The 55,919-nt window shown below is 41.9% G+C and carries 69 protein-coding genes, 1 pseudogene and 2 other annotated features (1 of these 72 running past the window's edge); of the genes and pseudogenes, 69 read left to right on the forward strand and 1 reads right to left on the reverse strand.

The features are described from left to right. The first annotated feature begins 700 nt into the window (after positions 1 to 700). The 68 genes from C0966_RS14725 (at position 701) to rpsI (ending at position 54,260) form a co-directional block, all read left to right on the forward strand. Positions 701 to 1,165 (forward strand): CtsR family transcriptional regulator, encoded by a 465-nt coding sequence (locus tag C0966_RS14725; protein WP_425535950.1) that lies wholly within the window; start codon positions 701 to 703, stop codon positions 1,163 to 1,165. 28 nt (positions 1,166 to 1,193) lie between these two features. Then, positions 1,194 to 1,742 carry a UvrB/UvrC motif-containing protein gene (locus C0966_RS14730; protein WP_274856848.1) on the forward strand — a complete coding sequence of 183 codons (549 nt, stop codon included), beginning with the start codon at positions 1,194 to 1,196 and terminating at the stop codon, positions 1,740 to 1,742. Positions 1,743 to 1,744: 2 nt separating this feature from the next. Next, on the forward strand, positions 1,745 to 2,818 hold the full coding sequence (locus C0966_RS14735) for a protein arginine kinase (RefSeq protein WP_274856477.1): 1,074 nt from the start codon (positions 1,745 to 1,747) through the stop codon (positions 2,816 to 2,818). Positions 2,819 to 2,831: 13 nt separating this feature from the next. Further along, positions 2,832 to 5,276, forward strand: a complete 2,445-nt coding sequence (gene clpC / locus C0966_RS14740; protein ID WP_274856478.1) for an ATP-dependent protease ATP-binding subunit ClpC — start codon at positions 2,832 to 2,834, stop codon at positions 5,274 to 5,276. A 322-nt stretch (positions 5,277 to 5,598) separates the two neighbouring features. Beyond that, complete coding sequence (gene radA / locus C0966_RS14745) at positions 5,599 to 6,978, forward strand: DNA repair protein RadA (RefSeq protein WP_274856479.1); 1,380 nt, start codon at positions 5,599 to 5,601, stop codon at positions 6,976 to 6,978. A gap of 2 nt (positions 6,979 to 6,980) precedes the next feature. Continuing rightward, positions 6,981 to 8,054: a DNA integrity scanning diadenylate cyclase DisA gene (gene disA / locus C0966_RS14750; RefSeq protein WP_274856480.1), complete on the forward strand. Its 1,074-nt coding sequence runs from the start codon at positions 6,981 to 6,983 to the stop codon at positions 8,052 to 8,054. A gap of 223 nt (positions 8,055 to 8,277) precedes the next feature. Continuing rightward, positions 8,278 to 9,360: a PIN/TRAM domain-containing protein gene (locus tag C0966_RS14755; RefSeq protein WP_274856481.1), complete on the forward strand. Its 1,083-nt coding sequence runs from the start codon at positions 8,278 to 8,280 to the stop codon at positions 9,358 to 9,360. Between the two features lie 198 nt (positions 9,361 to 9,558). Further along, positions 9,559 to 10,257, forward strand: a complete 699-nt coding sequence (ispD, locus tag C0966_RS14760) for a 2-C-methyl-D-erythritol 4-phosphate cytidylyltransferase (RefSeq protein WP_274856482.1) — start codon at positions 9,559 to 9,561, stop codon at positions 10,255 to 10,257. A 32-nt stretch (positions 10,258 to 10,289) separates the two neighbouring features. After that, positions 10,290 to 10,790 (forward strand): 2-C-methyl-D-erythritol 2,4-cyclodiphosphate synthase, encoded by a 501-nt coding sequence (gene ispF / locus C0966_RS14765; protein WP_274856483.1) that lies wholly within the window; start codon positions 10,290 to 10,292, stop codon positions 10,788 to 10,790. Positions 10,791 to 10,847: 57 nt separating this feature from the next. Then, entirely contained in the window at positions 10,848 to 12,305 is a 1,458-nt protein-coding gene (gltX, locus tag C0966_RS14770) for a glutamate--tRNA ligase (protein ID WP_274856484.1), read from the forward strand. Between the two features lie 42 nt (positions 12,306 to 12,347). Next, positions 12,348 to 12,575: a binding site (T-box leader), on the forward strand. A 73-nt stretch (positions 12,576 to 12,648) separates the two neighbouring features. Continuing rightward, complete coding sequence (cysE, locus tag C0966_RS14775; RefSeq protein ID WP_274856485.1) at positions 12,649 to 13,314, forward strand: serine O-acetyltransferase; 666 nt, start codon at positions 12,649 to 12,651, stop codon at positions 13,312 to 13,314. Beyond that, entirely contained in the window at positions 13,295 to 14,692 is a 1,398-nt protein-coding gene (cysS, locus tag C0966_RS14780; RefSeq protein ID WP_274856486.1) for a cysteine--tRNA ligase, read from the forward strand. The genes cysE and cysS overlap by 20 nt, the downstream gene beginning before the upstream one ends. Positions 14,693 to 14,696: 4 nt before the next feature. Continuing rightward, the gene (locus tag C0966_RS14785) at positions 14,697 to 15,122 is read left to right on the forward strand and encodes a Mini-ribonuclease 3 (RefSeq protein ID WP_274856487.1); all 426 of its coding nucleotides are present in this window, start codon (positions 14,697 to 14,699) and stop codon (positions 15,120 to 15,122) included. Next, positions 15,119 to 15,862 (forward strand): 23S rRNA (guanosine(2251)-2'-O)-methyltransferase RlmB, encoded by a 744-nt coding sequence (gene rlmB / locus C0966_RS14790; protein ID WP_274856488.1) that lies wholly within the window; start codon positions 15,119 to 15,121, stop codon positions 15,860 to 15,862. Before C0966_RS14785 ends, rlmB begins: the two co-directional genes overlap by 4 nt. A gap of 2 nt (positions 15,863 to 15,864) precedes the next feature. Continuing rightward, complete coding sequence (locus tag C0966_RS14795) at positions 15,865 to 16,371, forward strand: NYN domain-containing protein (protein WP_274856489.1); 507 nt, start codon at positions 15,865 to 15,867, stop codon at positions 16,369 to 16,371. 73 nt (positions 16,372 to 16,444) lie between these two features. Next, the gene (gene sigH / locus C0966_RS14800; protein WP_274856490.1) at positions 16,445 to 17,095 is read left to right on the forward strand and encodes an RNA polymerase sporulation sigma factor SigH; all 651 of its coding nucleotides are present in this window, start codon (positions 16,445 to 16,447) and stop codon (positions 17,093 to 17,095) included. Positions 17,096 to 17,186: 91 nt separating this feature from the next. Further along, complete coding sequence (rpmG, locus tag C0966_RS14805) at positions 17,187 to 17,336, forward strand: 50S ribosomal protein L33 (RefSeq protein ID WP_274856491.1); 150 nt, start codon at positions 17,187 to 17,189, stop codon at positions 17,334 to 17,336. Between the two features lie 58 nt (positions 17,337 to 17,394). Beyond that, on the forward strand, positions 17,395 to 17,577 hold the full coding sequence (gene secE, locus C0966_RS14810) for a preprotein translocase subunit SecE (protein WP_274856492.1): 183 nt from the start codon (positions 17,395 to 17,397) through the stop codon (positions 17,575 to 17,577). A 161-nt stretch (positions 17,578 to 17,738) separates the two neighbouring features. Further along, positions 17,739 to 18,272 carry a transcription termination/antitermination protein NusG gene (nusG, locus tag C0966_RS14815; protein ID WP_274856493.1) on the forward strand — a complete coding sequence of 178 codons (534 nt, stop codon included), beginning with the start codon at positions 17,739 to 17,741 and terminating at the stop codon, positions 18,270 to 18,272. A 172-nt stretch (positions 18,273 to 18,444) separates the two neighbouring features. Further along, a complete protein-coding gene (rplK, locus tag C0966_RS14820) occupies positions 18,445 to 18,870 on the forward strand; it encodes a 50S ribosomal protein L11 (RefSeq protein ID WP_003348644.1) in 426 nt (141 codons plus the stop codon). Between the two features lie 157 nt (positions 18,871 to 19,027). Beyond that, the gene (rplA, locus tag C0966_RS14825) at positions 19,028 to 19,729 is read left to right on the forward strand and encodes a 50S ribosomal protein L1 (RefSeq protein ID WP_274856494.1); all 702 of its coding nucleotides are present in this window, start codon (positions 19,028 to 19,030) and stop codon (positions 19,727 to 19,729) included. Positions 19,730 to 19,779: 50 nt separating this feature from the next. Next, positions 19,780 to 19,932 (forward strand) — a sequence feature (ribosomal protein L10 leader region). A gap of 33 nt (positions 19,933 to 19,965) precedes the next feature. After that, positions 19,966 to 20,466, forward strand: a complete 501-nt coding sequence (rplJ, locus tag C0966_RS14830) for a 50S ribosomal protein L10 (protein ID WP_274856495.1) — start codon at positions 19,966 to 19,968, stop codon at positions 20,464 to 20,466. Between the two features lie 55 nt (positions 20,467 to 20,521). Next, the gene (gene rplL, locus C0966_RS14835) at positions 20,522 to 20,887 is read left to right on the forward strand and encodes a 50S ribosomal protein L7/L12 (protein WP_274856496.1); all 366 of its coding nucleotides are present in this window, start codon (positions 20,522 to 20,524) and stop codon (positions 20,885 to 20,887) included. A gap of 245 nt (positions 20,888 to 21,132) precedes the next feature. Beyond that, on the forward strand, positions 21,133 to 21,735 hold the full coding sequence (locus C0966_RS14840; RefSeq protein ID WP_274856497.1) for a class I SAM-dependent methyltransferase: 603 nt from the start codon (positions 21,133 to 21,135) through the stop codon (positions 21,733 to 21,735). 242 nt (positions 21,736 to 21,977) lie between these two features. Next, positions 21,978 to 25,538 (forward strand): DNA-directed RNA polymerase subunit beta, encoded by a 3,561-nt coding sequence (gene rpoB, locus C0966_RS14845; protein WP_274856498.1) that lies wholly within the window; start codon positions 21,978 to 21,980, stop codon positions 25,536 to 25,538. A gap of 163 nt (positions 25,539 to 25,701) precedes the next feature. Continuing rightward, entirely contained in the window at positions 25,702 to 29,301 is a 3,600-nt protein-coding gene (gene rpoC / locus C0966_RS14850; protein ID WP_274856499.1) for a DNA-directed RNA polymerase subunit beta', read from the forward strand. Positions 29,302 to 29,481: 180 nt separating this feature from the next. Further along, positions 29,482 to 29,730, forward strand: a complete 249-nt coding sequence (locus tag C0966_RS14855; protein ID WP_274856500.1) for a 50S ribosomal protein L7ae-like protein — start codon at positions 29,482 to 29,484, stop codon at positions 29,728 to 29,730. Positions 29,731 to 29,833: 103 nt separating this feature from the next. Next, positions 29,834 to 30,256 carry a 30S ribosomal protein S12 gene (gene rpsL, locus C0966_RS14860; protein ID WP_274856501.1) on the forward strand — a complete coding sequence of 141 codons (423 nt, stop codon included), beginning with the start codon at positions 29,834 to 29,836 and terminating at the stop codon, positions 30,254 to 30,256. A gap of 39 nt (positions 30,257 to 30,295) precedes the next feature. Next, positions 30,296 to 30,766, forward strand: coding sequence for a 30S ribosomal protein S7 (gene rpsG, locus C0966_RS14865; RefSeq protein ID WP_274856502.1), 471 nt, complete (start codon positions 30,296 to 30,298; stop codon positions 30,764 to 30,766). 50 nt (positions 30,767 to 30,816) lie between these two features. Further along, complete coding sequence (gene fusA, locus C0966_RS14870; RefSeq protein ID WP_274856503.1) at positions 30,817 to 32,895, forward strand: elongation factor G; 2,079 nt, start codon at positions 30,817 to 30,819, stop codon at positions 32,893 to 32,895. A gap of 124 nt (positions 32,896 to 33,019) precedes the next feature. After that, positions 33,020 to 34,207, forward strand: coding sequence for an elongation factor Tu (gene tuf / locus C0966_RS14875; RefSeq protein ID WP_274856504.1), 1,188 nt, complete (start codon positions 33,020 to 33,022; stop codon positions 34,205 to 34,207). A gap of 497 nt (positions 34,208 to 34,704) precedes the next feature. Further along, positions 34,705 to 35,013, forward strand: coding sequence for a 30S ribosomal protein S10 (rpsJ, locus tag C0966_RS14880; protein ID WP_003348621.1), 309 nt, complete (start codon positions 34,705 to 34,707; stop codon positions 35,011 to 35,013). A gap of 38 nt (positions 35,014 to 35,051) precedes the next feature. Beyond that, on the forward strand, positions 35,052 to 35,681 hold the full coding sequence (rplC, locus tag C0966_RS14885) for a 50S ribosomal protein L3 (RefSeq protein WP_274856505.1): 630 nt from the start codon (positions 35,052 to 35,054) through the stop codon (positions 35,679 to 35,681). A 24-nt stretch (positions 35,682 to 35,705) separates the two neighbouring features. Next, the gene (gene rplD / locus C0966_RS14890) at positions 35,706 to 36,329 is read left to right on the forward strand and encodes a 50S ribosomal protein L4 (RefSeq protein WP_274856506.1); all 624 of its coding nucleotides are present in this window, start codon (positions 35,706 to 35,708) and stop codon (positions 36,327 to 36,329) included. Continuing rightward, positions 36,326 to 36,613: a 50S ribosomal protein L23 gene (gene rplW / locus C0966_RS14895; protein WP_274856849.1), complete on the forward strand. Its 288-nt coding sequence runs from the start codon at positions 36,326 to 36,328 to the stop codon at positions 36,611 to 36,613. The genes rplD and rplW overlap by 4 nt, the downstream gene beginning before the upstream one ends. Before the next feature lie 29 nt (positions 36,614 to 36,642). Continuing rightward, a complete protein-coding gene (gene rplB, locus C0966_RS14900; RefSeq protein ID WP_274856507.1) occupies positions 36,643 to 37,473 on the forward strand; it encodes a 50S ribosomal protein L2 in 831 nt (276 codons plus the stop codon). 60 nt (positions 37,474 to 37,533) lie between these two features. Continuing rightward, on the forward strand, positions 37,534 to 37,812 hold the full coding sequence (gene rpsS / locus C0966_RS14905; protein ID WP_274856508.1) for a 30S ribosomal protein S19: 279 nt from the start codon (positions 37,534 to 37,536) through the stop codon (positions 37,810 to 37,812). Between the two features lie 18 nt (positions 37,813 to 37,830). Then, entirely contained in the window at positions 37,831 to 38,172 is a 342-nt protein-coding gene (rplV, locus tag C0966_RS14910; RefSeq protein ID WP_274856509.1) for a 50S ribosomal protein L22, read from the forward strand. Positions 38,173 to 38,175: 3 nt separating this feature from the next. Continuing rightward, positions 38,176 to 38,832 carry a 30S ribosomal protein S3 gene (rpsC, locus tag C0966_RS14915; protein ID WP_274856510.1) on the forward strand — a complete coding sequence of 219 codons (657 nt, stop codon included), beginning with the start codon at positions 38,176 to 38,178 and terminating at the stop codon, positions 38,830 to 38,832. 2 nt (positions 38,833 to 38,834) lie between these two features. Next, positions 38,835 to 39,269 (forward strand): 50S ribosomal protein L16, encoded by a 435-nt coding sequence (gene rplP, locus C0966_RS14920; protein WP_274856511.1) that lies wholly within the window; start codon positions 38,835 to 38,837, stop codon positions 39,267 to 39,269. Beyond that, the gene (rpmC, locus tag C0966_RS14925) at positions 39,259 to 39,462 is read left to right on the forward strand and encodes a 50S ribosomal protein L29 (RefSeq protein ID WP_274856512.1); all 204 of its coding nucleotides are present in this window, start codon (positions 39,259 to 39,261) and stop codon (positions 39,460 to 39,462) included. Before rplP ends, rpmC begins: the two co-directional genes overlap by 11 nt. Before the next feature lie 23 nt (positions 39,463 to 39,485). Continuing rightward, positions 39,486 to 39,749 carry a 30S ribosomal protein S17 gene (gene rpsQ / locus C0966_RS14930; RefSeq protein WP_003348607.1) on the forward strand — a complete coding sequence of 88 codons (264 nt, stop codon included), beginning with the start codon at positions 39,486 to 39,488 and terminating at the stop codon, positions 39,747 to 39,749. 40 nt (positions 39,750 to 39,789) lie between these two features. Beyond that, positions 39,790 to 40,158 (forward strand): 50S ribosomal protein L14, encoded by a 369-nt coding sequence (gene rplN / locus C0966_RS14935; protein ID WP_274856513.1) that lies wholly within the window; start codon positions 39,790 to 39,792, stop codon positions 40,156 to 40,158. Between the two features lie 34 nt (positions 40,159 to 40,192). Continuing rightward, positions 40,193 to 40,504 carry a 50S ribosomal protein L24 gene (gene rplX, locus C0966_RS14940; protein ID WP_274856514.1) on the forward strand — a complete coding sequence of 104 codons (312 nt, stop codon included), beginning with the start codon at positions 40,193 to 40,195 and terminating at the stop codon, positions 40,502 to 40,504. Positions 40,505 to 40,530: 26 nt separating this feature from the next. Then, entirely contained in the window at positions 40,531 to 41,070 is a 540-nt protein-coding gene (rplE, locus tag C0966_RS14945; RefSeq protein WP_003348601.1) for a 50S ribosomal protein L5, read from the forward strand. 25 nt (positions 41,071 to 41,095) lie between these two features. Next, positions 41,096 to 41,281, forward strand: a complete 186-nt coding sequence (gene rpsN / locus C0966_RS14950) for a 30S ribosomal protein S14 (RefSeq protein ID WP_003348599.1) — start codon at positions 41,096 to 41,098, stop codon at positions 41,279 to 41,281. A 29-nt stretch (positions 41,282 to 41,310) separates the two neighbouring features. Next, complete coding sequence (rpsH, locus tag C0966_RS14955; RefSeq protein ID WP_274856515.1) at positions 41,311 to 41,709, forward strand: 30S ribosomal protein S8; 399 nt, start codon at positions 41,311 to 41,313, stop codon at positions 41,707 to 41,709. Positions 41,710 to 41,740: 31 nt separating this feature from the next. After that, positions 41,741 to 42,277: a 50S ribosomal protein L6 gene (gene rplF, locus C0966_RS14960; RefSeq protein WP_274856516.1), complete on the forward strand. Its 537-nt coding sequence runs from the start codon at positions 41,741 to 41,743 to the stop codon at positions 42,275 to 42,277. A 32-nt stretch (positions 42,278 to 42,309) separates the two neighbouring features. Then, positions 42,310 to 42,672: a 50S ribosomal protein L18 gene (gene rplR / locus C0966_RS14965; RefSeq protein WP_274856517.1), complete on the forward strand. Its 363-nt coding sequence runs from the start codon at positions 42,310 to 42,312 to the stop codon at positions 42,670 to 42,672. A 24-nt stretch (positions 42,673 to 42,696) separates the two neighbouring features. Continuing rightward, the gene (gene rpsE, locus C0966_RS14970) at positions 42,697 to 43,197 is read left to right on the forward strand and encodes a 30S ribosomal protein S5 (RefSeq protein WP_274856518.1); all 501 of its coding nucleotides are present in this window, start codon (positions 42,697 to 42,699) and stop codon (positions 43,195 to 43,197) included. A 13-nt stretch (positions 43,198 to 43,210) separates the two neighbouring features. Continuing rightward, entirely contained in the window at positions 43,211 to 43,393 is a 183-nt protein-coding gene (gene rpmD / locus C0966_RS14975) for a 50S ribosomal protein L30 (RefSeq protein ID WP_274856519.1), read from the forward strand. A gap of 31 nt (positions 43,394 to 43,424) precedes the next feature. Further along, complete coding sequence (rplO, locus tag C0966_RS14980; RefSeq protein ID WP_274856520.1) at positions 43,425 to 43,865, forward strand: 50S ribosomal protein L15; 441 nt, start codon at positions 43,425 to 43,427, stop codon at positions 43,863 to 43,865. Further along, positions 43,865 to 45,160, forward strand: coding sequence for a preprotein translocase subunit SecY (gene secY, locus C0966_RS14985; protein ID WP_274856521.1), 1,296 nt, complete (start codon positions 43,865 to 43,867; stop codon positions 45,158 to 45,160). Before rplO ends, secY begins: the two co-directional genes overlap by 1 nt. A gap of 57 nt (positions 45,161 to 45,217) precedes the next feature. Then, positions 45,218 to 45,871 (forward strand): adenylate kinase, encoded by a 654-nt coding sequence (locus C0966_RS14990; protein ID WP_274856522.1) that lies wholly within the window; start codon positions 45,218 to 45,220, stop codon positions 45,869 to 45,871. Further along, the gene (map, locus tag C0966_RS14995) at positions 45,868 to 46,614 is read left to right on the forward strand and encodes a type I methionyl aminopeptidase (RefSeq protein ID WP_274856523.1); all 747 of its coding nucleotides are present in this window, start codon (positions 45,868 to 45,870) and stop codon (positions 46,612 to 46,614) included. Before C0966_RS14990 ends, map begins: the two co-directional genes overlap by 4 nt. Before the next feature lie 16 nt (positions 46,615 to 46,630). Then, on the forward strand, positions 46,631 to 46,957 hold the full coding sequence (locus tag C0966_RS15000; protein ID WP_274856524.1) for a KOW domain-containing RNA-binding protein: 327 nt from the start codon (positions 46,631 to 46,633) through the stop codon (positions 46,955 to 46,957). Then, complete coding sequence (gene infA, locus C0966_RS15005) at positions 46,944 to 47,162, forward strand: translation initiation factor IF-1 (RefSeq protein WP_003348578.1); 219 nt, start codon at positions 46,944 to 46,946, stop codon at positions 47,160 to 47,162. The genes C0966_RS15000 and infA overlap by 14 nt, the downstream gene beginning before the upstream one ends. Before the next feature lie 38 nt (positions 47,163 to 47,200). Then, positions 47,201 to 47,314, forward strand: coding sequence for a 50S ribosomal protein L36 (gene rpmJ, locus C0966_RS15010; protein WP_000868344.1), 114 nt, complete (start codon positions 47,201 to 47,203; stop codon positions 47,312 to 47,314). Positions 47,315 to 47,336: 22 nt separating this feature from the next. After that, positions 47,337 to 47,702 (forward strand): 30S ribosomal protein S13, encoded by a 366-nt coding sequence (gene rpsM, locus C0966_RS15015; protein ID WP_274856525.1) that lies wholly within the window; start codon positions 47,337 to 47,339, stop codon positions 47,700 to 47,702. Between the two features lie 22 nt (positions 47,703 to 47,724). Continuing rightward, on the forward strand, positions 47,725 to 48,114 hold the full coding sequence (gene rpsK / locus C0966_RS15020; RefSeq protein ID WP_003351402.1) for a 30S ribosomal protein S11: 390 nt from the start codon (positions 47,725 to 47,727) through the stop codon (positions 48,112 to 48,114). Positions 48,115 to 48,284: 170 nt separating this feature from the next. Then, complete coding sequence (locus C0966_RS15025) at positions 48,285 to 49,229, forward strand: DNA-directed RNA polymerase subunit alpha (protein ID WP_274856526.1); 945 nt, start codon at positions 48,285 to 48,287, stop codon at positions 49,227 to 49,229. A gap of 76 nt (positions 49,230 to 49,305) precedes the next feature. Continuing rightward, the gene (gene rplQ / locus C0966_RS15030; RefSeq protein ID WP_003351398.1) at positions 49,306 to 49,668 is read left to right on the forward strand and encodes a 50S ribosomal protein L17; all 363 of its coding nucleotides are present in this window, start codon (positions 49,306 to 49,308) and stop codon (positions 49,666 to 49,668) included. A gap of 327 nt (positions 49,669 to 49,995) precedes the next feature. Next, entirely contained in the window at positions 49,996 to 50,835 is an 840-nt protein-coding gene (locus tag C0966_RS15035; protein WP_274856527.1) for an energy-coupling factor ABC transporter ATP-binding protein, read from the forward strand. Then, a complete protein-coding gene (locus C0966_RS15040; RefSeq protein WP_274856528.1) occupies positions 50,811 to 51,680 on the forward strand; it encodes an energy-coupling factor ABC transporter ATP-binding protein in 870 nt (289 codons plus the stop codon). Before C0966_RS15035 ends, C0966_RS15040 begins: the two co-directional genes overlap by 25 nt. Further along, complete coding sequence (locus tag C0966_RS15045; protein ID WP_274856529.1) at positions 51,677 to 52,474, forward strand: energy-coupling factor transporter transmembrane component T family protein; 798 nt, start codon at positions 51,677 to 51,679, stop codon at positions 52,472 to 52,474. The genes C0966_RS15040 and C0966_RS15045 overlap by 4 nt, the downstream gene beginning before the upstream one ends. Before the next feature lie 13 nt (positions 52,475 to 52,487). Further along, complete coding sequence (gene truA, locus C0966_RS15050; protein ID WP_274856530.1) at positions 52,488 to 53,225, forward strand: tRNA pseudouridine(38-40) synthase TruA; 738 nt, start codon at positions 52,488 to 52,490, stop codon at positions 53,223 to 53,225. A gap of 184 nt (positions 53,226 to 53,409) precedes the next feature. Beyond that, positions 53,410 to 53,847, forward strand: a complete 438-nt coding sequence (gene rplM, locus C0966_RS15055; protein WP_003351395.1) for a 50S ribosomal protein L13 — start codon at positions 53,410 to 53,412, stop codon at positions 53,845 to 53,847. A gap of 20 nt (positions 53,848 to 53,867) precedes the next feature. Beyond that, positions 53,868 to 54,260, forward strand: coding sequence for a 30S ribosomal protein S9 (gene rpsI / locus C0966_RS15060; RefSeq protein WP_003348563.1), 393 nt, complete (start codon positions 53,868 to 53,870; stop codon positions 54,258 to 54,260). Between the two features lie 123 nt (positions 54,261 to 54,383). On the opposite strand, the pseudogene C0966_RS15065 reads toward rpsI, so the two are convergent. Then, a pseudogene (locus tag C0966_RS15065) lies at positions 54,384 to 55,597 on the reverse strand (ISL3 family transposase). 225 nt (positions 55,598 to 55,822) lie between these two features. Here C0966_RS15065 and C0966_RS15070 point away from each other — a divergent pair. Beyond that, on the forward strand, positions 55,823 to 55,919 hold the 5' portion of the coding sequence (locus tag C0966_RS15070) for a YbaK family protein (protein ID WP_274856531.1). Its footprint extends 347 nt past the window's final position; the window shows 97 of its 444 coding nt (coding positions 1-97); its start codon is at positions 55,823 to 55,825; the stop codon falls past the right edge of the window.

Below are 55,919 nucleotides of genomic sequence, written 5' to 3' on the forward strand. Positions count from 1 at the left end.
GAGATTTACTCGCTCTGAATTCTACTCTTCGGAAGGTTATGAGCTTTTATTTCATTTTATGAGCGCTTATTTTGAAATATGAGCCTTGGATCTGAAATATGAGCCTTCGTCCGAAATATGTGCCTTCGCTCCGAGATATGAGCTTTTCTTCCGAGATATGAGCCTTTATTCCGAAATATGATCCTTCGTTCTGAGATATCAGCCTTCATTACGAGATATGAGCTTTCATTCCGACATATGAGATTACGTTCCGACAAATGAGCCTTCATTCAGAAATATGAGCCTTCATTCAGAAATATGAGCCTTCATTCAGAAATATGAGCCTTCATTCCGACATATGAGCTTTCATCAAGATAAATGATCCTTCGTTCCGACCTGTAAGCCTTCATTGCCATAAATAAATGAGCCATCATTATAAAATATAAGCCTTCGTTCCGTATTTATGAGCCTTCATTCAATAAATGAACTGCCGCCTTATACAGTCTGCCACGCCCGCAAGCAGCCATTTTTCCCAAAAAAGATCCCTTACCTAATCCTCAGCAAGACCTTTTGCCTCCATTTTTAAAAGAAATCCTTACCATAAAATAGGTTTGAGAAAGGCATATTTGGAGAAAATAATAAAAGACCTGAGCGTTGCATCTCTTTACATAAATCATGTATAATTAAAGTCAAATATAGTCAAAGTCAGATAGGAGGAGGATTGGTGAGAAACATATCGGATATCATTGAAAACTATCTTAAAAACGTTCTGGAAACAAGTGATCGTGAAGTTGTCGAAATTAAAAGGAGCGAGATTGCTGAGAAGTTTCAATGTGTTCCGTCACAAATTAATTACGTGATCAATACCCGCTTCACCATAGAACGGGGATATGTCGTAGAGAGCAAACGCGGCGGCGGCGGCTATATTCGCATTATGAAAGTGAAGACGAATGACAATGCAGATTTAATTGATGATTTGCTTTCGTTAATTCAACACAGAATTTCGCAAAACAGTGCGGAAGCCGTCATTTATCGATTGATTGAAGAAGAGGTTATTACAAAAAGAGAAGCGAAAATCATGCTTAGCGTAATTGACCGTTCTGTGTTATATATAGATCTTCCTTACAGAGATGAATTAAGAGCCCGTATGTTAAAAGCAATGCTGACATCTCTAAAATATAAATAAACACAAGCGAGCAGGAGAGGTGAAAACATTGATATGCGAGGAATGTAATCAAAGGCCGGCAACGTTGCATTTTACAAAAATTATTAATGGAGATAAAACAGAAGTCCATTTATGTGAGAAGTGTGCCCAAGAAAAGGGCGAAATGTTTATGTTTAACAATGGTACAGGTTTTTCTATCAACAATTTATTGGCAGGGATGTTAAATATTCAACCAACCTTTCAGCATGCTAAGCAAGATCCTTTTCATAATGAAGAAGTGCTTCAATGCGGCGTTTGTAAAATGACCTTTTCACAATTTGTCAAAGTTGGGCGCTTTGGTTGTGCAAATTGCTATGAGACATTCAAAAACCACTTAAATCCTGTTCTAAAAAGATTGCACAGCGGCAATTCGATCCACAATGGCAAAATTCCGAAAAGGATCGGAGGTAACATTCATCTGAGAAAAAAACTGGAAACTTTAAAGAACAGCCTAAAAGAATTAATTGCAAACGAAGAATTTGAAAAAGCAGCAGTAGTAAGAGACGAAATCCGTTCGCTGGAAAAAAAGATATCAGAGTTTAACGAAGGAGGGGAGTAAGCTTGTCTTTGGAACGCTTTATCAGCCAGGCCGTCAGCTCATGGATGAGTGCTGAAGGACCTGACTCGGATATCGTCCTGAGTTCACGTATCCGGCTAGCACGGAATTTGCGTGAATTTAGATTTCCTACTTTATACTCCCATGAAGAAGCTTTAGCTGTACTTAAAAGAATTGAAGAACGAGCAAGCATTGGCTTTCCCGGACAAATAGGAAAGTTAGAGCTTTTAAAAATGGATGAGTTGCAGCCTCTTCAAAAAAGAGTTTTGGTGGAAAAACATCTCATAAGTCCTCAGCTTGCCGAACATTCAAATCACGGAGCTTGCTTGCTTTCTGAAAATGAGGAAGTCAGCATCATGATTAATGAAGAGGATCATATTCGCATCCAATGTTTATTTCCCGGCCTCCAGCTAACCGAAGCTCTCAATGTAGCCAATGAGGTCGATGACTGGATGGAGGAACATGTTGATTATGCTTTTGATGAATATAAAGGATATTTAACAAGCTGTCCAACAAATGTTGGGACGGGAATTAGAGCTTCTGTAATGATGCATTTGCCAGCTCTTGTAATAACTCAGCAGATGAATCGTATTATTCCTGCGATTAACCAGCTTGGTTTGGTGGTAAGAGGTATATACGGTGAAGGAAGCGAAGCATTGGGCAATATTTTTCAAATATCAAACCAAATCACACTCGGGAAATCTGAACATGATATTGTAGAAGATTTAAAAAGTGTTGTCAGACAGTTAATTTCGCAGGAAAGGTCAGCGAGAGAAGCATTAGCAAAAACTTCAAACATACAATTAGAAGACAGAGTATTCCGCTCGTACGGAATTCTGGCCAACAGCAGGATTATTGAATCAAAGGAGGCGGCTCGATGCCTCTCAGATGTCAGACTCGGAATTGATATGGGCTATATAAAGAACCTGTCTAAAAAGATATTAAATGAATTGATGATTTTAACGCAGCCGGGATTTTTGCAACAATATGCGGGAGGTCCTTTGCGGCCCGATGAACGAGATATTCGCAGAGCTGCTTTAATAAGAGAAAGATTAACTATGGAAAAAAGTGAAAAGTAAGGAGGATGACCATATGATGTTTGGACGTTTTACAGAAAGAGCTCAGAAGGTGCTTGCATTAGCACAGGAAGAAGCCATCCGTTTAGGACATAATAATATTGGCACAGAGCATATTTTATTAGGTCTTGTCCGAGAAGGCGAAGGGATTGCTGCAAAAGCACTGTACGCCCTTGGGCTTGGTTCCGAAAAGATTCAAAAAGAGGTAGAAAACCTAATTGGAACAGGAAAAGAAGTGTCGCAGACGATCCATTACACTCCAAGAGCGAAAAAAGTGATTGAGCTTTCAATGGATGAAGCTCGTAAACTTGGCCATTCCTACGTTGGCACAGAACATATATTATTGGGGTTAATCCGCGAAGGTGAAGGAGTAGCAGCCCGGGTTTTAAATAATCTCGGCGTAAGCCTTAATAAGGCCCGCCAGCAGGTTCTTCAATTATTGGGCAGCAACGAATCAGGAGGGCATCAAAGCGGAACGGCTGTCAGCGCCAATACGCCTACATTAGACAGTTTGGCCCGTGATTTAACAGCAATTGCCCGTGAAGGAAGTTTGGATCCGGTCATTGGACGAAGCAAAGAGATTCAAAGGGTCATCGAAGTGTTAAGCCGCCGGACAAAAAACAACCCGGTATTAATTGGTGAGCCGGGTGTAGGAAAGACAGCGATTGCAGAAGGTCTTGCCCAGCAAATTGTCAATAATGAAGTTCCGGAAATTTTAAGAGACAAACGGGTTATGACCCTTGACATGGGTACGGTGGTAGCCGGAACAAAATACCGCGGCGAGTTTGAGGACCGCTTAAAGAAAGTAATGGATGAAATCCGCCAGGCCGGCAATATTATTTTATTTATTGATGAGCTGCATACATTAATTGGGGCGGGTGGAGCGGAAGGCGCAATTGATGCCTCTAACATTTTGAAACCTTCATTAGCCCGTGGGGAGCTTCAATGTATTGGTGCGACAACGCTTGATGAATACCGGAAGTACATTGAGAAGGACGCAGCTCTTGAAAGACGTTTCCAGCCGATTATGGTCGATGAGCCTACGCCTGAAGAATCCATCCAAATTTTAAAGGGTCTTCGTGACCGGTATGAAGCGCACCATCGTGTTTCCATTACCGATGAAGCAATAGACGCTGCCGTGAAGCTTTCAGACAGGTATATTTCTGATCGTTTCTTGCCGGATAAAGCGATCGATTTAATTGATGAGGCAGGATCAAAAGTAAGACTTCGTTCTTTCACAACACCTCCGAACTTAAAAGAATTGGAAATGAAGCTTGAGGAAGTAAGAAAAGAAAAAGATGCAGCAGTCCAAAGCCAGGAATTTGAAAAAGCAGCATCTTTAAGGGATACAGAACAACGTTTGCGCGAACAGCTCGAAGAAACAAAAAAATCATGGAAAGAAAAGCAAGGACAAGAGAACAGTGAAGTAACGGTGGAGGATATCGCAAGTGTCGTATCAAGCTGGACCGGCATTCCTGTTTCCAAGCTTGCACAGACAGAAACGGAGAAACTTTTAAAACTTGAAGAAATCCTTCACGCACGTGTTATTGGCCAGGAAGAAGCTGTGAAAGCAATTTCTAAGGCTGTTCGCCGTGCCCGTGCGGGGTTAAAGGATCCAAAACGCCCAATCGGTTCATTTATTTTCCTGGGGCCTACTGGTGTCGGAAAAACAGAACTTGCCCGTGCTTTGGCTGAAGCCATGTTCGGCGATGAGGATGCAATGATTCGAATCGATATGTCCGAGTACATGGAGAAACATTCAACTTCTCGTCTTGTCGGTTCACCGCCAGGGTATGTCGGCTATGAAGAAGGCGGTCAACTAACAGAAAAGGTTCGAAGAAAACCGTACTCTGTCATACTTCTTGATGAAATTGAAAAAGCACATCCGGATGTTTTCAACATCTTATTGCAAGTGTTAGAAGATGGCCGTTTAACTGACTCTAAAGGCCGGACAGTAGATTTCCGCAATACTGTGTTAATTATGACATCCAACGTCGGTGCGGAAGCGCTGAAGCGCAATAAGTATGTAGGTTTTAACATTCAAGATGGCGAACAGGACTACAAAGATATGAAAGGAAAAGTGATGGAAGAGCTGAAAAAAGCGTTCCGCCCTGAATTCCTTAACCGTATCGATGAAATTATTGTTTTCCATGCATTAGAGAAAAAGCATTTAAGAGAAATTGTTACATTAATGGCCGACCAACTAACGAAACGCTTGAAAGAGCAAGATATTCACCTGGAATTAACCGATGCGGCGAAAGAAAAAATCGCGGAAGAAGGATATGATCCGGAATACGGAGCACGTCCGCTGCGCCGGGCTATTCAAAAACATATCGAGGACCGATTATCCGAAGAACTGCTGAAAGGAGCAGTGTTAACCGGTCAACGTGTTGTAATCGATGTGGAAGATGGGGAGTTTGTTGTTAAAACAGCAGAACCGACAACGACAACGAATTCATAAAAAATGAATCATTTAAGCAGAGATACACGTAAAGATGTTTGCGTGTATCTCTTTTTTGTGGAAAAGGGGCGGAGCTGCGCTAACAAAGATAGAAATGGCAACTTATCTTTAGCAAGATATTTGTTTAACTTTGTAAAATATTTAGAGCTTGGCTTCGCTCACACCGCCTTATTATGTTGGTTCTGTTTTATTAATGAAAGTTATTTCTATGTTAGGGTTTGGAGTTTAAAACTCATGCTCGTTTTTTGTGAAAGATATATAATAAGGGCAAATAATTCATAAAAATGGACGTTGAAAGGTATGTTAAGAGAGGAAGAAATTTATGGCAAGACGAAAAACGAAGTTTATATGTCAAGAATGCGGCTATGAATCGCCGAAATGGATGGGGAAATGCCCGGGCTGCGGAGAATGGAACAAAATGGTCGAGGAAGTAGAACCGGCCGGCACCGGCAGAAGAAGGACCTTCACACACTCTGTCGGATCTTCCTCAAGTTCAAAAGCTACGCCGATTACTTCAATTGAAACCGCAAGTGAACCGCGCATTCAAACAGATCTAAATGAGTTAAACAGGGTTCTTGGAAACGGGATCGTCAAGGGTTCTTTAGTGTTAATCGGCGGGGATCCAGGAATAGGAAAATCAACATTGCTTTTACAAGTCTCTTCACAACTTGCTGCAAAAGGATATCAAGTTTTATATGTATCCGGGGAGGAATCGCTGCGCCAGACAAAGCTTAGGGCGGACCGCCTTGGAGTGTCTTCAGAAAATTTGCTTGTGTATTCAGAAACCAATCTTGAGGAAATAAGCAGAACAATTGAAAATGTTTCTCCAAGCTTTGTTATTGTCGACTCAATCCAAACGGTTTTTCACCCGGAAGTTACATCAGCACCCGGAAGCGTTTCGCAGGTAAGAGAGTGTACTGCAGAATTGATGAGAATTGCGAAAACAAAAGGGATTGCTGTTTTTATTGTCGGTCATGTGACAAAAGAAGGCTCTATCGCAGGTCCGCGCCTTTTGGAACATATGGTTGATACCGTTCTATATTTTGAAGGAGAAAGACACCATACGTACCGCATATTGCGTGCAGTCAAAAACAGGTTCGGATCGACAAATGAAATGGGGATTTTTGAGATGAAAGAATTTGGCCTTGAAGAAGTTGAAAATCCGTCGGAAATTTTTCTCGAGGAACGGTCTCATGGTGCGGCAGGTTCTACCGTAGTCGCTTCAATGGAAGGAACGAGGCCGGTGCTTGTGGAAATTCAAGCACTTATTTCGCCTTCGAACTTCGGAATTCCGAGGCGGATGGCAACAGGAATTGACCATAACAGGGTTCCGCTTTTAATGGCTGTTCTTGAAAAAAGAGTTGGAATGCTTCTTCAAAACCAAGATGCGTATTTAAAAGTCGCCGGCGGAATAAAGCTTGATGAACCGGCTATTGATCTGGCAATTGCGGTCAGCATTGCTTCCAGTTTTCGAGATAAGCCGACAAGGCCAACGGATTGTATTATCGGCGAAGTCGGATTGACGGGTGAAGTAAGGCGAGTTTCAAGGATTGAGCAAAGAGTGCAGGAAGCTGCGAAACTTGGTTTTGAAAGAGTGATTTTGCCTCAAAATAATCTCGGAGGATGGAAAGGTCCGAAAGGTATCGAATTGGTCGGAGTTTCTTCCGTGAGCCAGGCACTTCAAGTTACGTTAGGAGGATGAGCATGGATAACAAACGGCTGAGTGATAAGACAATGAGTGAAATCTTGGAGTTTATGGCGCCCGGAACACCTATTCGAGAAGGAATTGATAATGTCCTTCGGGCCAACACCGGCGGTCTTATCGTCGTCGGCTATAACGAAAAAGTTAAAAACATTGTAGATGGGGGTTTTGAGATTCATTGTCCGTTTACTCCCAGCTATTTATATGAACTTGCCAAAATGGACGGGGCAATTATTCTAAATGATACGGGAAATAAAATTTTAATTGCGAACGCTCTGCTTGCCCCCGACCCCAGTATTCCTTCTACCGAAACAGGCATGCGGCACCGTACAGCAGAAAGAGTAGCCAAACAAACGAAAGCATTGGTTATTGCTATTTCTCAGAGAAGAAACGTAATCACGCTGTATCATGGCAATATCCGTTATGCCTTAAGGGATATTGCCGTTATTTTAACAAAAGCAAATCAGGCAATCCAAACTCTTGAAAAATACAAAGCCGTACTTGAACAAAGCATAGCAAATTTAAGTATTCTTGAATTTGAGGAACTGGTTACATACAGCGATGTTTTACAAGTAATCCACCGCTTTGAAATGGTATTAAGGATTAAAAACGAATTGTTAATGTATGTAAATGAACTTGGCACTGAAGGTCGGCTGATCCGCCTGCAAATGAACGAACTGCTCACTGATATGGAAAAAGAAGCGAAGCACATCATAAAAGATTATGCCCATACTCGGGAAGTGAAAACTCAAGAAATTCTTCTCCGACTTCAAGAGCTGTCCCTGGGAGAAGTTGTTGAGGATCAAGCTATTTTAAAACTGCTTGGCTACACCGGGTATGTACATATAGATGAAATTATATTTCCGAGAGGCTATAGAATGCTGAGCAAAATTCAGCGGCTCCCTACAATTATTATAGAAAATCTCATTACACGATTCGAGAAACTCCCGGAAATTATCAATGCTACTGTTGAGGAGCTGGATGATGTGGAAGGGATCGGTGAGGTAAGAGCAAGAAAAATTAAGGAAGGACTCAAACTGTTAAAGGATCAGCTTTTTGCTGACAGGCAATTGTAATTTTGTAATTGATCTGACTATTTTCATATGCTAGAATAAAAATTTAAATTGTTTGACACTTTATTTTTCCGGTGCTACCCTAATGTTGAGAAAGTATCCTAAATTCATAAACGTCATTAATGAAAAAATTTTCATTTCAATACGTTAACAATAAGAAAATAATCTGTAATAATACGTTTCAATTTAAGAGATTTGATTATAATTAGTAAAAGGAGGTGACGGAATGTTAAAACGTATTGTTCAGGCGTGCTTTTTGATCACAGGCGGTACTCTTGGTATCTTTTTAATTCCTGATTTATTATCATTGGTAAGCATTGATAACATTCGTCTTATTAATAATCCATATGTATCCGCAATTTTAGGTGCACTTATATTTTATCTTGTTACTTTCTGGGCGGTTGATTATGTTATTGAGTTTGTACGATGGGTAGAGGATTCTCTCATAAAGGCACCGATTACTGATATTATTTTTGGAAGTGTCGGCCTTGTATTTGGTTTAGTTGTGGCATTTTTAATCGGTTTTGCCTTAAATTCGATCCAAGTTCCGATTCTAAATACGGTTGCACCTATTTTACTTACGCTGTTATTCGGTTATCTAGGTTTTCAGGTTGGATTTAAGAAACGGGATGAGCTTTTAAACTTATTTGCAAATAAAAGGAAAAAAGGCCCCGACGAAGAAGTTGAGAAAGTGGAAAGCAGCACTTTAAAAATATTGGACACAAGTGTTATCATCGACGGCCGTGTTGCTGATATTTGTCAGACAGGATTCCTTGAGGGAACCATAGTCATCCCTCAGTTCGTTCTCGAAGAACTCCAGCATATTGCTGATTCATCAGATGTACTGAAACGAAACAGGGGCCGGAGAGGTCTGGATATTCTTAATCGCATCCAAAAAGAGCTCGCAATCAAAGTTGAAATTTATGAAGGCGATTTTGAGGAAATCCAGGAAGTTGACAGCAAGTTAGTGAAACTTGCAAAATTAACAAATGGTGTTGTCGTTACAAATGATTTTAACCTTAACAAAGTATGTGAATTGCAAAATGTTTCTGTTTTAAATATCAATGATCTAGCCAACGCAGTTAAACCGGTTGTTCTGCCGGGAGAAGAATTAAGTGTTCAAGTGATTAAAGACGGTAAAGAGCAGAAACAAGGAGTCGCATATTTAGATGATGGTACAATGATTGTTGTTGAAGATGGCCGTGAGTTTATTGGCAAGCGCATTGATGTCATTGTGACAAGTGTGCTGCAAACTTCTGCAGGCCGAATGATTTTTGCAAAACCGAAGTTGTTAGAAAAAGCACTCTAAAAAGAAAAGCGAAAGCGCCTCGGTTAGGCCCGACAAGCGCCGGAGGGTTTGCCGGTGAAGTCGTTTTTTGACTTCATTGGCAGGCGTGAGGCGACCTCGAGGGCCTAGGCGCTTTAGCTAGACAAAGGAAAAGCGAAAGCGCCTTGGCTAGCTGCCTGGGCGCAGCAGCTCTAGATATATTAAGATAGGAGTTAGTCTATGGCTTATCGGGTCATTATTCCTGCTGCCGGCCAGGGGAAAAGAATGGGAGCGGGGAAAAATAAGCTTCTTCTTACATTAAATGATGTTCCTGTACTGATTCACACATTAAAGGTTTTTGAAGAGGACGGAAAATGCGAGGGAATCGTGTTATCCATTCACCCGCAAGATGAAAAAGAATTCCGCTCTCTTATACATGAATACGGAATCAAAAAAGTAACAGCCATCGTTCCCGGCGGAGCGGAAAGACAGCATAGCGTTTATAACGGGTTAAAAGCTCTTTCGGATAATGGTATTGTCCTCGTTCATGATGCTGCAAGGCCGTTTATCGATATAGAGACGATCCACAGGCTGACAGATATGGCAAAAGAGACCGGAGCGGCTATCGTTGCCGTTCCGGTTAAGGATACGATTAAGAAAGTGCAAAACAACACTGTAACGGAAACCGTTGAACGTTCCAGCTTGTGGGCAGTCCAGACCCCACAAGCTTTTCGTATTTCCTTATTGCTCGAGGCGCACCGCAAGGCGGAAGCCGAGGGGTTTATCGGAACGGATGATGCGAGCCTTGTAGAGCGTTTAGGACATAAGGTAACTGTAACTGAAGGCAATTACGATAATATTAAACTGACAACTCCGGAAGATTTGTTTTTTGCCGAGGCAATCCTTCGAAAAAAACAGTATATGGAGCAAGAAGGCTAAATGCCACACATTTTTGTAAAAGGAGAATCCATATGTTTCGTATAGGACAAGGGTTTGATGTACATCAATTTGCCGAAGGCCGTCCTCTTATTTTAGGGGGAATTACGATCCCTTATGAAAAGGGCCTGCTTGGCCACTCAGATGCAGATGTACTTTTGCATACGGTAGCGGATGCTTGTTTAGGAGCAATCGGTGCAGGTGATATCGGGAGACACTTTCCGGATACAGATCCGGCCTTTAAAGATGCAGACTCAGCAAAGCTTCTTGAAGAAGTGTGGAAGCTTGTGAAAAAGGAAGGCTATGAGCTCGTCAATGCGGATTGTACGATAATCGCCCAAAAGCCGAAAATGGCTCCGTATATCGAAAAGATGCGGCAACGAATCGCCGAGTTGCTCGAGGCGGCTCCTGAGCAAGTGAATGTGAAAGCGACTACGACTGAAAAGCTTGGTTTTACCGGGAGAGAAGAAGGGATTGCGTCACAGGCCGTTGTTTTATTGAAAAAAAGGACTAATGCTGCTTCATTATCTTTATAAAGAATAAACTGAATGATACAATTAGCTAGTTAAAATTAATAAAAGGAGGGGCTTACTGTGTCAAAGGAAATTCGCGTGCGTTATGCTCCGAGTCCAACTGGACATTTACATATAGGAAATGCCCGCACAGCTTTGTTTAATTATTTATTTGCTAGAAACAAAGGCGGAAAGTTTATTATCCGAATTGAGGACACTGATAAAAAAAGGAATATTGAAGGCGGCGAACAAAGCCAGCTGAAATATTTAAAATGGCTTGGCATCGACTGGGATGAAAGCACTGATGTAGGCGGTGATTACGGGCCTTACCGCCAGTCTGAACGCAATGACATTTATAAAAAATATTACGAGGAACTTTTAGAAAAAGGCCTCGCTTATAAATGCTATTGTACTGAAGAGGAACTTGAAGCAGAACGGGAAGCTCAAATGGCAAAAAATGAAACGCCGAAGTATTCCGGCAAATGCCGCCATTTAACAGAAGAAGACCGTGAAAAGTTTGAAAAGGAAGGGCGCAAACCGAGCATCCGCTTTAAAGTGCCGGAAGGAAAAATCTATGCATTTGATGATATGGTTAAAGGCCGTGTTTCTTTCGAATCTGACGGAATCGGCGATTTTGTTATTGTTAAAAAAGACGGAACGCCAACATACAACTTCGCCGTTGCAGTGGATGATTATTTAATGAAAATTTCCCACGTGTTGCGCGGAGATGACCATATTTCAAACACGCCTAAACAATTAATGATATTTGAGGCATTCGACTGGGAAGCGCCTGTTTATGGGCATATGACGCTGATTGTCAACGAAAACCGCAAAAAGCTCAGCAAGCGGGACGAGTCGATCATCCAATTCATCGAACAGTACGAAGAATTAGGGTACCTGCCTGAGGCCTTGTTTAACTTTATTGCCTTACTTGGCTGGTCTCCATCCGGAGAGGAAGAAATCTTTTCGAAAGAAGAATTCATTGAAATTTTTGATCCGAGCCGTTTATCCAAATCACCGGCGCTGTTCGATAAACAGAAGCTTACATGGATGAACAACCAGTACATGAAAAAGCAAGACTTGGACAAAGTGGTTGAACTGTCACTGCCTCACCTGATTAAAGCAGGCCGCCTCCCTGAAAACATGACCGATGAACAACGCCAATGGGCAAGGGAACTTATTGCTTTGCATCATGAAAAAATGAGTTATGGAGCGGAAATCGTTCCGTTAACGGAATTGTTCTTTAAAGATGAAATAGAATACGAGGAAGAAGCAAAAGCAGTTCTTTCGGAAGAACAAGTTCCTGAAGTATTAAAAGCTTTTTCTGAAGAGATTGAAAAGCTCGAAGAATTTAAGGCAGATCAAATTCAGGCTGCGATGAAAGCTGTGCAGAAAGCAACAGGCCAAAAAGGGAAAAAACTGTTCATGCCAATTCGCGCGGCTGTTACCGGCCAAACACATGGCCCTGATCTTCCAAAAACAATTGAACTTTTAGGAAAAGAAAAAATTCAAGCCCGTGTACAAGCGATTATCGGTTAACATATTTTGAAAAATGTTATATATTAAGAGTAATTCCATAAAGCAAAAGTGTTGAAGAGGACAAGTAGAAAAATGAAGCTTTTCAGAGAGAACCATCACCGGCTGAAAGTGGTTCAAGCCTCTCATTTTTTGAAATGCCCCTCTGAGCCCCATGTCGAAAAGAAGTGTGAAATGAGTAGACTTGGGCGGAACCCTTCCGTTAACAGGTGAAAGTTGAAGCCGAAAGTCCGGCTTAAACAGAGTGGAACCGCGCGTGTAAGCGTCTCTGTCGTTTGAACAGAGGCGCTTTTTTGATTTTGAAGAAAATAGAGTTCGAAAAATCCAGGTGTAGGGAGGTTAGCAAATGTTTAAGAGATTAAAGGAAGATATAGAAGTTGTTTTTGATCAAGATCCGGCAGCGAGAAGCTACCTGGAAGTCATCTTAACGTATTCCGGCTTGCACGCCATATGGGCTCATCGGATTGCACATGCTTTTTATAAACGGAAATTTTATTTTATTGCGAGAGTCATTTCCCAAATCAGCCGGTTTTTTACCGGCATTGAAATCCACCCTGGAGCAAAAATTGGACGTCGTTTCTTCATCGACCACGGAATGGGAGTAGTCATTGGAGAAACATGTGAAATAGGAGATAACGTAACCGTGTACCAAGGAGTAACTCTTGGCGGAACCGGCAAGGAAAAGGGAAAGAGACATCCGACCGTAAAGGATAATGCGCTGATTGCCACGGGAGCAAAAGTTCTAGGTTCCATCACAATAGGGGAAAACGCAAAAATAGGAGCCGGAGCAGTCGTTCTTCAAGATGTTCCGCCCAATTCCACAGTGGTGGGAATGAAAGCAAGAGTCGTCGTAAAAGACGGAATCCGGGTTAAAGATCTAGACCATACGAATGTTCCGGATCCAATTGCAGACCGTTTTAAAGAAATGGAAAACGAGATTAATGAACTAAAAAAAGCACTTGAAGAACTTACTAAAGAAAGGAGCAAAGTGAATGCCAATTCAAATTTATAATACATTAACAAGAAAGAAAGAAGAGTTTGTTCCGCTTGAACCGGGAAAGGTCAAAATGTATGTATGCGGACCGACGGTATATAACTATATTCATATCGGAAACGCACGGCCGGCAATTGTTTTTGACACTGTTCGCCGCTATTTTCAGTTTCGCGGGTATGATGTCCAATTCGTTTCGAATTTTACGGATGTTGATGACAAGTTAATTAAAGCGGCAAATGAATTGGGTGAAGATGTACCGACGATAGCGGAACGGTTTATTAATGCTTATTTCGAGGATGTATCGGCCCTCGGCTGCAAAAAGGCTGATGTGCACCCTCGCGTAACGGAAAACATGGATATCATCATTGAATTTATTAGCGCTCTAATTGAAAAAGGCTATGCTTATGAGTCTGAAGGGGATGTTTATTACCGGACAAGAAAGTTTGACGGGTACGGGAAGCTATCCCACCAATCAATTGACGAACTTCGCGCAGGGGCGCGCATTGAAGTGGGAGAGAAAAAGCAGGATCCCCTTGATTTTGCTCTCTGGAAATCAGCCAAAGAAGGAGAAATTTACTGGGACAGCCCATGGGGGAAAGGACGTCCCGGCTGGCATATTGAGTGCTCTGCAATGGTAAAGAAATATTTAGGAGATACTATCGATATTCATGCAGGAGGACAAGACCTGACATTCCCGCATCACGAAAATGAAATTGCGCAGTCAGAAGCTTACACTGGAAAAACATTTGCTCGCTATTGGATGCATAACGGTTATATTAATATCGATAATGAAAAAATGTCCAAATCGCTCGGAAACTTTGTGTTAGTAAATGATATTATTAAAAAACACGACCCGCAAGTATTAAGGTTTTTTATGCTCTCTGTTCATTATCGGAACCCGATCAACTACAGCGAGGAAGTATTGGAAAATACAAAAGCGGGATTAGAAAGGATTAAAACCTCTTATCAAAACTTAAAACACCGTAAAAATGCGAGTACAGGCCTGACTGAGAATAATCAAGAATGGCTTAATAAAATCAAATCGCTCCGTGAACAATTTATTCGTGAGATGGATGATGATTTTAATACAGCAAACGGAGTATCAGTTTTATTTGAACTGTCAAAAGCAGCAAATTACTATCTGTTGGAAAAGAACACTTCACAAGAAGTGATTGATGCTTTTATGAAGGAATTTGAAGAATTATTTTCTGTTCTTGGCTTAACCCTTGAAAAAGAAGAACTTCTTGATGAGGAAATTGAAGCATTAATCGAAAAGCGGATTCAAGCCCGCAAAAACCGCGATTTCCAGCTTGCAGATCAAATTCGTGATCAATTAAAAGATATGAATATTATTTTAGAAGATACTCCGCAAGGGACAAGATGGAAAAGAGGCTGACAATATGCTTGACTATGATCATAAGATTGACGAAAACCAATTAAATAGTCTTGCACTGGCCTATATGGGCGATGCTGTTTTTGAGCAATATGTCAGATATCACCTTTTACAAAGCGGGAGGGTAAAGCCTCACGAGCTGCATAGAGAATCAACAAAATATGTGTCAGCAAAAGCACAGTCTCAGATTATTCATCAGCTTCTTGAAAATGGAGAATTGAGCGAGCATGAAGTTGCTGTCGTAAAAAGAGGCCGTAACGCAAAATCGGGTACAGTGCCGAAAAATACGGATGTGCAAACATACAGGTACAGCACGGCATTTGAAGCGTTGCTCGGATATTTATTTTTATCAAAACAGGAAAAGAGGCTTGAGGAAATTATTACAGCTGCCTTCCGGCTGATTGAGACAGGGAAAGGAGGAGCATCTTTATGAATCAAGATTTTATCATCGGGAAAAACCCTGTCATTGAAGCACTTAAATCAGAACGCGATATTAATAAAATTTTAATTGCAGAAGGATCCCATCGGGGACAGATGCAGCAAATCACAAGGCTTGCGAAAGAAGCAAATGTGCCCGTACAATTCGTGCCAAAGAAAAAGCTGGATCAGATTTCTGAAGGGAATCACCAGGGAATCATCGCTTATGTTGCAGCATATCAGTATGCACAATTAGACGATTTATTTGCCGCCGCCGAAAAAAAACAAGAGCCTCCTTTCTTTTTGTTGTTAGATGAAATCGAGGATCCCCACAATCTCGGGTCGATCATAAGAACTGCAGATGCCGCTGGAGTTCATGGGATCATCATTCCAAAACGGAGGGCGGTAGGATTAACAGCAACGGTTGCCAAGGCATCGACAGGAGCAATTGAACATATTCCGGTTGTCAGAGTCACCAATATGGCTCAAATCATTGATGAACTAAAAGGCAGAGGATTGTGGATCGCAGGTACAGATGCAAAAGGGAAAGAAGACTATCGTACGTTTGACGGGACGCTCCCGCTTGGCTTGGTCATCGGCAGTGAAGGAAAAGGAATGGGAAGGCTTATCCGCGATAAATGTGATTTCCTTATTCATTTGCCAATGGCAGGTCATGTTACCTCGCTTAATGCCTCCGTTGCTGCTGCCCTTTTAATGTATGAGGTTTACCGTAAACGCCATCCTTTAGGGGAATGAATATGGACATTCTGATTGTCGACGGTTACAACGTTATCGGGGCATGGCCGGAATTAAGGGCTTTAAAAGACAGCGACCTGGCTGCCGCAAGAGACCGTTTGATAGATAATATGGCGGAATATCAGGCATATACCGGTTATCGGGTAATTATTGTATTTGATGCCCATTTTGTAAAAGGTGTTGAAAAGAAATACAAAAATTTTAAAGTGGAAGTTATTTTTACAAGAGAAAATGAAACAGCCGATGAGAGAATTGAAAAATTAGCCATATCTTTAAGCAACCGGAAAACTCAAATACATGTTGCAACCTCGGATTATACCGAACAGTGGGCGATATTTGGACAAGGGGCGCTCCGAAAATCGGCGCGCGAATTATTAACCGAAATGGAAGTTATCAAAAAAGGGATTGAAAAAAGCGTAAAAAAAATTCAGACGAAAAAACCTGCATCGAAGATTCCTCTTAGTGATGAAGTGGCAGAAATTTTTGAAAAATGGCGCAGAGAACAGTGACGGGCTGTTGACGCTGTAAAATAAGGTACTGTATAATATTTTTATCTATGCGTACGCGGGCGGGGGGATCTGTGTGACGGTTGACTTCAGGACGAAACTTAACGAAAAGTATGTTCAGCTTGAAGATGAGGTAATCGTGGAATTGGTGCACAAAGGAGAAAGTGAGGCATTGGATTATCTGATCCATAAGTACAGGAATTTCGTGCGTGCAAAAGCGCGCTCTTATTTCCTGATTGGAGCGGATAAGGAGGATATTGTCCAGGAAGGAATGATCGGCTTATATAAAGCGATCCGTGATTTTAAAGAGGACAAGCTCACTTCGTTTAAAGCGTTTGCAGAATTGTGCATAACCAGGCAGATTATAACCGCCATTAAAACTGCTACGAGACAGAAGCATATTCCGTTAAATTCATATGTTTCATTAGACAAGCCGATCTATGATGAAGAATCGGACAGGACCTTAATGGATGTTATCTCCGGGGCAAAAGTGATGGATCCTGAAGAGTTAATTATCAATCAGGAAGAGTTCGACCACATCGAAGTGAAAATGACAGAGCTCTTAAGCGATTTGGAACGGAAAGTTCTCGCCCTCTATTTAGATGGCCAGTCCTACCAGGAAATTTCGGAAGAATTGAATCGACATGTGAAGTCAATTGATAATGCGCTGCAACGGGTGAAGAGAAAATTAGAGCGGTACCTGGAAGTCAGGGAATTTTCACTTTAAGGAACCACAGATTCTTACAGTCTTTTATTGACATTGATATAGGTGCGTGGTAAATTTTTAAAGACGTAAAAGAGATTAGCAGGTGTGATAAATGAGGAAAAAAGTAGTTTTGGCCTGCGTTGAGTGCGGATCACGCAATTATTCAACGACCAGCAATAAAAAGACACAGACGGAGCGTCTGGAACTCAACAAATATTGCCGTACTTGCGGCAAGCAGACAATTCATCGCGAAACAAAATAAATTCCCTTTACAAGATAGATTTCTTCAGGTTATTCCCAGAAAAGTTGGAGGTTACGAAATGCAACGCATAGCTAATTTTTTCCGTGAGACAGCCCGTGAAATGAGAAAGGTAAGCTGGCCAAAACGTAAAGAATTAACACGCTACACGATCACAGTTTTAACTACAGTAACATTTTTCGCCTTGTTCTTCGCGATTATTGACTTAGGAATTTCTGAATTGATTCGATTTATTCTTGAATAATCCATGCAAAATAATGATATAATGGAAATTAATGTAGGAAATATTTACAAAAGCCCGGAAACGGGTTTTTTCATTTGCTCAAAAGTTAATTGTAGAAGTTCGTACATTTGAAAATATGATTTTAAAAGTACGGGGAGGGAAGGACGGTAAAGTCCTCATAAATGGAAAAAAATTGGTATGTCGTTCATACGTACTCTGGTTATGAAAACAAAGTAAGAGCGAACCTGGAAAAACGTGTAGAATCGATGGGAATGCAGGATAAAATTTTCCGGGTGATTGTTCCTGAAGAAGAAGAAACCGAAATTAAAAATGGAAAAAAGAAAGTGTTAAAGCGAAAGGTGTTCCCCGGCTATGTACTTGTCGAGCTTATCTTAACCGATGACTCTTGGTACGTTGTCCGCAATACTCCCGGCGTTACTGGTTTTGTCGGATCGGCAGGATCAGGATCCAAGCCGACACCGCTTCTCCCTGAGGAAGTAAACGCCATTTTAAAACGTATGGGTGTTGAAGAAAAACGCGTTGATATTGACTTTGAAATTGGCGAAATGGTTCAAGTGAAAGAAGGCCCGTTTGCCAACTTTACCGGCACGATCGAAGAAATTGATAAAGACAAAGCAAAAATTAAAGTTCTTGTCAACATGTTTGGCCGGGATACTCCGGTAGAACTTGATTTTTCACAAATTGATAAATTATAATCTGAAAAAACTTGAAATCATCTCGGAAAAATGATAATATTTCATAGGTCAGTATGTCTCGGACAATGAGACTGGACATTTGTCAAGTTCTTTATCTTTATATAAAGACTTCTATATGAGTGGGAGGGTATATCCCTATTACCACATCACGGACTTTAAGGAGGTGTGTCTCGTGGCTAAAAAAGTTATTAAGGTTGTTAAATTGCAAATCCCTGCTGGTAAAGCGAATCCAGCACCGCCGGTTGGTCCTGCGCTGGGTCAAGCTGGTGTTAACATTATGGGATTCTGTAAAGAGTTTAATGCTCGTACAGCTGATCAAGCTGGATTAATCATTCCTGTTGAAATTACGGTATTTGAAGACCGTTCTTTTACATTTATTACGAAAACTCCTCCTGCTGCTGTACTTCTTAAAGTTGCAGCTGGAATTCAGTCAGGTTCCGGTGAACCGAATCGTAATAAAGTAGCAACAATTAAGCGTGACAAAGTGCGCGAGATTGCTGAACAAAAAATGCCTGACCTAAATGCATCTAGCGTTGAGAGCGCAATGCGCATGGTCGAAGGTACTGCACGCAGCATGGGTATTGTTATCGAAGACTAATCCGTATTTGTCGGAAATGATTTGGTTTGAGGTTGCGACGATGAATTTGTTTCACTCGCAACCTTTATTCGTCCGGCTAAGGCGCTTAACAAGGCGCCTGTGCTTTTGTACGTGGGAGGTTATTCCGTTAAAACCACATTCAAGGAGGAAAATTAAAATGGTTAAAAGAGGTAAAAAGTATTTAGAAGCTGCAAAGCTTGTAGATCGTTCAAAAGCTTACACAATCGAAGAAGCGATCGATCTTGTAAAGAAAACAAGTACTGTAAAATTTGACGCAACTGTTGAGGTAGCATTCCGTCTTGGAGTCGACCCAAGGAAAGCGGATCAGCAAATCCGCGGTGCGGTAGTTCTTCCTAACGGTACTGGTAAAACTCAGCGTGTGCTTGTATTCGCGAAAGGTGAAAAAGCGAAAGAAGCAGAAGCTGCTGGTGCAGACTACGTAGGTGATTCTGAATACATCAACAAAATCAACCAAGGTTGGTTTGAGTTTGATGTAATCGTTGCTACACCTGACATGATGGGTGAAGTTGGTAAACTTGGACGTGTATTAGGACCTAAAGGCTTAATGCCAAACCCTAAAACAGGTACAGTTACTTTTGATGTTGAACGTGCAGTGAAAGAAATCAAAGCTGGTAAAGTTGAATACCGTGTTGACAAAGCTGGTAACATCCACGTTCCAATCGGTAAAACATCTTTCGAAAACGAAAAGCTTGTTGGAAACTTCAACACAATCTTTGATACAATCTTAAAAGCAAAACCAGCTGCTGCAAAAGGTACTTACATGAAGAACGTAGCTGTTACTTCAACAATGGGACCTGGAATCAAAGTTGATCCTTCTTCTGTTGCAGTAAAACAATAATGACAGTTGACAATCGGAGTCTTGATATATATAATTGACTCTGTTGTGAAAATAGAATAACATTTATACCGCAGACAGTAGGTGCCGAAAGGCTTAATTTCCTACCGAGGTAATACGATAGAATGAGTTAGTCCGTTAACAAAGCGGCTATTGTATACTACCTCCATGTCTGTGAAAAGATGTGGAGGTTTTTTATTGGTCGGTATGAATGTAGATAATCTACAGGAGGTGTAAGGATGAGCAGCGCAATCGAACAAAAGAAACAAATCGTACAAGAAATTGCTGAGAAGTTTAAAGCAAGCAAAACAACAATCGTTGTCGACTACCGCGGTCTTAACGTTGCTGAAGTAACTGAACTTCGCAAACAGCTTCGTGAAGCTGGCATTGACTTCAAAGTATACAAAAATACTTTAACTCGCCGTGCAGCTGAAGCTGTTGAACTTGCAGGCTTGAATGAAGCTTTAACTGGTCCGAACGCGATTGCTTTCAGCAACGAAGACGTTGTTGCTCCAGCGAAAATTTTAAACGAATTTGCGAAAAACCACGAAGCTCTTGAAATTAAAGCCGGTGTAATTGAAGGAAATATCGCAACAGTAGAAGAAATAAAAGCTCTTGCAGATCTACCATCCCGCGAAGGCTTGCTTTCTATGCTACTCAGCGTTCTTCAAGCACCTATCCGCAACTTTGCTCTTGCTGCAAAAGCTGTTGCAGACCAAAAAGAAGAGCAAGGCGCATAAGCTGAAGTTAGTGTTTGTCGGTTAAATAAAACAACAAATAAGGAGGAAATTTAAAATGACTAAAGAACAAATTATTGAAGCAGTTAAAAATATGACTGTTTTAGAATTAAACGAATTAGTAAAAGCAATTGAAGAAGAGTTCGGTGTAACTGCTGCTGCTCCTGTAGCTGTTGTGGGTGGCGCTGCTGGTGGCGAAGCTGCTGCTGAGAAAAGTGAATTTGACGTTGTTCTTGCATCTGCAGGCGACCAAAAAATCAAAGTTATCAAAGTTGTGCGTGAAATCACAGGTCTTGGCCTTAAAGAAGCAAAAGAACTTGTCGACAACACTCCAAAGCCTCTTAAAGAAGGCGTTTCTAAAGAAGAAGCTGAAGAAATCAAAGCTAAACTTGAAGAAGTTGGAGCTGGCGTTGAAGTTAAGTAATGAAAAAAAGCTCGCTGCATAAGCGGGCTTTTTGATTTGCAGGGAGCCGAATTTCAGATATAAAAGCGATTGTTTTGGTAAAACCGTGAATATTTCGATATAACCGCGATTATGCTTGTCGGGGCTAACCAAGGCGCTTGCGCTTTTCTATTTTTTTGCTTTTTTCTAATATATAGCATATAATACCGTTCATATAGCGATCCTCGAATCCCTCATTAGAAATCTCTCCATCGGAGGTGAACTTCGTGTCTGACCATTATTACTCCCGAACTCAAAATGTTGCAAGTGACCCGGTCTATTGGGACTATAAGCTTCGAAATCATATCTTTCGTTTTAAGACGGATAATGGTGTTTTTTCAAAAAGAGAAGTAGACTTTGGATCAAGGTTGTTGATAGAGACGTTTGCATTGCCTGAAGTAGAGGGAAATGTTTTGGATGTCGGTTGTGGTTATGGGCCAATTGGGCTTTCGATTGCAAAAAGCTTTGAAACCATCTCCGTTCATATGGTGGATGTAAATGAACGCGCCCTTGCTCTTGCTAAAGAGAATGCTCTTTTAAACAAAATTGATAATGTCGTCATTTATGAAAGTGACCGATTGACCGGTGTAAAAGAACACAATTTTGCGTCCATCGTCACAAATCCTCCGATTCGGGCGGGAAAAAAGATTGTTCATGATATATTTGAACAAAGTGTCAGCCATTTAAAACCCGGCGGAGAACTGTGGGTTGTCATTCAAAAAAAGCAGGGAGCTCCTTCGGCAATCGATAAGTTAAATGAAATCTTTGACGAAGTGGGCATCGTTGAAAAAAAGAAAGGTTATTTTGTAATCCGGGCAAAAAAATATTGACCAGCATAATATGCTATGTTAATATTATAAAATGCCAACAGAATATTCTCGGAATTATTGCTAATTTCAATGAGGTTTGTATAAAAATGGTTTTGTAAGGAAAAAATAACAAAATAATAGTTCTTGTTGTGAAAATGTGGTTTTTAATAAAAAACCCTTTTTCTTTTTGTCTTATGACAGGCTTGTCCTGGGTAAGACGTAAATAGATGCAATTATTACGCTTGATTTGAGGGGTGAATCAGTTGACAGGTCAACTAGTTCAGTATGGACGACACCGCCAACGAAGAAGTTATGCAAAAATCAGTGAAGTACTAGAATTACCAAATCTCATTGAAATCCAAACCTCTTCGTATCAATGGTTTCTTGATGAAGGTTTACGTGAAATGTTCCAGGACATTTCGCCGATTGAGGACTTTACTGGTAACTTATCGCTTGAGTTTATTGATTACAGCCTAGGCGAGCCGAAGTATTCCGTTGAGGAATCAAAGGAACGGGATGTTACATATTCAGCGCCTTTGCGTGTGAAAGTCCGTCTCGTTAACAAAGAAACAGGCGAAGTAAAAGACCAGGATGTTTTTATGGGAGACTTTCCTTTAATGACGGATACTGGAACGTTCGTTATTAACGGAGCAGAACGTGTTATTGTTTCTCAGCTTGTTCGTTCCCCAAGTGTATATTATAGCGAGAAAGTTGATAAGAACGGGAAGAAAGGTTTTACTGCAACCGTGATCCCGAACCGCGGCGCTTGGCTGGAGTATGAAACAGATGCCAAAGATGTCGTGTATGTAAGAATTGATCGTACGAGAAAGCTTCCTGTTACGGTGCTTTTGCGTGCTCTCGGATTTGGCTCTGATCAAGAAATCATTGAATTGATTGGAGATAACGAATATATCCGTAACACTCTGGAAAAGGACAATACAGAAAGTACTGAAAAGGCGCTGTTAGAAATTTATGAACGGCTTCGTCCGGGCGAACCGCCGACAGTAGAAAACGCTAAAAATTTGTTAATTTCCAGATTTTTTGATCCGAAGCGTTATGATTTAGCTAGCGTTGGCCGTTATAAGATTAATAAGAAGCTTCATATTAAAAACCGTCTATTCGGCCAGACTCTTGCTGAGACGTTGGTAGACCCTGAAACAGGCGAAATTATTGCTGAAAAAGGGACGACTCTAGACCGTCGTACATTAGACAGAATCATTCCAAATCTTGAAAAAAACATTGGTTTTGCGACTTTCAGCCCTGCAGGAGGAGTTGTTGAAGAAGACATTCATCTTCAAACGATTAAAATATATGCCCCAAATGAAGAAGGCGAGAAAGTAATCAATGTAATCGGTAATGCGTATGTAGAAGAACACATTAAAAATATCACTCCGGCAGATATTATCGCGTCGATCAGTTATTTCTTTAATTTGCTGCATGGTGTCGGAGATACTGATGACATTGACCATTTAGGAAACAGACGTCTCCGTTCTGTTGGAGAGCTGCTTCAAAACCAATTCAGAATAGGGTTGTCGCGGATGGAGCGAGTTGTCCGCGAAAGAATGTCGATTCAAGATACTGCGACGATTACGCCGCAGCAATTAATAAACATTCGTCCGGTTATCGCTTCTATTAAAGAATTTTTCGGAAGCTCCCAGTTGTCCCAGTTTATGGACCAGACAAACCCGCTTGCAGAATTAACGCATAAACGCCGTCTTTCTGCATTGGGACCTGGAGGTTTAACTCGTGAACGTGCGGGCTTTGAGGTTCGGGATGTTCACTATTCCCACTATGGCCGTATGTGTCCGATTGAAACACCTGAAGGTCCGAACATTGGTTTGATCAACTCCTTGTCAACATATGCAAAGGTGAACCGTTTTGGTTTTATCGAAACTCCTTACCGCCGTGTTGATCCGGAAACCGGAAAAGTAACCAACCAGATTGATTACTTGACGGCTGATGAAGAAGATAACTATGTGGTTGCCCAGGCAAATGCCCGCCTTGGAGAAGACGGTTCCTTCCTTGATGAGGAAGTTGTAGCTCGTTTCCGCGGTGAGAACACAGTCGTAAAGCGCGACCGTGTCGATTACATGGATGTATCGCCTAAACAGGTTGTTTCAGCTGCAACAGCATGTATTCCATTCCTTGAAAACGACGACTCAAACCGTGCGCTTATGGGTGCGAACATGCAGCGTCAGGCAGTGCCGTTATTGCAGCCTGAAGCGCCGATTGTTGGTACTGGCATGGAATATGTATCTGCAAAAGATTCCGGGGCGGCAGTTATTTGTAAACACGATGGAATCGTAGAACATGTAGAAGCCCGCGAAATTTGGGTGCGCCGTGTTAAAGAAGTCGATGGCCAAGAAGTTAAAGGCGACTTAGACAAATACAGATTGTTAAAGTTTGTTCGATCCAACCAAGGAACTTGCTATAATCAGCGTCCGATTGTCAAAGTCGGCGACCGTGTTGTGAAAGGCGAAATTTTAGCGGACGGTCCTTCTATGGAGAAAGGCGAACTGGCACTTGGACGAAATGTACTCGTAGCATTTATGACATGGGACGGTTACAACTACGAGGACGCAATTATCATGAGCGAGCGTCTTGTAAAAGACGATGTCTATACTTCTATTCATATTGAAGAATATGAATCAGAATCTCGCGATACCAAGCTTGGTCCTGAGGAAATTACACGTGATATTCCTAACGTCGGTGAAGATGCCCTCCGCAACCTTGACGAGCGAGGTATTGTCCGCATCGGAGCAGAAGTAAAAGATGGAGACCTTCTTGTTGGAAAAGTAACGCCAAAAGGGGTTACAGAACTAACTGCAGAAGAGCGTCTTTTACACGCGATCTTCGGTGAAAAAGCTCGTGAGGTCCGCGATACATCGTTGAGAGTGCCTCATGGCGGCGGCGGAATTGTCTTAGATGTAAAAGTCTTTAATCGTGAAGACGGAGACGAGCTTCCTCCGGGTGTAAACCAGCTTGTTCGCGTATATATTGTTCAAAAACGTAAAATCTCCGAAGGAGATAAAATGGCGGGGCGCCACGGTAACAAAGGTGTTATTTCCCGCATTCTTCCTGAAGAAGATATGCCGTTCCTTCCGGATGGAACACCTGTCGATATTATGTTAAACCCATTGGGAGTTCCATCTCGTATGAACATCGGTCAAGTGTTCGAGCTCCATCTTGGTATGGCGGCAAGAGCGCTTGGAATTCACGTTGCTTCGCCGGTATTTGACGGAGCGAATGAGGAAGATGTCTGGTCGACAATCGAGGAAGCCGGCATGGCACCTGATGCGAAGACCGTTTTATATGACGGACGGACTGGAGAGCCATTTGATAACCGAGTTTCCGTTGGTGTCATGTATATGATCAAATTGGCGCACATGGTTGACGATAAGCTTCATGCTCGTTCAACCGGGCCATACTCGCTTGTTACGCAGCAGCCGCTTGGCGGAAAAGCACAATTCGGCGGACAGCGTTTCGGAGAGATGGAGGTTTGGGCACTTGAAGCATACGGAGCTGCCTATACACTCCAAGAAATCCTTACCGTTAAATCGGACGATGTTGTCGGTCGCGTAAAAACGTATGAAGCAATTGTTAAAGGTGAAAATGTACCGGAGCCTGGAGTTCCTGAATCATTCAAAGTATTAATCAAAGAACTTCAAAGCTTAGGTATGGATGTCAAAATCCTTTCAAGTGATGAAGAAGAAATTGAAATGCGCGATCTGGAAGATGAAGAAGAACTTCAACAGGCCGAATCATTTACGATTGCACCGGAGCTTGAAAAATCCGAATCAGAAAAAGTAGGAACAAAAGAATAACGTTAAAAAAGATATTCAAAAGTGCCGCTGTCAGTCCCTGAACAACGCGTGCCCTTGAGAAAGATGTTGTTTTCTTTCAAAGGGCCGCCAAGGGACCAGGCATGTCGGCTGGACAATGAAGCAATAAGGGTAAAACCTGTAGATCAAAAGGGAGGTAGGCCCCTTGCTAGATGTGAACAATTTTGAGTATATGAAAATAGGTCTCGCTTCACCTGATAAAATCCGTTCTTGGTCATATGGTGAAGTAAAAAAACCTGAAACGATCAACTATCGTACTTTAAAACCAGAAAAAGATGGTCTTTTCTGTGAACGTATCTTCGGCCCTCAAAAAGACTGGGAATGCCATTGCGGAAAATATAAAAGAGTCCGCTACAAAGGTGTTGTCTGTGATCGATGCGGCGTTGAAGTTACTCGTGCAAAAGTACGCCGTGAACGCATGGGGCATATTGAATTAGCTGCGCCGGTATCCCATATCTGGTACTTTAAAGGGATTCCGAGCCGAATGGGGCTTGTTCTTGATATGTCCCCGCGTGCTCTTGAAGAAGTTATTTATTTTGCTTCTTATGTCGTTACTGAACCAGGTGACACTCCATTAGAAAAGAAGCAACTTTTATCAGAAAAAGAATACCGCGCATACCGCGAAAAGTACGGAAATAAATTCCAGGCTTCAATGGGTGCGGAAGCGATTAAAAAACTTCTTCAAGATATTGATCTTGAAAAAGAAGTTGAGATCTTAAAAGAAGAACTAAGAACTGCTCAAGGACAGCGCCGCACTCGTGCAATTAAGCGCCTCGAGGTGCTTGAAGCATTCCGTAATTCCGGAAATGAACCGTCCTGGATGATTCTTGATGTTCTTCCGGTTATTCCTCCGGAGCTTCGTCCGATGGTTCAGCTGGACGGAGGACGCTTTGCGACTTCAGATCTTAACGATTTGTACAGACGGGTTATTAACCGGAACAATCGTTTAAAACGATTATTAGATCTTGGAGCTCCAAGCATTATTGTTCAGAACGAAAAACGTATGCTTCAAGAAGCGGTCGACGCATTAATAGATAATGGACGCCGCGGCCGTCCTGTAACCGGACCGGGAAACCGTCCGTTGAAATCACTTTCCCACATGCTTAAAGGGAAACAGGGCCGTTTCCGCCAAAACTTGCTTGGTAAGCGTGTAGACTATTCAGGTCGTTCTGTTATCGTAGTTGGTCCAAACCTTAAAATGTACCAATGCGGACTTCCGAAAGAAATGGCGCTTGAACTGTTCAAGCCATTTGTGATGAAGGAGCTTGTTGAAAAAGGTTTAGCCCATAATATTAAATCTGCTAAACGAAAAATTGAAAGAGTTCAGCCTGAAGTGTGGGATGTTTTAGAAGAAGTCATTAAAGAACACCCTGTTCTTCTAAACCGTGCCCCTACTTTGCACAGACTTGGAATTCAAGCGTTTGAGCCAACGCTCGTAGAAGGCCGGGCCATCCGTTTGCATCCGCTCGTATGTACTGCTTATAACGCAGACTTTGACGGCGACCAAATGGCGGTTCACGTGCCGCTTTCAGCAGAAGCTCAAGCAGAAGCACGTCTACTAATGCTTGCTGCCCAAAACATTCTAAACCCTAAAGATGGTAAACCGGTTGTTACACCTTCTCAGGACATGGTATTAGGCAACTATTACTTGACATTGGAAAGAGCAGGAGCAGAAGGCGAAGGAATGGTATTCAAAGATACAAATGAAGCATTGCTTGCCTATCAAAACGGCTATGTTCATTTGCATACACGCATTGCCATTCATGCCGGCTCACTAAACAATCCGACATTTACGGAAGAACAAAACAAAAAATTGCTTGTAACAACAGTTGGTAAATTAATCTTTAATGAAATTTTACCTGCATCATTCCCTTACATTAACGAACCTACAAAGACAAATCTTGAGGAAAAAACACCTGAGAAATACTTTGTAGATCCGGGAACAGATGTAAAGGCATTGATCAAAGAAATGCCGCTGGTTGAACCATTTAAGAAGAAAATCCTCGGAAGTATCATTGCGGAAGTATTTAAACGGTACAAGATCACTGAAACTTCTAAAATGCTTGACCGCATGAAGGACCTTGGATTTAAATATTCTACGAAAGCCGGTATTACGGTTGGTGTTGCTGACATTGTCGTATTGGGCGAAAAGAAAGAAATCATCGATGAAGCCGAAAGAAAAGTCGACAATGTGATAAAGCAATTCAGACGCGGCTTAATCACGGAAGACGAGCGCTATGACCGAGTAATCTCGATTTGGAGTTCTGCAAAAGATACCATTCAGGCAAAACTTATGAAATCATTGGATAAAATGAATCCAATCTTTATGATGAGTGATTCCGGTGCCCGCGGTAACGCGTCGAACTTTACGCAGTTAGCCGGTATGCGCGGACTCATGGCCAACCCGGCAGGACGGATTATTGAATTGCCGATTAAAGCTAGTTTCCGTGAAGGTTTAACCGTATTAGAATATTTCATATCAACACACGGTGCCCGTAAAGGTCTTGCAGATACGGCTCTTAAAACAGCAGATTCCGGCTATCTAACACGCCGTCTTGTTGACGTAGCGCAGGATGTAATCGTTCGGGAAGATGATTGCGGCACAGACCGGGGATTATTAGTAAGAGCTTTAACGGATGGAACAGAAGTGATCGAACCGCTCGAGGAACGCTTAATCGGGCGATATGCAAGAAAAGCGGTAAGACATCCGGAAACTAACGAGGTTATTGTACCTGAGAACGGATTAATTACGGAAGATCTGGCAAATGAAATTGTCCAAGCAAACATAGAAGAAGTATGGATTCGTTCAGCCTTCACATGTAACACAAGACACGGTGTATGTAAAAAATGCTACGGCCGCAACTTAGCTACCGGCCAGGAAGTGGAAGTAGGCGAAGCAGTCGGTATCATTGCTGCTCAATCAATCGGTGAGCCGGGTACACAGTTAACTATGCGTACTTTCCATACCGGCGGGGTTGCTGGAGATGATATTACTCAAGGTTTACCTCGTATCCAGGAGTTGTTTGAAGCACGAAACCCGAAAGGTCAAGCTGTTATTTCTGAAATTGACGGTGTCGTTGTTGGAATTAACGAAGGACGTGACCGCCAGCACGAAATTGTCATCCAGGGTGAAGTGGAAACCCGCACATACACAGCACCATATACAGCGCGCTTAAAAGTAGATGTAAATGATCGTGTTGAGCGCGGCCAGGAGTTAACCGAAGGTTCGGTCGATCCGAAAGAATTACTAAAAGTAAAAGACGTATCTGCCGTACAAGAATACTTGCTTCGTGAAGTTCAAAAGGTATATCGTATGCAAGGGGTAGAAATCGGCGACAAGCACATTGAAGTTATGGTTAGACAAATGCTTCGTAAAGTGCGTGTGATCGATGCCGGTGAAACAGATGTATTACCAGGTACTCTGCTTGATATTCATCAATTTAGAGATGCCAACGAAAAAGCCCTTCTTGAAGGAAAACTTCCGGCTACCGGACGCCCTGTGCTGCTCGGTATTACGAAAGCATCCTTGGAAACAGATTCGTTCTTGTCTGCAGCATCCTTCCAGGAAACAACAAGAGTACTTACAGATGCTGCAATCAAAGGCAAACGCGATGAATTACTTGGCTTAAAAGAAAATGTTATCATCGGTAAGTTAGTTCCAGCTGGTACAGGAATGCAACGTTATCGTAAAGCAAAACCAATCTTAAAGGATGAAACTGCAGAAGCTCCTATTACAGTTGAGTAGATGTTCTTTAAAAATGCGGTACTTGCCTGTGAAAACAACATGCAAGTACCGTATTTTTAATAAAGTTTTTATGAAACAGCGAGACTCCGGAATAAATTTTTTCATTGGTATTGACATCGCTATTTTGAGATGCTAATATAGCAAAGGTGCTTCAATTACCTGTTACTTTGGAGGATATATATGTCTTATGAAAAAGTATCACAGGCAAGAAACATTGTTGTAGGAACAAAGCAATCGGTGAAAGCTCTTAAATCCGGGATCGTAATGGAACTAGTAATTGCCAATGATGCTGATCCTAACCTGACGGCAAAGGCTGTCGATGTCGCAAAGGAAATGAATGTTCCGATAACCCGCGTTGACTCAATGAAAAAACTCGGGAAAGCATGCGGGATTGAAGTTGGAGCTGCCACTGTAGCAATTATCCGTTAAAAACTGTTTTTGCAGGCGAAAACTGCAAAGACTTTGTTTTTGTAAAAAAATGAACCACCTGGATGTGTGGGCTTAAATGAAAATGTGAAGGGAGGAAAATTACATGCCTACAATTAACCAATTAGTGCGTAAGCCTCGTAAATCAGTAGCAGAAAAATCAAAATCACCTGCACTTAACAAAGGCTACAACAGCTTTAAAAAGGTGCAAACAAACGTATATTCACCACAAAAACGCGGTGTATGTACACGTGTTGGTACAATGACTCCGAAAAAACCGAACTCAGCGCTTCGTAAATATGCTCGTGTTCGTTTAACAAACGGAATCGAGGTAACAGCATACATTCCTGGTATCGGTCACAACTTGCAAGAACACAGCGTTGTTCTTATCCGTGGCGGACGTGTAAAAGACTTGCCGGGGGTACGTTACCATATCGTACGCGGTGCGCTTGACACGGCTGGTGTTAACAACCGTATGCAAGGTCGTTCAAAATACGGTACGAAAAAACCTAAAGCAGCCAAAAAATAATTTTAATTGAAAACAGATTCGTTGAAAGGAGGAAAATACATGCCACGTAAAGGACCTGTAGCAAAAAGAGATGTATTGCCAGATCCGATTTACAACTCTAAGTTAGTTACTCGTCTAATCAATAAAATGATGATTGACGGTAAAAGAGGTAAAGCACAAACAATTCTTTACTCAGCATTTGATATTATCCGCGAACGTACTGGTAAAGATCCAATGGAAGTGTTTGAACAAGCACTTAAAAACATCATGCCAGTATTAGAAGTAAGAGCACGCCGTGTAGGTGGTGCCAACTACCAAGTTCCAGTTGAGGTGCGTCCTGACCGCCGTACAACTCTTGGGCTTCGCTGGTTAGTAAACTACGCTCGTCTACGCGGAGAAAAAACAATGGAAGAGCGTTTAGCTAACGAAATTCTTGATGCAGCAAACAACACTGGCGCTGCTGTTAAAAAACGGGAAGATACACACAAAATGGCAGAAGCAAACAAAGCGTTTGCTCACTATCGTTGGTAATCTAACCTTCAATTATAAAACACACTCATATAAGGAAGGAGAAAGACCCAATGGCAAGAGAGTTCTCCTTAGAAAAGACTCGAAATATCGGCATCATGGCCCACATTGATGCTGGTAAAACAACAACAACCGAGCGTATCCTTTACTATACCGGTAAAATCCATAAGATCGGCGAAACTCATGAAGGTGCGGCTCAAATGGACTGGATGGAACAAGAGCAAGAGCGCGGTATTACAATCACTTCCGCAGCGACAACTGCTCAATGGAAAAACCATCGCGTTAACATCATTGATACACCGGGACACGTAGACTTCACGGTTGAAGTTGAACGTTCTCTTCGTGTACTTGATGGTGCGGTAACAGTTCTTGATGCTCAATCCGGTGTTGAGCCTCAAACTGAAACAGTTTGGCGCCAGGCGACAACTTATGGGGTACCGCGTATCGTATTTGTTAACAAAATGGATAAAATCGGTGCGGACTTCTTATATTCCGTTAAAACTCTTCATGATCGCCTTCAGGCAAATGCTCATCCAATTCAGCTTCCAATCGGTGCTGAAGACCAATTCGAAGGAATTATCGACCTTGTAGAAATGAATGCAACTTTCTACGGTAATGACCTTGGAACAGACATTTCGGTTCAAGAAATTCCTGAAGAATACAGAGCACAAGCTGAAGAATACCGTGAAAAATTAATTGAAGCGGTAGCAGAGCTTGATGAAGAGCTAATGGAAAAATACCTTGGCGGAGAAGAGATTACAAATGATGAGTTAAAAGCTGCGATCCGCAAGGGAACAATCAACGTTGAATTCTTCCCTGTTCTTTGCGGCTCCGCATTTAAGAACAAGGGTGTTCAAAAAATGCTTGATGCAGTAATTGACTATCTTCCATCTCCAGTTGATATACCTGCAATCAAAGGTGTTAATCCTGAAACAGAGGAAGAAGTTACTCGTCCTTCAAGCGACGATGAACCATTTTCTGCTCTTGCATTCAAAGTTATGACCGACCCGTATGTTGGTAAATTAACATTCTTCCGCGTTTATTCTGGTACATTAAGCTCTGGTTCTTATGTACAAAACTCTACAAAGAGAAAACGCGAACGTATCGGACGAATTCTGCAAATGCATGCGAACCACCGCGAAGAGATTTCAATGGTTTACGCAGGGGACATCGCAGCTGCAGTAGGTTTGAAAGATACAACTACAGGTGACACGCTTTGTGATGATAAAAACCCTGTCATCTTAGAATCTATGCAATTCCCTGAACCGGTAATCCAGCTTTCTGTAGAGCCTAAGTCAAAAGCAGACCAAGACAAAATGTCTACTGCTTTACAGAAGCTTCAAGAAGAGGATCCGACTTTCAGAGCGCACACAGATCCTGAAACAGGGCAAACAATTATCGCTGGTATGGGTGAGCTTCACTTAGATATCATCGTTGACCGTATGCGCCGTGAATTCAAGGTTGAAGCGAATGTAGGTGCACCTCAGGTAGCCTATCGTGAAACTTTCCGCAAGAGTGCGCAAGTTGAAGGTAAATTTGCTCGTCAATCCGGTGGACGCGGACAATACGGACACGTTTGGATTGAATTCTCACCAAATGAAGAAGGAAAAGGATTTGAATTTGAAAACGCGATCGTTGGTGGTGTAGTTCCTCGTGAATACATCCCTGCAGTACAAGCAGGACTTGAAGACGCTCTTCAAAAAGGTGTACTTGCAGGCTATCCGATGGTTGACATTAAAGCAAAACTATTTGACGGATCCTACCATGATGTTGACTCCAGTGAAATGGCGTTCAAAATTGCTGCTTCTTTGGCACTTAAAAACGCAGCAGCAAAATGTGACCCTGTACTACTTGAACCAATCATGAGAGTAGAAGTAGTGATTCCGGAAGAGTACATGGGAGATATCATGGGAGGCATTACCGCCCGCCGCGGCCGTGTAGAAGGTATGGAAGCGCGCGGTAACGCTCAAGTAGTCCGTGCAATGGTTCCACTTTCAGAAATGTTTGGTTACGCTACTTCGCTACGTTCCAGTACACAAGGACGCGGAGTATTCACAATGCATTTTGACCACTATGAAGAAGTGCCAAAATCAATCGCTGATGAAATCATCAAAAAAAATAAAGGCGAATAATTGATTTTAGTCTTTTAATCAAGTATAACTACTTATGTAAGCTTGGTTGCTGCGAATTAGGGCAACCTATTCGCAGCCCATTTATATACCTAAAATTTTTTATAACCAAAGGAGGATTTTCCTAATGGCAAAAGCTAAATTCGACCGTTCTAAGCCACACGTGAACGTTGGTACAATTGGTCACGTTGACCATGGTAAAACTACTTTAACAGCTGCAATCACTACAGTTCTTGCGAAAGCTGGCGGTGCTGAAGCTCGTGGATACGATCAAATCGACAATGCTCCAGAAGAGCGTGAACGCGGTATCACAATTTCAACTTCTCACGTTGAGTATGAAACTGAAAACCGTCACTATGCACACGTAGACTGCCCAGGACACGCTGACTACGTTAAAAACATGATCACTGGTGCTGCTCAAATGGACGGCGCTATCCTTGTTGTATCAGCTGCTGACGGTCCAATGCCACAAACTCGTGAGCACATTCTTCTTTCTCGTCAAGTAGGTGTGCCATACCTTGTTGTATTCTTAAACAAATGTGACATGGTAGACGACGAAGAACTTCTTGAATTAGTAGAAATGGAAGTACGCGACCTTCTTTCTGAGTACGAATTCCCTGGTGATGAAGTACCAGTAATCAAAGGTTCTGCTCTTAAAGCTCTTGAAGGCGACCCAGCTTGGGAAGAAAAAATCGTTGAGCTTATGAACGCAGTTGATGAGTACATTCCAACTCCAGAACGTGATACTGACAAACCATTCATGATGCCAGTTGAAGACGTATTCTCTATCACTGGTCGTGGTACAGTTGCTACTGGACGTGTAGAACGCGGACAAGTTAAAGTCGGTGACGTTGTTGAAATCATCGGTTTAACTGAAGAACCAAAATCTACTACTGTAACAGGTGTAGAAATGTTCCGTAAACTTCTTGATTACGCTGAAGCTGGTGACAACATCGGTGCTCTTCTTCGCGGTATCGCTCGTGAAGAAGTACAACGCGGTCAAGTATTAGCAAAACCAGGTTCAATCACTCCGCACACAAAATTTAAAGCTGAAGTTTACGTATTATCAAAAGAAGAAGGTGGCCGTCATACACCATTCTTCTCTAACTACCGCCCTCAGTTCTACTTCCGTACAACTGACGTAACTGGAATCATTACTCTTCCAGAAGGCGTAGAAATGGTTATGCCTGGCGACAACGTTGAAATGAGCGTTGAACTTATCGCTCCAATCGCAATCGAAGAAGGAACTAAATTCTCTATTCGTGAAGGTGGACGTACAGTAGGCGCCGGCGTTGTTTCCACTATTGTTGAGTAATATAAAAATATATGAAAGCAGATGGATGACAATCCATCTGCTTTTTTAATTTTATATAATTCAGCAGAAAACGTGCATGAGTTTTATCTCCCGACCCTAACATGGAAATAGCTTTCATAATAAAACAGAACCAACATAATAAGGCGGTGTGAGCGAAGCCAAGTTCTAAATAATTACAAAGCTAAACAAGTATCTTGCTAAAGATAAGTTGACATTTCTATCTTTGTTAGCGTAGCTCCGCCCCTTATCCACAGAAAACAAGTTCTTATTGAAAAAGTTATATTGTGTCGCTATAATTGAAAAGGTGTGTAAAGCATAAAGATTTTTTAAGAAAATCTTGCGTTCACTTTATGTTTTCGGTATAATAGACAGCGTTGGTCTTTGACTGCGATGAAGTGGAAGGTTGCTGACACACCCGGCCGCTTTGCCATGGCGAGTGTGTGGGAAATTTCCACGGAGAATGTCTATTTTAAAATAGGCGAAAAGGAGGGAAAATAATGGCAAAACAAAAAATTCGTATTCGATTAAAAGCTTATGATCACCGAATCCTTGATCAATCTGCAGAGAAAATTGTAGAAACAGCAAAACGTTCCGGTGCGGCTGTATCCGGTCCGATCCCGCTTCCGACTGAAAAATCTGTTTACACAATTCTTCGTGCGGTGCATAAGTACAAAGATTCTCGTGAACAATTCGAGATGCGCACACACAAACGTCTAATCGACATCATCAATCCAACTCCACAAACAGTTGATTCGTTAATGCGTTTAGATTTGCCATCAGGCGTTGATATTGAAATAAAACTTTAATGAAATAAACAATGAAGAAATTAGGAGGTGTGACTGAAATGACCAAAGGAATCTTAGGAAGAAAGATCGGTATGACTCAAGTGTTTGCTGAAAACGGTGACCTTATCCCTGTGACAGTTGTTGAAGCAGCTCCAAACGTAGTTCTTCAAAAGAAATCTGTCGAAACTGACGGCTACGAAGCTATTCAGCTAGGATTTGAAGACAAGCGAGAAAAGCTTGCGAACAAACCGGAAAAAGGACACGCTGCCAAAGCAAATACTGCTCCTAAGCGCTTCATTCGCGAATTCCGCGGAGTTGACTTAGCCGAGTATGAAGTTGGTCAAGAAGTCAAAGTTGATATTTTTGCAGAAGGAGATCTTGTTGATGTAACAGGAATCTCGAAAGGTAAAGGTTTCCAAGGTGCGATCAAGCGCCACGGACAATCTCGCGGACCTATGTCTCACGGTTCTCGCTACCATCGTCGTCCTGGTTCAATGGGACCTGTCGCTCCAAACCGTGTATTCAAGAGTAAAGCATTACCTGGACGCATGGGCGGAGAGAAAGTTACTGTTCAAAACCTGCAAATTGTTAAGGTTGACGCAGAGCGCAACTTGCTTTTAATCAAAGGCAACGTACCAGGCCCTAGAAAAGGACTTGTTAAAATTAAAAGCGCGGTTAAAGCAAAGTAATAAACCAGAAAGGAGGAAAAAAGAATGCCGAAAGTAGCATTATTTAACCAAAACGGTTCACAAGTTGGTGAAATCGAACTAAACGACGCCGTTTTTGGTATCGAGCCTAATAAACACGTATTATTTGAAGCTGTTGTTATGCAAAGAGCTTCTTTACGTCAAGGAACTCATAAAACAAAAATTCGTTCTGAAGTATCTGGCGGTGGCCGCAAGCCGTGGCGCCAAAAAGGAACGGGACGTGCTCGCCAAGGTTCCATTCGTTCTCCACAATGGCGCGGTGGCGGTACTGTGTTCGGTCCTGTGCCACGCAGCTACAGCTACAAGCTACCTAAAAAAGTTCGCCGCTTAGCAATCAAATCAGCATTATCTTCTAAAGTATTAGAAGAAAATATTTTAGTATTAGAAAACCTTGCTTTCGAAACTCCAAAAACAAAAGACTTTAAAGGTGTATTAAAGAATCTTTCTGTTGATTCAAAAGCGCTTGTCGTTACAGCTGATCTGGATGAAAATGTCGCATTATCTGCTCGAAACATCCCTGGTGTAACTGTCGTGACAGCAAATGGAATCAACGTGTTGGATGTTTTAAATCATGATAAATTAATCATGACGAAAGCAGCGGTTGAAAAAGTAGAGGAGGTGCTTGCATAATGGATGCACGTGAAGTCATTAAGCGCCCCGTAATCACTGAACGTTCAACTGATCTAATGGCTGATAAAAAATACACTTTTGAAGTGGATGTAAGAGCTAACAAAACTCAAGTAAAAGACGCTGTTGAAGAAATTTTCGGCGTTAAAGTTGAAAAAGTAAATATCATGAACTATAAAGGGAAGTTCAAGCGAATGGGTAAATTCGGCGGCTATACAAATAAACGCCGCAAAGCCATCGTAAAGCTCACTGAAGACAGCAAAGAAATCGAATTATTCGAAGTATAATATTTTGATTAGAAGAGGAGGGAATTAAAATGGCGATTAAAAAGTATAAACCTACCTCCAATGGTCGTCGCGGCATGACGGTTTTAGATTTTTCTGAAATCACCACTGACAAGCCGGAAAAATCCTTGCTTGCTCCTTTAAAAAGAAAAGGCGGCCGCAACAACCAAGGTAAGTTAACTGTTCGTCATCAAGGTGGCGGTCATAAGCGTCAATACCGTATCATCGATTTTAAACGTGACAAAGACGGCATTCCAGGACGCGTTGCCACTATCGAATACGATCCAAACCGTTCTGCAAATATTGCATTAATTAACTATGTTGATGGAGAAAAGCGTTACATCATTGCCCCTAAAAACCTTGAAGTAGGTATGGAAATCATGTCTGGACCAGAAGCAGACATTAAAGTAGGCAACGCACTTCCATTAGCAAACATTCCTGTAGGTACAGTTATCCACAACATCGAATTAAAGCCTGGTAAAGGCGGTCAATTAGTACGTTCAGCTGGTACTTCTGCACAAGTTCTTGGTAAGGAAGGAAAATACGTACTTGTTCGCTTAAACTCTGGCGAAGTACGCATGATCCTTGCTACTTGCCGTGCTTCCATCGGTCAAGTCGGCAACGAACAGCACGAACTAATTAACATTGGTAAAGCCGGACGTTCTCGTTGGTTAGGTAAACGCCCAACTGTTCGCGGTTCTGTAATGAACCCTAACGATCACCCACACGGCGGTGGTGAAGGACGTGCGCCAATCGGACGTAAGTCTCCAATGACTCCTTGGGGTAAACCAACTCTTGGTTACAAAACTCGCAAGAAGAAAAACAAATCTGATAAATTCATCGTACGTCGTCGTAAAAAATAACGGGATTGAACTACGGTTCATTCAACGAACCGTAGAGCAATCACGAAGGGAGGTTCAATTATGGGTCGCAGCTTAAAAAAAGGACCTTTTGTTGATGAGCATTTAATGAAAAAGATCGAAAAATTAAATGAAACGGATAAAAAACAAGTGATAAAAACTTGGTCGCGCCGTTCAACGATCTTCCCGCAATTCATCGGACACACAATCGCTGTCTATGACGGTCGCAAACATGTTCCTGTATACATTACTGAAGATATGGTAGGCCACAAGCTAGGAGAGTTTGCTCCAACTCGCACTTACAAAGGCCACGCAAGTGACGATAAGAAAACAAGACGTTAATGAGAGGAGGGCATTTAGATGCAAGCTAAAGCTGTTGCAAGAACAGTTCGTATTGCTCCTCGTAAAGCTCGTTTAGTTGTTGACCTAATTCGAGGAAAGCAAGTTGGTGAAGCGGTAGCAATTTTAAAACACACTCCAAAAGCTGCTTCTCCGATCGTAGAAAAAGTATTGAAATCTGCAGTTGCTAATGCAGAACATAACTACGAAATGGACGTAAATAATCTCGTTATATCTCAGGCTTACGTAAACGAAGGACCGACTTTAAAACGTTTCCGTCCTCGTGCAATGGGCCGTGCAAGCCAAATTAACAAACGTACAAGTCACATTACAATCGTTTTATCAGAGAAGAAGGAGGGATAATCAGTGGGTCAAAAAGTAAATCCTGTCGGTTTGCGTATCGGGATCATCCGTGACTGGGAATCCAAATGGTACGCAGGAAAAGACTATGCTGATCTTTTACACGAAGACCTTAAAGTACGTGAATACATCACGAAGCGTTTAAGCGATGCTTCTGTTTCTAAAGTAGAAATTGAACGTGCTGCAAACCGTTTAAATATTACTATCCACACTGCAAAGCCTGGCATGGTAATTGGTAAAGGCGGTACAGAAGTTGAAGCTCTTCGCAAGGCGCTTAACAATCTTACAGGTAAACGAGTACACATCAATATCCTTGAAATCAAGAAAGCTGATATTGACGCTAAATTAGTTGCTGAAAATATTGCTCGTCAATTAGAAAATCGCGTGTCATTCCGACGTGCACAAAAACAAGCTATTCAACGTGCAATGCGCGCTGGAGCAAAAGGTATTAAAACAATGGTATCTGGTCGTTTAGGCGGTGCCGACATCGCCCGTTCTGAGCACTACAGCGAAGGAACAGTTCCACTTCATACTCTTCGTGCCGACATCGACTATGGAACAGCTGAAGCCGATACAACATACGGCAAGCTTGGCGTAAAAGTATGGATCTATCGTGGAGAAGTCCTTCCTGCAAAGAAGAAAACTGAGGAAGGAGGCAATTAATTATGTTAATGCCAAAACGTGTTAAGTTCCGCCGTGAACACCGCGGGAAAATGCGGGGACGAGCTAAAGGCGGTACAGAAGTACATTTCGGTGAATTCGGTTTACAAGCTACTGAAGCTGGTTGGATTACAAACCGTCAAATCGAAGCTGCACGTATTGCCATGACACGTTACATGAAACGTGGCGGTAAAGTTTGGATTAAAATCTTCCCTTATAAACCTTACACTGCAAAACCTCTAGAGGTCCGCATGGGTTCCGGTAAAGGTGCTCCTGAAGGATGGGTTGCAGTAGTAAAGCCGGGGAAAGTGATGTTCGAAGTTGCAGGTGTATCTGAAGAAATCGCTCGCGAAGCTCTACGCCTTGCATCACACAAACTTCCAGTGAAATGTAAGTTTGTAAAACGAGAAGAAATTGGTGGTGAATCTAATGAAAGCTAATGAAATTCGTGAACTTACCACTGCCGAAATTGAACAAAAAGTAAAATCTTTAAAAGAAGAGCTTTTCAACCTGCGCTTTCAATTAGCGACTGGTCAACTTGAAAATACAGCACGTATCCGTGAAGTACGCAAACAGATTGCTCGTATGAAAACAGTTATTCGTGAAAGAGAGATCGGTGTTAACAATCGTTAAATCCTTGAGAGGAGGTTCGCACAATGAGTGAACGCAACCAACGCAAAGTTTACACAGGACGCGTTGTTTCTGACAAGATGGATAAAACGATCACAGTTCTTGTAGAGACATACAAAAAGCATCCTCTTTACGGTAAACGCGTGAAATACTCTAAGAAGTTCAAAGCTCATGATGAGCAAAACCAAGCGAAAGTCGGCGATATCGTACGCATTATGGAAACTCGCCCTCTTTCAGCCACAAAACGCTTCCGTTTAGTTGAAGTAGTAGAAAAAGCTGTTATTATTTAATTGTTCGGATTAAGGTTGATTCCGAAGGGAGGTTACACTCATGATTCAACAAGAATCACGTTTAAAAGTTGCTGACAACTCTGGTGCTCGTGAAGTACTTACTATTAAAGTTCTTGGTGGCTCCGGCCGTAAAACTGCTAATATCGGAGATATTATTGTTTGTACTGTCAAACAAGCAACACCAGGTGGCGTTGTTAAAAAAGGCGATGTTGTAAAAGCGGTTGTAGTTCGCACAAAACGCGGCGTGCGTCGCAATGACGGCACATACATCCGTTTCGATGAAAACGCATGCGTGATTATCCGTGAAGATAAGAGCCCTCGCGGAACTCGTATCTTCGGACCAGTTGCCCGTGAACTTCGCGACAACAACTTTATGAAAATCGTATCTTTAGCTCCAGAAGTACTATAATTTAAATTCTATGCCTTTAAGGAGGTGCTTACAGATGCATGTAAAAAAAGGTGACAAAGTAATGGTCATCTCTGGCAAAGACAAAGGCAAAACAGGAACCATCTTAGCTGCTTTTCCTAAGCAAAGCCGTGTCTTAGTAGAAGGTGTAAATATTATTAAGAAGCATTCTAAACCTTCTCAAGCGAATCCGCAGGGCGGAATTATCAGCCAAGAGGCACCTATTCATGTATCAAACGTAATGCCTATCGATCCGAAATCAGGAGAACCAACACGCGTTGGCTACAAAGTGGTTGATGGCAAAAAAGTTCGCATTGCAAAAAAATCTGGTGAAGTTTTAGATAAATAGTTCATATAAGAAGGGAGGTACAATTCATGAACCGCCTAAAAGAGAAATTTGTAAAAGAAATTACTCCTGCTCTAATGAGCAAGTTCAACTATAAATCTGTAATGGAAGTACCTAAACTTGAAAAAATCGTAATCAACATGGGTGTTGGTGACGCTGTTCAAAATGCAAAAGCTCTTGATAACGCTGTTGAAGAGCTTGCAACAATTACAGGTCAAAAACCGGTTGTAACTCGTGCAAAAAAATCAATCGCTGGATTCCGTCTTCGTGAAGGTATGCCAATCGGCGCAAAAGTTACTCTTCGCGGTGAGCGCATGTATGAGTTTTTCGATAAACTGATTTCTGTATCACTTCCACGTGTACGTGACTTCCGCGGAGTTTCTAAGAAGGCATTTGACGGCCGCGGTAACTACACACTAGGTGTAAAAGAACAGTTAATCTTCCCTGAAATTGATTACGATAAAGTAAGTAAAGTACGTGGTATGGATATCGTGATCGTAACCACTGCTAAAACTGATGAAGAGGCTCGTGAACTTTTAACTCAATTTGGAATGCCGTTCCAAAAGTAATCGCTAAATAGAGGGAGGCGAAAACGTGGCTAAAAAATCAATGATTGCGAAACAAAAACGCAAGCCGAAATTTAAAGTGCAAGAGTACACACGCTGCGAACGCTGCGGCCGTCCACACTCTGTATACCGCAAATTCAAGCTTTGCCGTATTTGTTTCCGTGAATTAGCATACAAAGGACAAATTCCTGGTGTGAAAAAAGCAAGCTGGTAAAACCCAAGTCTGGGAAGGAGGTAAAAACAATGGTCATGACAGATCCAATTGCAGATATGCTTACTCGTATTCGCAATGCGAATATGGTTCGTCACGAAAAATTAGAAGTACCTGCTTCTAATATCAAAAAAGAAATCGCTGAAATTCTAAAACGCGAAGGTTTCATTCGTGATGTAGAGTATATTGAAGATAATAAACAAGGTATTATCCGTATTTTCTTAAAATACGGTCCGAACAATGAACGTGTTATTACTGGTTTAAAGCGCATTAGCAAACCTGGTCTTCGTGTATATGCAAAATCCAACGAAGTGCCTCGCGTATTAAACGGTCTTGGCATCGCGATTGTATCAACTTCTCATGGTGTTTTGACTGATAAAGAAGCTCGTGCAAAACAAGTCGGCGGAGAAGTTTTAGCATACGTTTGGTAATACAGTTTCTGAATGAATGGAGGTGCAATAAATGTCTCGTATAGGTAAAAAACCAATTGAAATTCCATCAGGTGTTACAGTTACTGTTAACAACAACACTGTGACAGTAAAAGGTCCAAAGGGCGAATTAACTCGTTCGTTTAACCCGGATATCGAAATTAAAGTTGAAGATAACGTAATTACTGTTTCTCGCCCAACAGATGAGAAAGAACACCGCGCATTGCACGGCACAACGCGTGCGATTATCGCAAACATGGTAGAAGGAGTTTCCAAAGGCTTTGAAAGAAGCCTTGAGTTGATCGGGGTCGGATACCGTGCTCAAAAACAAGGCAAAAAGCTTGTGCTAAATGTCGGTTACTCTCATCCGGTAGAAATTGAACCTGAAGAAGGTCTTGAAATTGAAGTTCCGGCTAACACAAAAGTTGTCGTAAAAGGTATTGACAAAGAACGCGTTGGAGCTTTAGCAGCGAATATTCGCCAAGTTCGTCCGCCTGAGCCATATAAGGGTAAAGGAATCCGTTACGAAGGTGAATACGTGCGCCGCAAAGAAGGTAAAACTGGTAAGTAATACCGCGTAGGTAAACGAAAGGAGTGACCAGAATGATTACGAAGGCTGATAAAAATGCAGTCCGCAAGAAAAGACATGCTCGTGTTCGTGCAAAACTTAGCGGTACTGAAGCTCGTCCTCGTTTAAACGTGTTTCGCTCAAATAAACACATTTATGCACAATTAATTGACGATGTGAATGGAGTTACTTTAGCAAGTGCTTCCACACTAGATAAAGATTTAAACCTTGAGTCTACCGGCAACATTGAGGCAGCACAAAAGGTCGGAGAATTAGTTGCTAAACGTGCCGTCGAAAAAGGAATTAAATCCGTGGTGTTTGACCGCGGCGGATACCTTTATCATGGACGTGTGAAGGCATTGGCAGAAGCTGCCCGCGAAAACGGCTTGGAATTTTAATAGACAAAGGAGGGACAAGAAAAGATGCGTCGTATTGATCCAAACAAACTTGAACTTGAAGAACGTGTAGTTACCGTTAATCGTGTAGCGAAAGTTGTTAAAGGCGGTCGTCGTTTCCGCTTCTCTGCTCTTGTAGTAGTAGGAGATAAAAACGGTCATGTTGGTTTCGGTACCGGAAAAGCACAAGAAGTACCTGATGCAATTCGCAAAGCAATTGAAGATGCGAAGAAAAACTTAATTGCAGTACCTATCGTTGGAACAACAATTCCACACGAAGTAATCGGACATTTCGGTGCCGGTAAAATCCTTTTAAAACCTGCTCTTGAAGGTACTGGAGTTATCGCCGGTGGTCCGGTTCGTGCGGTTCTTGAGTTAGCCGGTGTTGGTGATATCCTATCTAAATCATTGGGAACAAATACTCCAATTAACATGATTCGTGCAACAATTGACGGATTAAAACAGTTAAAACGTGCTGAGGACGTAGCGAAATTACGTGGTAAATCAGTAGAAGAACTGTTAGGATAAGGAGGGAAATCAAATGGCGAAAAAACTAGCAATTACCCTCACTCGCAGCGTGATTGGCCGCCCGCAAGACCAACGCGAAACAGTTAAAGCTCTTGGATTACGTAAAGTTAACCAAACAGTTGAGCATCAAGACAATCCGGCTATTCGCGGAATGATCAATAAAGTTGCTCACCTTGTAACGGTAAAAGAACAATAATTTCATTCTTCTTGAATAAGGAGGTGCCAACATGAAACTTCATGAATTAAAGCCTGCAGAAGGTTCTCGCCATGACCGCAAACGCAAAGGTCGCGGTATCGGTTCTGGTAATGGTAAAACTGCCGGTAAAGGTCATAAAGGTCAAAATGCACGTTCTGGCGGTGGTGTTCGTCCTGGCTTCGAAGGTGGTCAAACTCCACTTTTCAGACGTTTGCCTAAGCGTGGATTTACAAACATCAACCGCAAAGAATATGCAGTTGTAAACCTTGATGCTTTAAACCGATTTGATGAAGGTACTGAAGTTACTCCAGAACTTCTGATCGAAACTGGCGTAGTACGTAATGCAAAAGCAGGAATCAAAATTCTTGCAAAAGGTAAAGTTGAGAAAAAGCTTAGTGTAAAAGCACACAAATTCTCCTCTGCTGCAAAGGAAGCAATTGAAGCTGCCGGCGGTCAAACTGAGGTGATTTAATGTTTCAGTCAATCTCCAATTTTATGCGCGTGGGTGAAATAAGACGTAAGATCATATTCACCCTTCTCATGTTGATTGTATTCCGCATCGGTACATTTATCCCTGTACCGAATGTGAATGCAGAAATTTTAAAAGCACAAGACGAACTTAATGCGTTTGGCCTGCTCAATACATTCGGCGGTGGAGCATTATATAACTTCTCTATTTTTGCAATGGGGATCATGCCGTATATCACAGCATCCATCATCGTTCAGTTATTGCAAATGGATGTTGTTCCAAAGTTTACGGAATGGTCAAAACAAGGAGAAGTTGGGCGCCGTAAATTAGCTCAGTTTACCCGCTATTTTACAATTGTACTTGGATTAATCCAAGCTTTTGGCATGTCTTACGGCTTTAATAATATGTCAAGAGGAATGCTGATTGAAAACCCGGGAATCACTACCTATCTGCTGATCGCAATTGTTTTAACTGCTGGAACGGCTTTTTTAATGTGGTTAGGCGAACAGATTACAGCAAAAGGTGTGGGGAACGGAATCTCGATCATCATCTTTGCGGGAATTGTTGCCGGTATTCCGTCGACATTCAACCAAATCTATGCACAACAGTTTGAAAATGCAGGGGAACAATTATTCTTGCGTATTATTATAGTTGTATTAATCGTTTTAGCTGTAATAGCGATTATCGTCGGGGTTATTTTTATCCAGCAGGCATTGCGGAAGATCCCGATTCAATATGCAAAGCGTATGGTCGCAGGGAGGAATCCTGCCGTCGGACAATCAACGCATTTGCCGCTAAAGGTTAATTCTGCCGGAGTTATTCCGGTAATCTTTGCGGTTTCATTTATCGTTACGCCGCCAACGATTGCTTCATTTTTTGGCCAAAATGACGTAACACTTTGGATACAGAAGACGTTTGATTATACGAATCCAATTGGTATGATTCTTTACGTGGCACTTATTATTGCCTTTACGTACTTCTACGCTTTTATCCAAGTAAATCCTGAGCAAGTTGCGGAAAATCTTAAAAAGCAAGGCGGTTACATTCCTGGAATTCGACCGGGAAAGAACACACAAGAGTACTTGACACGCGTTTTATACCGTCTGACATTGGTCGGTTCATTGTTCTTAGCATTTATTGCGGTGTTGCCGGTTTTCTTCATTAAGTTCGCCGGATTGCCACAATCTGCTCAGATCGGTGGAACGAGCCTCCTCATCGTTGTCGGTGTAGCGCTTGAAACGATGAAACAACTTGAAGCACAGCTTGTAAAGCGTCATTACAAAGGCTTCATTAAATAAAAAGGTTTTAGGGGCGGAGGCTCCTAAGACCTATTAAGAGACTGAGGGGGAATACGGGTGAATTTAGTATTAATGGGGCTTCCAGGTGCAGGTAAAGGTACGCAGGCCGAGAAGATCGTAGAAAAATACAACATCCCTCATATCTCAACAGGAGATATGTTCCGTGCTGCTATGAGCGAAGGAACGGAACTTGGTTTAAAGGCAAAGTCTTTCATGGATAAAGGCGAACTTGTTCCTGATGAAGTGACAATTGGCATTGTCCGTGAGAGATTAAGCAAGGATGACTGTCAAAAAGGATTCCTTTTAGACGGATTTCCAAGAACAGTTGCCCAGGCTGAAGCGCTTGATGCCATGCTGGCCGGCATGGACAAAAAAATTGATTATGTTATTCATGTTGATGTAGATCAAGAAATATTAATGGAACGTCTGACTGGACGCCGTATTTGTAAAAGCTGCGGCGCGACGTATCATCTTGTCTTTAATCCTCCTACTGTCGACGGTGTTTGCGACCGTTGTGGAGGCGAGCTGTATCAGCGTGCAGATGATAACAGTGAGACAGTCCAAAATCGTTTGGAAGTAAATAAGAAACAAACAAAGCCTTTATTAGATTTTTATGAATCAAAAGGGTATTTGCGCAATATCAATGGTCAGCAAGACATCGAAAAAGTGTTTGCTGATATTGATGAATTGCTTGGGGGCTTACATGAATGATCGCTTCAAAAACCCCTCGCGAAATTGAAATTATGAGGGAAGCCTGCCGGATTGTAGCCCTTACCCATCAGGAGCTAAAAAAGCATATTTCACCTGGTATTACGACAAAGGAACTGGATGCGATTGCGGAACAGTTTATCCTAAAATTTGAAGCAATCCCTTCTTTTAAAGGTTATAATGGTTTCCCTGGAAGCATCTGTGCCTCAGTCAACAATGAACTTGTCCATGGGATTCCTGGTGACCGTGTTTTAAAAGAGGGCGATATTATTACTATTGACATAGGTGCTAAATATAACGGTTATCATGGCGACTCGGCTTGGACATATCCTGTAGGAAAAATAGATGAAGAAACAAAGCGCCTTTTAGATGTAACGAAAGAATCTCTATACAGAGGGCTGAAGGAAGCAAAACCGGGCGTGCGCCTATCGAACGTCTCCCATGCGATTCAAACGTATGTGGAATCAAACGGCTTTTCCATTGTACGCGAGTATGCCGGACACGGAGTAGGGCAAGAATTACATGAAGACCCGCAAATTCCTCATTACGGTCCACCCAACAAAGGTCCGCGTCTAAAGACTGGAATGGTATTAGCGATTGAACCAATGGTAAATGCGGGAAGCCGATATGTTAAAACGTTAGCTGATGATTGGACAGTCGTGACAGTTGACGGAAAAATGTGTGCTCATTTTGAGCATACGGTAGCAATCACTGAAACAGGGTGCGAAATTTTAACGATAGCCTAAGTGCAGGTGATTTTCGTTGATCGATTATGATTCTGGTCCGCAAGTTGGGCAGATTGTTCGAATTACCAGCGGACGGGATGCCGGTCAATATGCTATAATAATAAGGTTGGGTGAAGAACCATTTGTATATCTTGCAGACGGAGAAAAACGAAAGTTTGACCGTCCCAAGAAAAAGAATATTCAACATCTTCAACTGATTCAACGCATATCTCCGGAAGTTCAAAGCAGTATCAGGGAAACAGGTCGTGTAACAAACGGAAAGCTTCGCTTTGCACTAGCAAAGTATAAAAATGAATCCAAACTTGAGCGTATGAAGGGAGATGAGTTCGATGGCAAAAGATGATGTTATTGAAGTGGAAGGCACAGTCGTTGAAACTTTGCCAAATGCCATGTTTAAGGTAGAATTAGAAAATGGTCATACTGTATTGGCTCATGTATCCGGTAAAATTCGCATGCACTTTATTCGGATTTTACCAGGAGATAAAGTAACCGTTGAGCTTTCACCATATGACTTGACACGCGGAAGAATTACGTACCGCTTTAAATAATTCCAAATGCACTCCGTACTATTAAGGAGGTTAGAATAATGAAAGTCAGACCATCAGTTAAGCCGATCTGCGAAAAATGTAAAGTGATCCGCAGACGGGGTAAAGTAATGGTTATCTGCGAAAATCCAAAACATAAACAAAAACAAGGTTAATTTCGAAGGAGGTGTGCACTAAATGGCACGTATTGCTGGTGTAGATATTCCACGTGAGAAACGAGTAGTAATTTCATTGACTTATATCTATGGTATCGGTAAAGCTACAGCTCAAAAGGTTTTAGCGGAAGCAGGTGTTTCTGAAGACACTCGCGTTCGTGATTTAACAGAAGATGAATTAAACAAAATCCGTGATATCGTTGATAAATTAAAGGTTGAAGGTGACCTTCGACGTGAAGTATCCCTTAACATTAAGCGTTTAATGGAAATCGGATGCTATCGCGGTTTGCGTCATCGCCGTGGTTTACCTGTTCGCGGACAAAATACGAAAAACAATGCGCGTACACGCAAAGGTCCTCGTAAGACTGTTGCGAACAAGAAAAAATAATCGGTAAAGGAGGTATATCTAAATGGCTCGTAAAACTAATACACGCAAACGCCGTGTGAAAAAGAATATTGAAAATGGTATTGCTCACATTCGTTCTACTTTCAATAATACGATCGTAACGATCACAGACGTTCATGGTAACGCGATTGCTTGGTCAAGTGCAGGTGCGCTTGGTTTTAAAGGTTCTCGTAAATCAACTCCATTTGCGGCTCAAATGGCAGCTGAAACCGCAGCGAAATCGTCAATGGAACACGGTATGAAATCTCTTGAAGTAACAGTAAAAGGACCTGGTGCAGGACGTGAAGCTGCTATCCGTGCTCTGCAAGCTGCTGGACTTGAAGTCACAGCAATTAAAGACGTAACTCCAGTTCCGCATAACGGATGTCGCCCGCCAAAACGTCGCCGTGTTTAATATTTCTGTATAGATTTTGTATCCTTGTCTATAATGGGATATGATAGAATTTTTTTACGTCCGTACAGAATTATTAAACCAGTTGTTGTGCACAAACGGGAACGTATACATGGGGAATTTCGGTATGTATACCATACCGGGTTTCGACGTTTTGAAGGAGGGTATATTTGATGATCGAAATAGAAAAACCAAAAATTGAAACGGTTGAGATCAACGATGATGCCAAGTACGGGAAGTTCGTTGTAGAACCACTTGAGCGTGGATATGGTACAACTTTGGGTAACTCCTTACGTCGTATCCTATTATCCTCACTCCCAGGTGCCGCTGTCACATCGATTCAAATCGATGGGGTGCTTCATGAGTTTTCAACAATTGAAGGCGTTGTAGAGGATGTTACATCTATTATTTTAAACATTAAGAAATTAGCACTGAAAATCTACTCTGATGAAGAAAAGATGCTTGAAATTGATGCGCAGGGAGAAGGAGTAGTAACTGCAGCTGATATTACACATGACAGTGATGTTGAAATCTTAAATCCGGATCTTCACATCGCGACTCTTGCAAAAAACGGTCATCTGCGCATGCGTTTAACTGCAAAACGCGGACGCGGCTATACACCTGCTGAACTGAACAAGAGAGAAGATCAGCCAATTGGTGTGATTCCAATTGACTCCATCTACACTCCGGTTTCACGTGTTCAGTATCAGGTAGAAAATACTCGTGTTGGCCAAATGACAAACTATGACAAGCTTACGCTGGATGTTTGGACAGATGGCAGCACTGGGCCGCAGGAAGCAATTGCTCTAGGGGCCAAAATATTAACAGAGCATCTGAATATCTTCGTCGGATTAACGGATGAAGCCCAAAATGCAGAAATTATGGTTGAGAAAGAAGAAGACCAAAAAGAAAAAGTTCTTGAAATGACAATTGAAGAACTTGATCTTTCGGTTCGTTCATATAACTGCCTAAAACGTGCCGGAATCAATACCGTTCAAGAATTAGCGAATAAAACGGAAGAAGATATGATGAAAGTACGTAATTTAGGACGTAAATCTCTTGAAGAGGTAAAACACAAACTTGAAGAGCTTGGATTAGGCTTGCGTAAAGATGACTAGTTAGCAATTGCTTAACTAGGCATTTTGCTGTCAGTTCGGCTTACAATCATGACTTCAACAAAGGAGGGAAACTTTCATGGCTTACAGAAAGTTAGGACGTACTAGTGCTCAGCGTAAAGCTATGCTGCGTGACTTAGCAACAGATTTAATTATCAATGAGCGTATCGAAACAACTGAAACTCGTGCGAAAGAACTTCGTTCAGTTGTAGAAAAAATGATCACTCTAGGAAAGCGCGGCGATTTGCATGCTCGTCGTCAAGCTGCTGCATTTATCCGCAACGAAGTAGCGAATACTGAAACAGAGCAAGATGCACTTCAAAAATTGTTTACTGATATCGCTCCTCGTTACGAAGAACGCCAAGGCGGCTACACTCGTATTATGAAACTTGGTCCTCGCCGCGGTGACGGTGCACCAATGGTTATTATCGAATTAGTTTAATAATATTTTTCAAACAACAAGGGCGGCGGACAGTTTATATCGAAACTTGTTCTATGCCCTTGTTGTATATCGGATAAAATAGCAATTGGAGTTTTCATTCTTCGTGCTGCTATTCAGAAGCAAAGCCAATATCGAGCGTTATGATGAGCATCTTTTCGGTGACTCGTCTAGCTCATGCGCCTCTTCCCATTCCTTGCAGGAATTTCGATTTTTTGTGAATTGCAAATTTCGCCCGGGAATGAGGTGCAGGCTTTTTTTTATATATGGAACTTTTGATACAGTTTAGAAGAGTATAGTATAGCAAGCTGAGTTATTGGGGGGACCGCCATGGAAGAAGCGCTTGTTGTTCTCGATCATGTTTCTTTTCAATATGAAGGACAAGAAGGATTTGCATTAAATGATGTCTCTTTTGAAATCCGCGAAGGAGAATGGGTTGCCATTGTCGGCCATAACGGGTCAGGCAAGTCTACTTTGGCAAAGCTATTAAACGGGCTGCAATTTCCCATGAAAGGGAAAATTAAAGTCTGCGGCATCGAAAGTACTGAAGAGTCCGTCTGGGAAATAAGAAAAAAGATCGGAATGGTCTTTCAAAACCCTGATAATCAATTTGTAGGCACAACTGTCCAGGATGATGTGGCTTTTGGTTTAGAAAATAACGGCATTCCCCGTGAGGTAATGGTCCAGCGTGTGAAAGAAGCGTTAGAGAAAGTTAAAATGGATCAATTTCTTGATCAAGAGCCGCACCATCTGTCAGGGGGACAGAAGCAAAGAGTGGCGATTGCGGGCATTCTTGCTTTAAGGCCTGAAATTATTATATTGGATGAAGCAACTTCAATGCTTGATCCTAGAGGAAGAGAAGAAGTTTTACAAACGATAAGAGATTTAAAAGATTCGGAGCGGTTAACCGTCATCTCGATTACCCATGATTTAGAAGAAGCAGCCAAGGCTGATCGGATTCTTGTGATGAACAAGGGTCAACTATATCGTGAAGGTACTCCGGAACAAATTTTTCAAATGGATGAAGAATTAATAGAACTTGGGCTGGATATCCCATTTCCGGTCAAATTGAGCAAGGCACTGAGGAAAAGAGGACTGCCTGTTCCTAAATATTTCTTATCGGAAGAAGAGTTGGTGAAAGAATTATGGACATCTCACTGCAACAAGTAGAATACCGGTATCAGGCTGATACTCCTTTTGAACGCCTTGCAATTCAGGATGTTTCGATTGATATTCCATCCGGAACGTATTTGGCGATTATCGGGCACACCGGTTCTGGAAAATCAACAGTCCTTCAACATTTGAATGCATTATTAAAGCCAACCGGCGGAAAAGTTATCATCGGCGACCAGGAAATTACAGCGAATAAAAAAGAAAAAAGACTGCGGAACATTCGGCAAAAGGTTGGTATTGTATTTCAATTTCCGGAACATCAGCTGTTTGAAGAAACGGTAGAAAAAGATATTTGTTTCGGGCCAATGAATTTCGGCGTTTCAGAAGAAGAGGCAAAAAAACGTGCCCGGCAAGCGATCAAGCAAGTTGGACTGCCTGAAAATATTCTGGGAAAATCGCCGTTTGATTTATCCGGCGGTCAAATGAGAAGGGTAGCTATTGCGGGAGTACTGGCAATGGAACCTGAAGTAATCGTTCTCGACGAACCGACTGCAGGTCTTGATCCAAGAGGCCGCAAAGAAATTATGGAGATGTTCTATCGTCTACACAGGGAAAGAAATTTGACAACTGTTTTAGTTACCCACAGTATGGAAGATGCCGCACGGTATGCAGATCAAATTGTTGTTATGCATAAGGGGAAAGTATTCAAAAAAGGTTCGCCTGAAGAGATCTTTGCTTCTCCCGAGGGGTTGATCAAGCTTGGCTTGGATGTTCCTGAAATTATCCGTTTTCAATTAAAAATTGAACAGACTTTTCAAACGAAATTAGGAAAAACGTTTCTTTCCATGGAAGAGCTGACAGAAGCGATCGCTCGCCTTTTGAAAAGGGGGAACCCGGTATGATGGAAAAAATGATCTTTGGCAGATATGTTCCAGCCGATTCCGTTATTCACCGTTTGGACCCCCGTTCTAAGCTTCTGATCGTCTTTTTGTTTGTGTGCATAGTGTTCCTTGCCAACAATAGTATCACTTATGGGATTCTTGCTGTATACACGTTCATTATGATGAGATTGTCCAAAATTCCGTTTCGCTTTCTCTACGGAGGCTTAAAACCGGTTTTATGGCTTGTCGTTTTTACAATGCTGCTTCATTTTTTCTTAACAAAAGAAGGACAGCTGCTGTTTGAATTGGGGCCGTTAAATATCTATGAAGAAGGGCTCCGAAAGGGGATTTTTATCTCACTGAGGTTTTTCCTTCTAATACTAGTAACGTCTTTGCTGACATTAACAACAACCCCGATAGAGATTACAGACGGTCTTGAAACGCTTTTAAAGCCGCTCGACAAAGTAAAGTTTCCGGTACATGAATTGGCTCTTATGATGTCCATTTCGCTTCGTTTTATTCCAACCTTGATGCAGGAAACCGATAAAATTATGAAAGCCCAGACTGCCAGAGGCGTTGAATTTACAAGCGGACCTGTAAAAGATCGGATTAAAGCAATTATTCCGTTGTTAATTCCTTTATTTGTCAGCTCCTTTAAAAGAGCGGAAGAGCTTGCTATTGCGATGGAAGCCAGGGGATACCGCGGCGGGGAAGGAAGAACGAAATTTCGTCAGTTACATTGGAAAACGGTCGATACCGTCATGCTCGTTCTATTAGGATTTATCACTATTTTATTAATCTTGTTTAGAACATAAGTGGAGTTGTGAAATGCAAAGATACAAATGTACGATTTCCTACGATGGCTCTCAATTTTCAGGATATCAGATTCAGCCGGGCAAGCGGACAATCCAGGGAGAAATTGAAGCTGCTCTGTCAAAACTTCATAAAGGCGAACGCATAAAGGTCAGTGCTTCCGGACGCACCGATGCCGGGGTCCATGCGAAAGGACAAGTGATTCACTTTGATTCCGCATTAGCGATACCCACAGCGAAATGGGAAATAGCTTTAAATTCAATCTTGCCTGATGATATTGCTGTCATCCGTGTTGAAAAAGCGGCTCCCGGATTTCATGCACGTTTTGACGCGTTGGGAAAAGAGTACCGCTATTTAGTTCATTTATCACCGAAACGCGATCCGTTTAAGCGGCATTATGCTTACCAGTTTCCTTATCCGCTTGATTATGTTGCGATGAAAGAAGCGCTCAAATACTTAATAGGTACACATGATTTTACAAGCTTCTGTTCTGCTAAAACAGAAATTGAGGATAAGGTTCGTACAATCGAAGAAATTGAATTTTTTCAAGAGGGAGACCTTCTCGTATTCCGGTTTATCGGAAACGGATTTCTTTATAACATGGTGCGCATTCTCACAGGAACATTGCTTGAAGTGGGGAGCGGCAGCCGAAGTCCGTATTCGATTCCGGAAATTCTTGAAAAAAAAGACCGGAAGTTTGCAGGAAAAACGGCGCCGGCACATGGTTTATATTTGTGGAAGGTTTTTTATTAACAAATATTATTTTTTTATTTTTTCTATGACAACGAATCCTCGTGTTGACAACAAGGGCACTAAAGAGATATTATATCATATGGTATGATTTTTTAACCCCACGATAAGCCCCGGAAACTTATTCGTGATTGAAATATATGAAAACCAATATTGAAATGGATTTTTAACTTAGGAGGGTAAATCAATGCGTACAACGTTTATGGCTAATGCTAATACTATCGAACGCAAATGGTACGTGGTTGATGCTGCAGGACAAACTTTAGGTCGTCTTGCAAGTGAAGTAGCATCAATCCTACGCGGTAAACATAAACCGACATACACACCACATGTGGACACTGGTGATCATGTTATTATCATCAATGCTTCTAAAATTGAACTAACTGGTAATAAGCTGAATGACAAAATTTACTATCGTCATAGCCAATATCCAGGAGGATTAAAATCAAGAACAGCGCTTGAAATGCGTACAAATTATCCAGAAAAAATGTTAGAGCTTGCAATTAAAGGCATGCTTCCTAAGAATTCTCTTGGCCGCCAAATGTTCAAAAAATTACACGTATACGCTGGTAGCGAGCATCCGCACCAAGCACAAAAACCTGAAGTTTACGAACTTCGTGGATAATCAAAAGGGAGGTTATTAACTTGGCACAGGTTCAATATATGGGTACTGGTCGTCGTAAGAGCTCCGTTGCACGTGTTCGTTTAGTTCCAGGCGACGGCAAAATCATCATTAATGGTCGTGACATTGAAAACTACATTCCGTTTGCAGCATTACGTGAAGTTGTGAAACAACCGCTAGTAGCTACAGAAACTCTTGGCAGCTACGACGTTCTTGTAAACGTAAAGGGCGGCGGTTACACTGGTCAAGCAGGAGCAATCCGCCATGGTATTGCCCGCGCATTACTTCAAGTAGATCCAGAATACCGTCCAACATTAAAACGCGCAGGTTTATTAACTCGCGATGCAAGAATGAAAGAGCGTAAGAAATACGGTCTTAAAGGCGCTCGCCGTGCTCCTCAGTTCTCAAAACGTTAATTGTACGGAACACACTGCTCCAGCCATTGGCTGGAGCTTTTTTTTTATTCCTTAATCTCCCGCATTCTTCATTTTTTTAGGTTCTCCGTCAAATGTTGGGGTGATGACTTTGTGTCCTCACCCTTATCCAATGTGAACCCCAATTCCTTTATACTGATGTGATAATAAAATTTTAGCCCTGAAGCGTTCAAAACTTCTGAAGCCAAAGGCATTCCGTTTTTGTACTTTGGTCAAATTATTGATCCCTTCCAAAAATCCGTTGGAACAGTCATAAACAAAACTGTTAAGGATTTCTGTCTGCCAGTTTTGAAAGGTCTTTATGGCCTTCTCCATCTCTGGGATTTCCGAAGCTTCAACCAATCGGTAAAACGCTTTTAACTCCTCTTTCACCACGGCAATTTGATCCCTGCCAATCTCTTTGGCACGTGTAAACCATTCTCGATAGTCCTTTTTGAGTTCGTATGCCTTCCTGAGCTCCTCGGACATCTCCAGATAACGCTCTAAATACCAGCGTTCCTCTTCTGTAAGGCGGTCACTGGCCTTGTGGAAGACATGTTTCATTCGCTTGCACTTTTTACGGTCATAGTCGTGAAAATCCTGTTGGACTCGCCTTCTTACCGCATCAAGCGCCCAGTAGATATACCGACAGAAGTAAAATCGATCTGCGATAATAACCGGACGGCCTAGTGCTGCCTGGACGACCGCCTTAAACGATTGGTTCATATCCATAATGACCACTTGGACCTGGCTTCCGTGCTTTTGAAGGTATTGCTTAATGGTTTTTTATACCGATTGGGGAGGATATCCAATGGCTTTTTTGTCACCCCGTCGGCTATGATTAATTGGTATTTGCCTTCCTTCGTATCGCCTTTGTATTCGTCAATGGCAATGATTTTCGGCAATTCCTCAACCGCACGGATTTCACTGCTCGCCAAGCGGTCAAACCGACGGACTACCGTCGACGCAGAAGTGCCATAGTTCTCAGCGGTTTCCTTGAAGGTCTTTCCTTTGATGGCCCGGATGGATACGGCCTGGTTCCACTCAATGGAAGTGCGTTGGTAGCGCTCGACTATGGAGTTTTTCTCAGAGAAACGTTTCCTGCAGCTGCATACATATCTCCGGCGTCTATAAAAAATCTGGGTCTTTCGCTCAAACCATTTCAAATGCTGGATTTTCTGGATCCGGTAATTATGAACACGGCTTATCCTTCTGTTACAACGGGGGCAACGATGCATCTTTCGTTCCATCTCCACATGAAACTGTACAACTTCCCCAACTTGTTCCACTTTGGTCAGGACAACCTCTTTTAAACCAGGAATATTCATGATAAGATTCATATACACGCAACTCCATTCTTTAAACTTGTTTCTGGACAATTCAAGTATAAAGGAATTGGATGTTTGCGTGTATTTTTTATGCAAACGAAAGTGTGTTTAAACCCCAACAAATATTATAGAGCCTTTTTTTATAACAAACCTCCAAAATTGGAAATTCAAAAGCTTTTCCCCTATGGTATGTCTGTCTGCAGAAGGTTAAAAACTAATCTTCAAGGGGGGAATATATTGACTGTTATTACTACCTTTACAGAAAAAAGAAGGGAAAAACAAATCAAATATGAGCGTACCATTCTTCGCGAATTATCGATAAAAATGTTAAAAA

The sequence above is a fragment of the Bacillus methanolicus genome (genome assembly GCF_028888695.1).
GTDB lineage: Bacteria > Bacillota > Bacilli > Bacillales > Cytobacillaceae > Bacillus_Z > Bacillus_Z methanolicus_B.

Excerpts from the sequence above, each read along its gene's own strand:
- clpC (WP_274856478.1), top strand. The coding sequence starts at position 2,832 with ATGATGTTTGGACGTTTTACAGAAAGAGCTCAGAAGGTGCTTGCATTA.
- radA (WP_274856479.1), top strand. The coding sequence starts at position 5,599 with ATGGCAAGACGAAAAACGAAGTTTATATGTCAAGAATGCGGCTATGAA.
- disA (WP_274856480.1), top strand. The coding sequence starts at position 6,981 with ATGGATAACAAACGGCTGAGTGATAAGACAATGAGTGAAATCTTGGAG.
- C0966_RS14755 (WP_274856481.1), top strand. The coding sequence starts at position 8,278 with ATGTTAAAACGTATTGTTCAGGCGTGCTTTTTGATCACAGGCGGTACT.
- ispD (WP_274856482.1), top strand. The coding sequence starts at position 9,559 with ATGGCTTATCGGGTCATTATTCCTGCTGCCGGCCAGGGGAAAAGAATG.
- ispF (WP_274856483.1), top strand. The coding sequence starts at position 10,290 with ATGTTTCGTATAGGACAAGGGTTTGATGTACATCAATTTGCCGAAGGC.
- cysE (WP_274856485.1), top strand. The coding sequence starts at position 12,649 with ATGTTTAAGAGATTAAAGGAAGATATAGAAGTTGTTTTTGATCAAGAT.
- cysS (WP_274856486.1), top strand. The coding sequence starts at position 13,295 with ATGCCAATTCAAATTTATAATACATTAACAAGAAAGAAAGAAGAGTTT.
- C0966_RS14785 (WP_274856487.1), top strand. The coding sequence starts at position 14,697 with ATGCTTGACTATGATCATAAGATTGACGAAAACCAATTAAATAGTCTT.
- rlmB (WP_274856488.1), top strand. The coding sequence starts at position 15,119 with ATGAATCAAGATTTTATCATCGGGAAAAACCCTGTCATTGAAGCACTT.
- C0966_RS14795 (WP_274856489.1), top strand. The coding sequence starts at position 15,865 with ATGGACATTCTGATTGTCGACGGTTACAACGTTATCGGGGCATGGCCG.
- rpmG (WP_274856491.1), top strand. The coding sequence starts at position 17,187 with ATGAGGAAAAAAGTAGTTTTGGCCTGCGTTGAGTGCGGATCACGCAAT.
- secE (WP_274856492.1), top strand. The coding sequence starts at position 17,395 with ATGCAACGCATAGCTAATTTTTTCCGTGAGACAGCCCGTGAAATGAGA.
- nusG (WP_274856493.1), top strand. The coding sequence starts at position 17,739 with ATGGAAAAAAATTGGTATGTCGTTCATACGTACTCTGGTTATGAAAAC.
- rplA (WP_274856494.1), top strand. The coding sequence starts at position 19,028 with ATGGTTAAAAGAGGTAAAAAGTATTTAGAAGCTGCAAAGCTTGTAGAT.
- rplJ (WP_274856495.1), top strand. The coding sequence starts at position 19,966 with ATGAGCAGCGCAATCGAACAAAAGAAACAAATCGTACAAGAAATTGCT.
- rplL (WP_274856496.1), top strand. The coding sequence starts at position 20,522 with ATGACTAAAGAACAAATTATTGAAGCAGTTAAAAATATGACTGTTTTA.
- C0966_RS14855 (WP_274856500.1), top strand. The coding sequence starts at position 29,482 with ATGTCTTATGAAAAAGTATCACAGGCAAGAAACATTGTTGTAGGAACA.
- rpsL (WP_274856501.1), top strand. The coding sequence starts at position 29,834 with ATGCCTACAATTAACCAATTAGTGCGTAAGCCTCGTAAATCAGTAGCA.
- rpsG (WP_274856502.1), top strand. The coding sequence starts at position 30,296 with ATGCCACGTAAAGGACCTGTAGCAAAAAGAGATGTATTGCCAGATCCG.
- fusA (WP_274856503.1), top strand. The coding sequence starts at position 30,817 with ATGGCAAGAGAGTTCTCCTTAGAAAAGACTCGAAATATCGGCATCATG.
- tuf (WP_274856504.1), top strand. The coding sequence starts at position 33,020 with ATGGCAAAAGCTAAATTCGACCGTTCTAAGCCACACGTGAACGTTGGT.
- rpsJ (WP_003348621.1), top strand. The coding sequence starts at position 34,705 with ATGGCAAAACAAAAAATTCGTATTCGATTAAAAGCTTATGATCACCGA.
- rplC (WP_274856505.1), top strand. The coding sequence starts at position 35,052 with ATGACCAAAGGAATCTTAGGAAGAAAGATCGGTATGACTCAAGTGTTT.
- rplD (WP_274856506.1), top strand. The coding sequence starts at position 35,706 with ATGCCGAAAGTAGCATTATTTAACCAAAACGGTTCACAAGTTGGTGAA.
- rplB (WP_274856507.1), top strand. The coding sequence starts at position 36,643 with ATGGCGATTAAAAAGTATAAACCTACCTCCAATGGTCGTCGCGGCATG.
- rpsS (WP_274856508.1), top strand. The coding sequence starts at position 37,534 with ATGGGTCGCAGCTTAAAAAAAGGACCTTTTGTTGATGAGCATTTAATG.
- rplV (WP_274856509.1), top strand. The coding sequence starts at position 37,831 with ATGCAAGCTAAAGCTGTTGCAAGAACAGTTCGTATTGCTCCTCGTAAA.
- rplP (WP_274856511.1), top strand. The coding sequence starts at position 38,835 with ATGTTAATGCCAAAACGTGTTAAGTTCCGCCGTGAACACCGCGGGAAA.
- rpmC (WP_274856512.1), top strand. The coding sequence starts at position 39,259 with ATGAAAGCTAATGAAATTCGTGAACTTACCACTGCCGAAATTGAACAA.
- rpsQ (WP_003348607.1), top strand. The coding sequence starts at position 39,486 with ATGAGTGAACGCAACCAACGCAAAGTTTACACAGGACGCGTTGTTTCT.
- rplN (WP_274856513.1), top strand. The coding sequence starts at position 39,790 with ATGATTCAACAAGAATCACGTTTAAAAGTTGCTGACAACTCTGGTGCT.
- rplX (WP_274856514.1), top strand. The coding sequence starts at position 40,193 with ATGCATGTAAAAAAAGGTGACAAAGTAATGGTCATCTCTGGCAAAGAC.
- rplE (WP_003348601.1), top strand. The coding sequence starts at position 40,531 with ATGAACCGCCTAAAAGAGAAATTTGTAAAAGAAATTACTCCTGCTCTA.
- rpsH (WP_274856515.1), top strand. The coding sequence starts at position 41,311 with ATGGTCATGACAGATCCAATTGCAGATATGCTTACTCGTATTCGCAAT.
- rplF (WP_274856516.1), top strand. The coding sequence starts at position 41,741 with ATGTCTCGTATAGGTAAAAAACCAATTGAAATTCCATCAGGTGTTACA.
- rplR (WP_274856517.1), top strand. The coding sequence starts at position 42,310 with ATGATTACGAAGGCTGATAAAAATGCAGTCCGCAAGAAAAGACATGCT.
- rpsE (WP_274856518.1), top strand. The coding sequence starts at position 42,697 with ATGCGTCGTATTGATCCAAACAAACTTGAACTTGAAGAACGTGTAGTT.
- rpmD (WP_274856519.1), top strand. The coding sequence starts at position 43,211 with ATGGCGAAAAAACTAGCAATTACCCTCACTCGCAGCGTGATTGGCCGC.
- rplO (WP_274856520.1), top strand. The coding sequence starts at position 43,425 with ATGAAACTTCATGAATTAAAGCCTGCAGAAGGTTCTCGCCATGACCGC.
- secY (WP_274856521.1), top strand. The coding sequence starts at position 43,865 with ATGTTTCAGTCAATCTCCAATTTTATGCGCGTGGGTGAAATAAGACGT.
- map (WP_274856523.1), top strand. The coding sequence starts at position 45,868 with ATGATCGCTTCAAAAACCCCTCGCGAAATTGAAATTATGAGGGAAGCC.
- infA (WP_003348578.1), top strand. The coding sequence starts at position 46,944 with ATGGCAAAAGATGATGTTATTGAAGTGGAAGGCACAGTCGTTGAAACT.
- rpmJ (WP_000868344.1), top strand. The coding sequence starts at position 47,201 with ATGAAAGTCAGACCATCAGTTAAGCCGATCTGCGAAAAATGTAAAGTG.
- rpsM (WP_274856525.1), top strand. The coding sequence starts at position 47,337 with ATGGCACGTATTGCTGGTGTAGATATTCCACGTGAGAAACGAGTAGTA.
- rpsK (WP_003351402.1), top strand. The coding sequence starts at position 47,725 with ATGGCTCGTAAAACTAATACACGCAAACGCCGTGTGAAAAAGAATATT.
- C0966_RS15025 (WP_274856526.1), top strand. The coding sequence starts at position 48,285 with ATGATCGAAATAGAAAAACCAAAAATTGAAACGGTTGAGATCAACGAT.
- rplQ (WP_003351398.1), top strand. The coding sequence starts at position 49,306 with ATGGCTTACAGAAAGTTAGGACGTACTAGTGCTCAGCGTAAAGCTATG.
- C0966_RS15035 (WP_274856527.1), top strand. The coding sequence starts at position 49,996 with ATGGAAGAAGCGCTTGTTGTTCTCGATCATGTTTCTTTTCAATATGAA.
- C0966_RS15040 (WP_274856528.1), top strand. The coding sequence starts at position 50,811 with ATGGACATCTCACTGCAACAAGTAGAATACCGGTATCAGGCTGATACT.
- C0966_RS15045 (WP_274856529.1), top strand. The coding sequence starts at position 51,677 with ATGATGGAAAAAATGATCTTTGGCAGATATGTTCCAGCCGATTCCGTT.
- truA (WP_274856530.1), top strand. The coding sequence starts at position 52,488 with ATGCAAAGATACAAATGTACGATTTCCTACGATGGCTCTCAATTTTCA.
- rplM (WP_003351395.1), top strand. The coding sequence starts at position 53,410 with ATGCGTACAACGTTTATGGCTAATGCTAATACTATCGAACGCAAATGG.